Origin of the sequence: Leifsonia sp. EB34, from assembly GCF_041260585.1 — a bacterium.
Lineage (GTDB): Bacteria > Actinomycetota > Actinomycetes > Actinomycetales > Microbacteriaceae > Leifsonia.
This window is the reverse complement of sequence record NZ_JBGCCV010000002.1, coordinates 1,007,620-1,063,489: the sequence shown is the minus strand read 5'-3', so window position 1 is coordinate 1,063,489 and position 55,870 is coordinate 1,007,620. Positions and strand designations below refer to the sequence as shown.

The window sequence follows — 55,870 nt, the reverse complement described above, 5'->3', positions numbered from 1 at the left end:
CCGGCAGGAGGTCGTTCGGGGTGAACGGCTTGACCACGTAGGCGAGCGCGCCGGCCTCGGTCGCGCGCTCCACGAGCTCCTTCTGGCTGAACGCGGTCAGCAGCACGACGGGCGCGATGTGGTTCTTGGACAGCCGCTCGGCCGCCGAGATGCCGTCGAGCTGGGGCATCTTGACGTCCATGATGACCAGGTCGGGGCGCAGCTCGGTGGCCAGCGCGACCGCGGTCTCGCCGTCTCCGGCCTCGCCGACGACCTCGAAACCGTTGTCACGCAGGGTCTCGACGATGTCGAGCCGGATGAGCGACTCGTCCTCCGCGACGACGACTCGGCGGGGTGCGGTGGGGGTGGTCTCCTGGTCAGTCACGGGTAAAAGCCTACGGTATTGTTCAGGTGTTGTTGTGCGCCGCTGTGGCGGAATGGCAGACGCGGAGCACTCAAAATGCTTTGTCCGGAAGGGCGTGTGGGTTCGAGTCCCACCAGCGGCACAACCGATTCACGCGATCCGGCGCAGGCGTAAAGCCAGCACAGGACACAGCGCGACCGCGTCCTCGGCGGCATCGAGCTGGTCGCTGCGCACCGGGATGTCGGAGCGGCCGGAGGCCGGCTGGCCGACCGCGAACGGGTAGCCCCACTCGTCCCGCGCGATGGTGCCCTCCAGCAGCTCGGCGCAGAGGCCCCGGCCGTCGCAGCGCGTCCAGTCGACGTGCAGCACGTGCCGGGCGGTCACCGTGCGCTCCGGAGGCAGCGGCCCTCGGCGTGGGCGTGGACGTCGCGGCCGAACACCCGCAGCGCGCTGCGGACCAGCCGGGCGGCGCCGTCGGGATGGTGGCACGAGCCGCGGCCGTCGACCACCTCGGCGAGGCGGGCCAGCTCGGCCGCCGCCTGCGGTGCGAGCCGCCCGGCGGCCAGCTCGGCGAACCGGTCGGCCATCGCGGGCAGCCCGAACAGGCACGGACCGCACTGGCGGGCGGAGGCCGCGGCCAGCTCCTGCACGATCTCCGCTGTCGCTGCCAGGCCGCAGCGCTGCGGGCCGAGCACGTGGACGACTCCCGCCCCCGCGAACGCCCCGGGCGCCGCGCCGGTCTCGGTCGGCGCGATCCAGCGACCGTGGTAGCCGCCGAGCAGCACGCCGGCGGCGAGCCTGGCCTCCCCGCCGGCCCGGGCGACGATGTCCACGACGGTGGCGTCGGTCGGCACCTCGAACACGCCCTCGACGCCCACGTCGCCGGTCACGGTCACCAGCCGGGTCCCCGGCTGCGCGGGGTCGCCGAGGCTGCGGAACCAGTCGCCGCCGTAGCGGTCGACCAGCGCGATTTGCGCGAGCGTCTCCACGTTGTGCAGCAGCGTCGGCCTCCCGTCCAGGCCGGACTCCGACAGCCGCCGCACCCGGTCGAGCGGCACGGCGCGGCCGGTCTGGAGGGCGTTCACCACGGCGCTCGCCTCGCCGGCGACGAACCCGTTCGCGGCCTCGATCAGCTCGACCCGGCCGGCATCCGAGCGCTCGGCGACGGCGGCGGCGACCGGGGCGACCGCGGCCTCGTGGAGGTACAGGACGGTCCGCGCGGCGCCCAGGGCCTCGGCCGCGGTCAGCAGGCCGTCCAGGACGAGGTGCGGCGCGTTGGCGAGCAGCACCGCATCCTTCCAGCTCCACGGCTCCCCCTCCGAGCCGTTGCCGATCACGACAGGGGCGCGTCGCCCGGTCGTCGCCGCCAGCTTGCGGAACGCCGGGAACGCGGCGCCTCCGCGGCCAGTGAGCCCTGATCGCTCCAGCTCGCGTTCGAGGTCGGGGCGGCGCAGGCCGCGGCGCGGCCCGAACGCGGAGAGGTGGGCCAGGGCGTCGGCCGCGTGGCCGGCCGCCAGCAGCCGCGGCGGCGTGGCGGCGGGATCGGAGAGCGGCAGGGCGTCGTCGGCGGTCATGGTCATGACAGGCCCCTTCTGCCGAACTCGGCATCCGTGCGTCGCGCGACCGACGTCTCCAGGAATCCGGCGGACACCCGCCAGATCACCGCTGCGAGCACGAACAGCACTGACGCACCAGCGAGCAGGAGCATCCAGCCGGACCTGCCGTCGGTGCCGTCGCCGATCGTGTGCGCCAGCGCCACCGGCCACAGCGCGTAGCTGAGCCAGTGCACGGCCTTGAAGACGCGCAAGCCCAGCCGCCGGCGCAGCAGCGCGGTGATCGTCACCGCGAGGAGCAGGTCGACGGCCACGGTGCCGAGGCCCAGCCAGAACGGCAGATGCGCGCCGAGGAACGGCACCAGGATGTCGGTGAGGGTGAGCTTGGCGTAGGAGTCGAGCAGCAGCGTGCCGATGTGGAGGACGAGGAAGACGACCGCCAGCAGCGACACGTTGCGGTGCAGGAGCGTGACCGAGAAGCGCGGCATCCCGGGCAGCGGACGGCCGGAGCGGGTCACGATGCCGAGCCAGAGCGAGATGGTGAGCAGGAGGAGCGCGACGATGCCGGAGGCCCGGCCGACCGCCCAGAGAACCTCATCCATCGGTTCGCCCCGTCGGCGGCTGCTCGGCCGGCCAGCGCCCGGTCGTGACGATCGAGCCGTCCCTGGCCACCAGCCGCGCGTCGGCGCCGAGGCCGCGCAGCCAGTCGGGGGCCCGCAGCCCCCGCACGATGGACGCCGTGCTCAGCGCGTTGGCCCGCACGCAGGTCGACGCAGCGACCGTGACCGACCGCCAGACGTCGTCGGCCGGCAGCCCGAAGCGCGGGTCGAGGATGTGGTGCCTGGCGTGGCCGTCGCTGCGCCAGCGGCGCTTCTGCGTGCTGGACGTGGCAACGCCCGCGCCGTTCGGGATCGCGATCTGCTGCGCAGGGTCGGCCGGGAGGTCCTGCACGAGCACCTCCCAGAGCCGCTCGGCCGTGCCCGCGGTGGCGATGTCGCCGCCGAGCGAGACCAGGGTGTCCGCGCCGGTGGCCGCCGCGATGCGGCGCGCGATCCGGTCGGCGGCGTGGGCCTTCGCGGTCGCGCCGAGGTCCAGCCGGAGGTCATCCGGCAGCGTCAACACGCGCCCGTCGAGCGTGACGCGCTGCCACCCGGGGCTCCGCGGGCGGGCGACGGAGACGGTGACGCCGTCGACGGGGAGCGTCGCGAAGTCCCGGTCGTAGCCGAGCCGGTCGAGGTCGCCGCCGAGCGTCGGGTCGACGTCGCCGTCGGTGTCGGCGGCCGCGGCGAGCGCGACCGCGACGAACTCGGCCAGAATCGGGCTGAGCTCGGCTCCCCCGGCCGGACGGTCCCCCGCGTTGATCCGGGAGAGCTCGCTGCCCGGCTCGAACCGGCTGGCGGCCGCGGTGACGGCGGCGAGCTCCGCGTCGGCGATCCTCCGCGCCTGCGGCAGAGAATTCGGGTCGGACACCACGATGCGGGCGTCGACGCCCCAGACCGTGAAGTCGTCGTGGACGAGGTCAGGAGCCGCTGGACTGGCCACTGAAACCACCGCCCTGGCTCTGCTGGATGCCGCTGCCGGAACCGCTGCTGGAGGAGCCGGAGCCGCTCGACGATCCGGAGTCGTCGTTACCGGACGAGCCGGTGCTGGAGGAGCCGGAGCTGGACGACCCCGAGCTCGATGAGCCGGAACCGGACGAACCGGATCCCGAGCTCCCCGCCCCCGACGTGCCCGTCCCGGCGGTGCCCGCGGTCGACGTGCCGGCGAAGAGGAAGCCCGAGAGGATCCCCGTCACCGCGAGGCTCGAGATGCCGATCGCGGTGGTGATCCCGACGGCCGTGCGTCGTCCCGTCGCTCGAACGTCCATGTCAGGCCCTCCATCCCGTCGTCAGACCGCTGGGTGCGGTGCAACGGCTGATTTCAAGCCTGCGCTCGGTTTCTTTCCGGAACCTTATTTCGAGTGGGAACGCGATATCGGATCGCTATGAATCAGCTTTGCACGGTCACGGCCGCACGCCCACCACGGCTTGCGCGAACCGCCGAACGCGCTCGCCGAGCCCGGTGATCTGGTCCTCGATCACGCGCTCGGCGTCGAACCCGACGAACTGCGGCGGTGGCGTGCGCCGCACGTTCTCGGTGCACTCGAACGACGCGCAGACCAGCGCGCCGACGGTGTCGCCCTTGCGCCCGGCGTCCCCGGCACGGCGGGCGGACCAGAAGTAGACGTCGCGGGTGACATGGACGTCCTGGCACCAGCCGCAGATCGTCGGGGCGTGCGAGCGCATGGACGCGTCCGACGCGCGCAGCACGATGCCGACCGGCCCGCTCGGGGTCGGGATGACGACGTAGCCGCGCTGCGGCAGCCGGGGGTCGCGCCAGCCGAGGTACTCGCGGCGGCTCCAGTCCACTTCGTGCATCCCGGGCGGCAGCGGCAGGTCGGCGGCGTCGGCGCGCGAGCAGTTCACGAACGAGTCGCGCAGCTCCTGCGGGGTCAGAGTGTCCATGTCCACCTCCTGCGTCCCATGCTCGCACAGGTGGCTCCGGGCGGAGTCCAGCATGCCCGGGTCGCCGCGCTTGACCTTGACCTCGGGGGCACGGCTTAGCCTCGCGGCATGAGCACTCTCGCCAGCGTCACCGATGCCTCCTTCGCCTCCGATGTCCTCGCCGCTCCCGGCACGACCCTCGTGGAGTTCTGGGCGCCCTGGTGCGGTCCGTGCCGTGCGCTCACGCCGATCCTGGAGCGCATCGCCGACGAGCATCCCGACGACCTGCGCGTCGTGCGGATCAACGCGGACGAGAACCCGCAGGCGTCCGCCGCGTACCGGGCGCTGTCGCTGCCGGTGACGAAGGTGTTCCGGGACGGCGAGGTGGTCAAGACGATCGTCGGCGCCAAGCCGAAGCCCGCGATGGAGTTCGAGCTCGCCCCGTACCTGAGCTGACGCGGGCCGGCGTGAGGCCGCTCAGGTCAGGTGGTCGAACGCTCCGCTGACCCAGCCGATGTAGCGCTCGGCCGACCGCCGCACGGCCTCCCGCGCGTCCGACGGGATGACATTGCCCAGGTTCCCGTACATCCGGTCGAACGGCCGGTCGCAGACGAGCTCCGTCACCCGGCGGACCACGGCCGCCGAGAGCGGGATGTCGTTGGGGAAGCTCCGCTGGAAGGTCACCCACCGCTCTGACGGCCCCGGGAAGATCGTGTCGCCGCTGAGCACCACGCCGCGATCCCAGTGCACGACAGCGCTCCCCGGGAAGTGCCCGCCGACCGTGCGCAGCAGCACGCCGGGCAGCACCTCCTCCTCGCCGCTCCACTCGCGCAGCGCCGGGTCCTCGCGCTGCACCCAGTGCCGGTCGGCCGCGTGCACCAGCACCGGCACGCCTCCCAGCATCCGCGACCAGGAGGTCTGCGCACCGAACATGTGCGGGTGGCTGGTGGCGATCAGGGCGGCGCCGCCGAGGTCCTGCACCGCGGTCGCCGCCGCCTCGTCGACGTAACCGGTGGGGTCCCAGAGCAGGTTGCCGTCCGGAGTGCACAGCAGCAGGGCGCGCTGCCCGATACCCACCCTCGGCTCGCAGCTCAGCCCGTAGAGCCCGGGCTCCAGCTCCGTCACGATCACGCGCTCGCCCTCGCGCTGGAGGCGTTGCAGGGTGGTCCAGCGCTGACCGGTCGGCGGGACGTACTGCCGCTCGTCCTCGCAGATCGGGCAGGAGGCCGGCGGCTCCTCCCCCGCGTCCGTCACGATCGGGGTCGTCTCCACCGCGCACGTCGCGCACAACCAGTCGGCCATGCGGGCCAGGTTACCCGGCGGCGCCGACCCCGTCACCGGCAGCGGCGCCGTCAGGGTCTGGCCGCGCGGCCTCCCGCGCAATACCCTGTGCGCCATGGCGACTCAACCAGTGATCTTCATCCACGGTCTCTGGCTCCACGCGACGAGCTGGCAGCCCTGGATCGACCTCTTCACGGCGGAGGGCTTCGCCCCCGTCGCACCCCTCTGGCCCGGCGAGAAGGACACCGTGGCCGAGACGCGTGCGCATCCCGATGACGTCGCGAACTTCGGCATCGACGAGGTGACGGAGCACTTCGCGAAGATCATCGAGGAGATGGACCTGCCTCCCGTGATAATCGGCCACTCCTTCGGCGGCCTCATCGCCGAGAAGCTGCTCGGCCAGGGCTACGGCAACTCGGCCGTCGGGATCGACCCGGCGCAGATCAAGGGCGTGCTGCCGCTGCCGATCCGGCAGCTCAAGGCGTCGTTCCCCGTCCTCGACAACCCGGCCAACATCCACAAGCCGATCGCCCTGACCTTCGAGCAGTTCAAGTTCGGCTTCGCGAACCAGCTCAGCGACGAGGAGGCGAAGGAGCTGTACGACCGCTGGACCGTCCCGTCGACCGTCCGCCCGATCTTCCAAGCGGCAGCTGCCAACTTCAGCCTCCACTCGCAGGCCGCCGTCGACACCAAGAACGAGGACCGCGGTCCGCTGCTGCTCATCGCAGGCGGCGAGGACAACACCGTCCCCGAGGTCACGACGGACGCGACCCTCAAGCTGTACCGCGACTCCAACGCCGTGACCGAGCTGATCACCTTCCGCGACCGCGGCCACTCGCTCGTGATCGACCACGGCTGGCGCGACGTCGCGACCGAGGTCCTGGTCTGGCTCCGGCAGCAGGGGCTGGAGGACTGAGCCCGGCCGGAATACCGCGCCGGCCGGACGGCTTGGCCTCACTGTGAAACGCATCGGCTTCCTCAGCTTCGGCCACTATCAGGCCGTCCCCGGCTCCGTCGTGCGCACGGCCGCCGACGCCCTCCTGCAGACGATCGAGCTCGCGGTCGCCGCCGAGGAGGTGGGCGCCGACGGCGCGTACGTCCGGGTGCACCACTTCGCCCCGCAGCTCGCCTCGCCGTTCCCGCTGCTCGCCGCCATCGGTGCGCGCACTTCGCGCATCGAGATCGGCACCGGCGTCATCGACATGCGGTACGAGAACCCGCTGTACATGGCGGAGTCGGCCGCGGCCGCCGACCTGATCGCCGGCGAGCGGCTCCAGCTCGGCGTCAGCCGCGGGTCACCCGAGACGGCACTCGCCGGCTACGAGTCGTTCGGCTACGTGCCGGGCGAGGGCGAGTCGGACGCGGACATGGCCCGCCGGCACACCGCGATCTTCCGCGCCGCCATCGCCGGCGAGGCGATGGCCAACGCCGACCCGCGGATGACCGGCACCAGCGGCGGCCTGTCCATCCAGCCGCTCTCCCCGACCCTCCCCGACCGGATCTGGTGGGGCGCCGGCACCCGCGCGACCGCGGAGTGGACGGCGGAGCAGGGGATGAACCTGATGTCCTCCACGCTCCTCACCGAGGACACCGGCGAGGCCTTCGACCGGCTGCAGGCCGAGCAGATCCAGCGCTTCCGCGACACCTGGACGGAGATGGGCTGGGAGCGCGAGCCGCGCGTGAGCGTCAGCCGCAGCATCATCCCGATCGTCGACGACGAGTCCCGCCGCTACTTCGGCGCGCGGGCGCAGGTGGAGGGCCGCGACCAGGTCGGCCACCTCGACGGCGGGATCGCGCGCTTCGGCCGGTCTTATATCGGCGAGCCGGAGAAGCTGGTCGCCGAGCTGGCGCAGGACGAGGCGGTGCGGATGGCGGACACCGTGCTGGTGACCGTGCCGAACCAGCTCGGGGTCGACTTCAATGCGCGGCTGCTGGAGGCCGTGGTCGCGGTGGGGCGCGAGCTGGGGTGGCGCGACTGAGCCGACGCGAGTGGGCACGCGCGAGGCGCGCCGCCGTGTACCCCGAATGCGGCCCTGTGCGATCTGCAGGCGCATGAGAGGATCGCTGTGCGGTACACCCGAAGTCCGCAGCACAGGCCGTGACGACATCGTCCGGTCCCATGGAAGGGGTGTGCTTTGCGAACTCGACGATCGGGTGCTGGAATCATCGCGGCCGGGCTGGCTCTCGCCCTCGGCGCGTTCGGAATCGGGGCGGCGGGGCTCGTCGCGGCTCCGGCCACGGCTGTGGCGCTGACGGACGCGTCCACACCGTCCGCCATCACGGGCATGTGGGCGTGGGGAAACCCGATCGACCCGTCCGTGGATCCGCGCGGCGACGGCGAGGCCGCGTTCCAGCCGAAGGCGCTGGCCGCGTTCGCCTCGGCGCACAAGCTGCGCACCGTCTACCTCTCCGTGCCGTGGGCGGCCGACCAGGGCCCGTTCGGCCCGTGGCTGCGCTCGGCGGTCACCGCGCTGCACCGCGCGGGCGTGACCACGGTCGGAGCGCTCGGCGGCGACCCGGCGTGGGCGCAGCAGCCCGACCTCGCCGCCACCTGGACCACCGCCGCGCTGAAGGCCGCGCCCTTCGACACGGTGCAGTTCGACGTCGAGCCGTGGGTGAACGCCACCGACGACCAGCTCCCCGGCATCGTGGACCAGCTCGCGACCATGTACGACACCGCGGCCCGCGCCGCCGGGTCCATCCCGGTGGGCGCCGACCTGCCCTGGTGGCTCGAGGCCAAGCCGACCGCCGACGGCAGCAGCACGCTGTTCAGGACGCTGCTCCCGCACGTGAAGTCGGTCGCCATCGTCGCGTTCTCCGACCACGCCGCGGGCGACGACGGGATCGTCGCGCTGGCCAAGCCGGCGGCGACAGCCGCGGCGAGCGCCCGGGTGCCGTTCAGCGTCGGCGTCGAGACGGACTCGCCGGAGGTCGCCGGGGGCGCCTCCGCGACGTTCGGCGATGACTCGGCGCTCGCGCTCGAGGCGCAGACGGCGCAGGTGCGGACGGCGTTGGGCGGCCTCCAGGGCTACAAGGGCGTCACCGTCGAGCACCTGCTCGCGTGGCAGGCGCTGATCGCCCGCGGCTGACGCACTGCGGCGGGCTCAGGCCGCGTCGGCCGCCGCGTACAGCGCGGCGATGTCGATCTTGCCCATCGTCAGCATGGCCGCGTTCACGCGTCCGGCGCGTTCCCGGTCCGGGTCCTGCTGCAGCTCCAGCAGCGCGCGCGGCACGATCTGCCAGCTCAGCCCCCACGGGTCCTTCAGCCAGCCGCACGGGCCGGGCTCGCCGCCGTCCGCGGTGAGTCCGTCCCAGAGCCGGTCGACCTCCGCCTGGTCCTCGCACACCACCATGATCGAGGCCGCCTCGGTGAAGGAGTACAGCGGTCCGCCGTCGAGCGCGACGTACTCGGTCCCGCCGAGCTCGAACGTGACGAGGACCGTGCTGCCGTCCGCGCCGAGCCGGTCGACCCGGAGGATGCGGGAGTCCGGGACCAGCGAAACGTAGCGGCTCGTCGCCGCCTCGGCCTGACCGTCGTACCAGAGGAACGTTCTGACCTTCTGCATGGCGGTCATGCTACGCGCGGGCGGTAGCGTAGCGGGATGGGCTACTCCAGTTACATCGCGATCGGCGACAGCTTCACGGAGGGGGTCGGCGACGACCTCCCGGACGGCCGGCAACGCGGCTGGGCGGACTTCGTCGCGCTCGGGCTGGCGCTCGCCTCACCGGAGCCGGTGCGCTACGCGAACCTGGCGATCCGCGGCAGGAAGCTCACCCCCATCCTCACCGAGCAGCTCGACCCCGCCATCGCCCAGCACCCGCAGCTCGTCAGCCTCAACGGCGGCGGCAACGACATCATGCGGCCGCGCGTCACGATCGCGTCGGTGGCGACCCAGCTCATCGACGCGGCGGACCGGGTGGCGGCCTCCGGCAGCACGATGCTGCTGTTGAGCGGCGCGAACCCGAGCCGGCACCTGCCGATGGGAAGCCTCCTCCGCAAGCGCGGCGACGAGCTGGCGGTCGCGGTGCGCGCCCTGCTGCCCCGCGACGGCGTGCTTTTCGTGGACAACTGGGCGGACGAGTCCCTGGAGGACATCCGGTACTGGTCGGCCGACCGGCTGCACCTCAACGCGCTCGGCCACGCCCGGGTCGCGAGCAACGTCCTCACCGCGCTCGGCGTGCCGGTGCCGGCCGAGTGGGGCGTGGACGAGGTGGAGTCCGCGCCGGCCGGGGAGTCGTCGCGGCGCACGGCGGACTACTACCGCCGCTATGTGCTCCCGTGGATCGGCCGCCGCCTCACCGGCCGGTCGTCCGGCGACGGCCGCACCGCGAAGATCCCGGAGCTGACGGTGGTCGACCCCACCTCCGCCCACCCGCTCTAGTCGTTGTCGCCGCCCGTGGTGTCGATGCGCGTGGAGCGCGTTCCGCCGCCCCAGCGCCACTCGGCGACCGCCGGGATGTCCTCGCCGTGGTCGCGGGTGTACTGGCGCGCCTTCAGCCGAGCGTCCACCATCTCCTGCCGGAACGCCGCCTCCCGCTCCGCGAGCCCCGGCACCCGGTCGAGCACGTCGATGACCAGGTGGTAACGGTCGAGGTCGTTGAGCATCACCATGTCGAACGGGGTGGTGGTCGTGCCCTCCTCCCGGTAGCCGCGCACGTGCAGGTTGTCGTGACCCGCCCGGCGGTACGTCAGCCGGTGGATCAGCCACGGATAGCCGTGGTAGGCGAAGATCACCGGCTTGTTCGTGGTGAACAGCGCGTCGTACTCGCGGTCGTTCATCCCGTGCGGGTGCTCGCCTTCGCTCTGCAGGCGCATCAGGTCCACGACGTTCACGACCCGCACGGCCAGTTCCGGCAGCCGGCGGCGCAGGATGTCGGCCGCGGCCAGCGTCTCCAGCGTCGGGATATCGCCCGCGCAGCCGAGCACGACGTCCGGCTCCTCGCCCTCCCGCTCGGTCCCGGCCCAGTCGAAGACGCCGATGCCGCGGGTGCAGTGCGCGATCGCGTCCGGCATGCTCAGCCAGTTCGGCGACGGCTGCTTGCCCGCCACCACCACGTTCACGTAGTCGACCGAGCGCAGGCAGTGGTCGTAGGTGGACAGCAGCGTGTTCGCGTCGAACGGCAGGTAGACGCGCACGATGTCGGCCTTCTTGTTCATCACGTGGTCGATGAAGCCCGGGTCCTGGTGGGAGGCGCCGTTGTGGTCCTGCCGCCAGACATGCGAGCTGAGCAGGTAGTTGAGCGACGCCACCGGCCGGCGCCACGGGATGGCGCGCGCGCTCTTCAACCACTTCGCGTGCTGGTTGAACATCGAGTCGACGATGTGGATGAAGGCCTCGTACGAGGTCAGCACGCCGTGGCGGCCGGTCAGCAGGTAGCCCTCCAGCCAGCCCTGGCACTGGTGCTCGCTCAGCACCTCCATCACCCGGCCGCTCGGCGCGAGGTGGTTGTCGGAGTCGATCGGCCAGTACTCGGCGTTCCACTGCTTGCCGGTGAACTCGAACACGTCCTGCAGCCGGTTGGAGGCCGTCTCGTCCGGGCCGAACAGCCGGAAGTCGTGCGGGTTCGCCACCATCACGTCGCGCAGCCAGCCGCCGAGCACGCGGGTCGCCTCCGCTACGGTCTCCCCCGGCGCCGGCACCTCGACGGCGTAGTCGCGGAAGTCGGGCAGCCGCAGGTCCTGGCGCAGCAGGCCGCCGTTCGCGACCGGGTTGGCGCTCATTCTGCGTTCGCCCTGCGGCGCGTGCGACGCGACGAGCGGCACGGGCGCGCCCGCCTCGTCGAACAGCTCCTCCGGCCGGTACGACAGCAGCCAGCTCTCCAGCAGGCGCGTGTGCGCCTCCGTGTCGCGGGCGTCGCCGAGCGGGACCTGGTGCGAGCGCCAGTTGTTCTCGGCCGGGTGGCCGTCGATCTCCGCGGGGCAGGTCCAGCCTTTGGGCGTGCGGAGGATGAGCATCGGCCACGCCGGACGGTCGATCAGGTCGCCGGACTCCGCAGCGGCCTTGATCTCGGCGATCCGGTCGAGGATCTCGTCCAGGGTCGCGGCCATCCGCTTGTGCACCTCGCGCGGGTCCTCGCCGTCGAACCCGCCCGAGACGAGGTAGGGCGTGTAGCCGTAGCCGCGCATCAGCTCCAGCAGCTCCGCCTCCGGGATGCGCGCCAACACGGTCGGGTTGGCGATCTTGTAGCCGTTGAGGTGCAGGATCGGGAGGACGACGCCATCGGCCTTCGGGTTCAGGAACTTGTTGGAGTGCCACGCCGTCGCGAGCGGCCCGGTCTCGGCCTCCCCGTCGCCGACCACCGCCGCGACGAGCAGCTTCGGGTTGTCGAACGCGGCGCCGTACGCGTGCGAAAGCGCGTAGCCCAGCTCGCCGCCCTCGTGGATGCTGCCCGGCGTCTCCGGAGCGGCGTGCGAGGGGATGCCACCGGGGAACGAGAACTGCCGGAACAGCTTCCGCAGCCCGTCCTCGGTGCGGTCGATGCCGGTGTAGACCTCGCTGTAGGTGCCGTCCAGGTACGCGCCGGCGACGACCCCGGGACCGCCGTGGCCGGGGCCGGCGACGAAGATCGTGTCCAGGTCGCGCTGCCGGATGGCCCGGTTGAGGTGCGCGTAGAGGAAGTTGAGGCCGGGCGTGGTCCCCCAGTGCCCGAGCAGGCGCGGCTTGATGTCGTCGCGCGAGAGCGGCCGCCGCAGCAGCGGGTTGTCGAGCAGGTAGATCTGGCCGACGGAGAGGTAGTTGGCGGCGCGCCACCAGGCGTCGAGCTGGTCGAGGTCGTGGTCAGCCACGGGGTTTCGGTCGGCAGGCGCGGTGGCTGGGAGTTCGTTCGACGTCTCGCTCACGCGGGCATCCTATGAGCGGTCCGCTCCGAACAACAGGGGTGGAAACCTCGATCATCGACACGCCGGCCGGCCCGGTGGCGGTGCGGCACACGCGCCGGACGACGCGCACCGCGACCATCCTCCTGCACGGGGCGGCCGGATCGTGGACGACCTGGCTGCCTGCGATCGAGGCCGCCGGCGGCGCCGACGCGCTCGACGACCTGGTCGTGCCCGACCTGCCGGGGTGGGGCGACTCCCCCGCCGACGTCGGCACCCTCGACGCGGAGTCCCTCGCGCGGGCGGTGGCGGCGACGGCGCGCGGGCTCGGCTACGAGCGTTGGCGGGTGGTCGGCCACTCGATGGGCGGCTTCGTCGCGCTGGAGCTCGCGGCCCAGGAGCCCGCGGCGACCGAGTCCCTGCTGCTGGTGTCGGCCACCACGCTGGGCGGCCGCGGCGACCGGCTGGGGCGGTTCGGCCTGCTGCGCGCCTGCCCGGGGCTCGCGCTGCTGCTCTTCGGGATGCGGCTGCTCGCGGTCTCCGGCGCGGCCGCAGCCCCGTTCGTGCGCGCGCTCGACCGGGTGGGACTCCTCGGACTCCTGCTCGCACCCCTCTTCGCCCTGCCGCAGCCGCTCACCGTGCGCGAGCTCGCCCACGACCTGCGCCCGGCCGCGTTCGTGCGCGCCGTCGCCTGCGCCCGGCGGTATCCGGCGGCCGAGCGCTGGTCGCGCGTGCGCTGCCCCGTCCTGGCCGTGCACGGCGACCGCGACGTGTTCGTGGGGGCGGACGACGATGCCCGGCTGGCGGCGATCATCCCGCGCTTCTCGGCACTGACCCTGGCCCGGACCGGCCACTTCGGGCACGTGGAGCGCCCGCGCTTCGTCGCGAGCGTCCTCGGTCCGCGTTAGGGTTCGTGGCATGACGGACGAAGTGGTCACGGAATCGGTCGACGCGTCGACCTGGGACGAGCTGCAGACGGTGTTCGGCACGAAGGGCGACCCGTCCTCGTGCTGGTGCCAGTGGTTCAAGCTGAGCCGCTCCGACTGGGACGCCGCCACCCGCGACGACGTGAAGGCGCTGCTGCACGAGCAGGTGCAGCAGGGCTCGCCCGGCGTCATCGCGCGCCTCGACGGCGAGCCGGTCGGCTGGGCGGCGGTCGAGCCGTTCTCGGCGTATCCCGGGCTCGGCCGGTCGCCGATCACACGACGCCGGGAGGGCGACCCGGAGGACGTCTGGGCGGTCACCTGCTTCGTCGTCCGGATCGAGTACCGCAAGCGCGGCGTCGCCCGCGCGCTGCTCGACGGCGCCGTCCGGCACGCCCGTGAGCGCGGCGGGACGGTCGTGGAGGGCTACCCGGTCGACCCGGAGGTCCGGCCGTCGCTCTCGGCCGCCGAGCGCTACCACGGCACGGTGGCGCTGTTCCGCGACGGCGGTTTCGAGGAGGTCCGCCGGCCGAGCGCCACCCGCGCGATCATGCGGAGGACGCTGACCGCCTGACCGCCTGACCACCTGACCACCTGACGCGCCGCCGCCGGGGACAGGGACGGGGAACTAAGCTCGGACGGTGAGTTCGCAGCGCAACCGGGTCGTCGTCGGGGCAGGCACCCAGGTCGCCACCGAGGTCAGCATCAACTTCGGCTCCTCGGTCGCCGGGCTGCTCATCCCGATCGTCGGCTCGCTCGTCGTCGTCGCGGTGCGTCAGCTCGTCACGGCCGTCTGCATCCTGCCGTTCTACCGGCCGAAGCGCGCCGAGCTGACCTGGGCGCGGCTGTGGCCGGCGCTCGCGCTCGGCGTGGTGCTGGCCGCGATGAACCTCAGCTTCTACGAGGCGGTCGGCCGGCTCGGGCTCGGGATCGCGGCGACCATCGAGTTCCTCGGCCCGTTCGCCCTCGCGCTCGCGGGCTCGCGGCGGCTCCTGGACGCCGGCTGCGCCGTCGCCGCGGCGGGCGGCGTGGTGCTGCTCACCGCGACCGAGGGCGCCATCGACCCGGTCGGCGTCGTGCTCGCGCTGACGGCCGCAGCCTCCTGGGCGGCGTACATCCTGCTCACCCGCCGGGTGGCGACCCGGCTGCCGGGGCTGGAGGGCCTCAGCGTCGCGAGCGTGGTCGCGACGGTCCTCACGGTGCCGCTGGCGCTCGTCGTGGTCGACTACAGCCGCATCGACTGGCGCGTCGCCGGGCTGCTGCTGACCGCGGGGATCCTCTCGTCGGCCGTCCCCTACAGCCTGGACACGTTCATCCTGCGGAGGATCACTCCGCGGCTCTATGCGGTCATCACCGCGTTCGGGCCGGTGATCGCGACGATCTTCGGCGTGATCGTGCTCGGCGAGCACTTCGCGTTCGTGCAGCTCGTCGGCATCGTCATCGTCTGCCTCGCGGCGGGCGTGACGATCGCGACCCAGCGCGACCACCCGCGCTCCGACCTCGAGTCGACGGCCGAGACGATCCCCTGACCCACGCGAACGATGTGGCAGGACACGCCGTCTGACGCGCTCGGGAGACGGCGTGTTCTGCCAGGACGTTCGGCTAGGAGAGCACGTCCTTGGTCAGGAAGCGGCCGACGGCGAGGGCGCCGAAGACCGCGACGTAGCCGGCCTGCAGCCACAGGTTCGAGACGAAGGAGTCCCAGACCAGCGGGGCGCGCAGGAAGTCGGCGAAGCCCAGCCAGTAGTGGCTGAACAGCCACGGGTGCAGGGCGTCGAGCTGCGGGAGCTGGTCGAGCACCTGCGACACCACGGCCAGCACCGCGGTCGCCGCCATCGCCCCGACCGGGACGTCCGTGAGCGTGGACAGGAATAGCCCGATCGCGCACATCCCGAGCAGCGACACCACGATGTACAGCGCGATGAGCAGCATCCGCACCGCCGCGTCGCCGAGGGGGACGACCGCGCCCGACAGCAGCGTGACCGGCCCGATCGGGAACAGCAGCGCGCCGATCAGCGCGCCCGCCAGCGCGACGGTCAGCGCCGCGGCGACGCAGAAGACCGCGCACCCCGCGTACTTCACCGCCAGCAGCCGCAACCGGCCGGCCGGCGCGATCACGAGATAGCGCAGCGTGCCGTGGCTCGCCTCCCCCGCGATAGTGTCACCGGCGACGACGCCGATGGTGAGCGGCAGGAACAACGGCACGCACACCACCAGAGCCGTGAACGCCACGAAGAGCCCGTTGCTGGTGATCTGGTCGAGGAATGCCGGTCCCCTGCCCCGTCCGGTCAGCCGCACGGCGACGGCGATGAGGATGGGCACGGCCGCCAGCGCGCCGAGCATCGCCCAGGTGCGCCAGCGCCGGAACATCACCGACAGCTCGGAGCCGAGCAGCGCCCAGCCCGCCGCCGGGCGCGCGCGCCGAGCGCCGACGGCCACCGCCGCCGGAGGGGCCGCCGTCACGGCCGCGTCCTCGACCGGGACCGCCTCACTGCTCGACATCGAAGCCCTCCCCGGTCAGCTCCACGAAGCGCTCCTCCAGGCTGGACGACCGCACCGCGAAGCCGCGCAGCCGCACCCCCGCCCCGACCAGGCTCGCGGCGAGGTCCTCGACGGGAGGCGCGCCCTCGGTGAGCGCCGCCTCCACGCCGTCGCCGCCCGTCTCCGGCGTCAACCCGAACCGGGCCAGCACGTCGGCCGCCGTGGCTCGGTCGGGCGTGGTCACGCTCACCCGCGGCCCGGAGGCGCTGCGCAGCTCGTCCAGCGCGCCCTGCGCGACCAGCCGGCCGGTGCGCATGATGGCCGCATGCGTGCAGATCTGCTCGATCTCCGCGAGCAGGTGGCTGGAGACGAAGACCGTCGTGCCCTCGTCCGCCAGCGAGCGGACCAGGTTGCGCACCTCGCGCGTCCCCTGCGGGTCGAGCCCGTTGGTCGGCTCGTCCAGCACCAGGAGGTCGCGGTCGGTGAGCAGCGCGCCGGCGATCCCGAGTCGCTGCTTCATGCCGAGCGAGTAGGTGCGGACGTGCTTGCCCGCCGCGTGCGTGAGGCCGACACGGTCGAGCGCTGCGGCCACGCGCTTCGAGCGGGTCGCGCCGGGCGCGTACCGGTCGGCCGTATCGCGCCGGACGAGGTTCACCGTTCCCGAGAGGTAGGGCGCGAAGGCCGGACCCTCGACGAGTGCGCCGACGCGCGGCAGCACGGTCGCGCCGCGGTCGGGCATGGCCTCGCCGAGCAGGTCGATCGAGCCGGCCGACGGCGAGATCAGCCCCAGCAGCATGCGGATGGTCGTGGTCTTGCCCGAGCCGTTCGGCCCCAGGAACCCGAAGACCGAGCCGCGCGGCACCGACAGGCTGATCCCGTCCACGACCGCGCGCCCGCGGAAGCGCTTGGTCAGGCCGCTCGTCGCGATGGCGGCGGCGTCGCTCACCGCCCCACGTCCACTGACTCGGCACTCACCGGCGGTCGCTCACTGAGCGGCGGCCTGGAGGGCGGAGACCGGGACGGCGCCCGCGAGCAGCCTCCCGTCCGCCGTCACCAGCACCGACATCAGCGAGGTCGACAGCGCCCGGCCTCCCCCGACGGACTGCGTGAGCTGGGCCACCAGCGGGTCGGCCAGCGCCTGCGCGGGGACCGTGCCCGCCGGGAGGCTGACGATCGTCGCCCAGCCGGTGCCCGTCACCGTCGGCTTCGGCCGGTTCGTCGCGGTGCTGTGCTCGCCGGTCTTCGGGGCCTGCTCGGTGACCTTCGCGCCCTTCGGCGGGGTGAACGAGAACACGCTCGCGTCCGGCGCGCTCGGCGTGAAGTCCTTGAACCAGGCCTGGAACGACGGCGAGGAGGCCCCGCGCGCGGTCACCTGGACCTGCAGCGGCAGGCCCGTCTGGCCGTCCACCGCGATGGACACCGAGCCGACCAGGGTGGCGTCGGTGCGCGGTGTCAGCACGAGGTCGTAGGCGTCGCGGTTCGCGACCTTGGTGTTCGGGCCGAGCGTCACCTGCGTGGACGGGTCGACAGCCGCGAGGAACTTCTCCGCGAGCGCCTGCGGCGTGGTCGCCGTGGCGTCGGGCGTCGCCGTCGGAGCCGGCGTCTCGCCACTCTTCTCGTGCGCCGGGATCGTCGCGTGGGTGACCGACTGGTCGCTCGACTGGTACAGCCAGACGTCGGACCCGTTGCGGATGGCGTCGCGCTCGGCGAGCTGGTCGAGGAGCTGCACGCGCACCTTGGTCGGGCCGTCGACATACACCTTGGCGCTGTGGTCGCCCATCAGCAGCGAGAGCGTGCTCGCGATGGAACTGTCCGCGCTGGAGGACCCGCCGCCCATCTTCGGGATGCTCGGCAGCCCCAGGTCGGTGGTCTGCTCGACGGTGCCGGAGAACGCCTTGGTGTCGCTCGAGGCGACCAGCCGCAGCACGTCCGCGGGCGACTTCACGGGCAGGTCCGCCGCACCCGCGGCGAGCGGGATCGCGATCGCGCCCGCGGCGATGGCGGCGGGGACGACGATGGCCGGGAGCCAGCGGATCAGGCGGTGCTTCATAGTCCCGAGGATACGCTCGGCACCCCACCGCCGACCCTTCCGATTACCCGGGAGAACCGGAAATCATCCCCAGGTATGACAGGCGCGTCTGACGCGGGGATGACATCGGGATGACACGCGGAAGGCCCCGCCGGAGCGGGGCCTTCCTCATCCGCCCTAGAGGACGTCGCCGACCTTGTGGACGCGGATGTCGTTGGTGGTTCCGGGGATTCCGGGAGGGGAACCGGAGATGATGATGACCTTGTCGCCGTTCTCGGCGCGGCCCGTCGACTTCAGGGCCTCGTCCACCTGCGCGACCATCTGGTCGGTGTGGGTGACGCGGTCCACGACGAACGACTCCACGCCCCAGAACATCGACATCCGGCGGCGCACGGACTCCTCCGGCGTGAACGCCAGGATCGGGATCTTGTTGCGCAGGCGGGCCATCCGGCGCGCCGACTCGCCCGACTCGGTGAACACGCAGAGGTACTTGGCCTCCACGAAGTCGGCGACCTCCACGGCGGCCAGCGTGATCGCGCCCGACTGGGTGCGCGGCCGGGTGCCGAGCGGGAGGATGCGGTCGAGTCCGTGCTCCTCCGTCGAGGTGACGATGCGGGCCATGGTGGCCACCGTGATCGCCGGGTACTCGCCGACGCTCGTCTCGCCCGAGAGCATCACCGCGTCGGCGCCGTCGAGGACGGCGTTGGCGACGTCGGAGGTCTCGGCGCGGGTCGGGACCGGGCTGGAGATCATCGACTCGAGCATCTGCGTCGCCACGATGACCGGCTTGGCGGCGCGGCGGGCCAGCTCGACCGCACGCTTCTGCACGATCGGGACGGCCTCCAGCGGCAGCTCCACGCCCAGGTCGCCGCGGGCGACCATGATGGCGTCGAACGCCTCGATGATCTCCTCGAGCGCCTCGACGGCCTGCGGCTTCTCGATCTTGGCGACGACGGGGACCTTGCGGCCCTCCTCCGCCATGATCTCGTGCACGCGCTCGATGTCCTTGGCGTTGCGGACGAACGACAGCGCGATGATGTCGGCGCCGAGCTTGAGGCCCCAGCGCAGGTCCGCCTCGTCCTTCTCGGACAGCGCGGGCACGTTGACCGCGACGCCGGGGAGGTTGATGCCCTTGTTGTTGGAGACCGGGCCGGCGACGACGACCTCGGTGGTCACGACGTTGCCCTCGACCTCGACGACGCGCACGCGCACCTTGCCGTCGTCGATGAGCAGGTAGTCGCCCGGCTTGACGTCGTTGGGCAGGCCCTTGAACGTCGTGGAGGAGATCTCCTTGGTGCCGATGATGTCGTCGGTGGTGATCTTGAAGATGTCGCCCTGCGCGAGGTCGTAGGGGCCGGCCTCGAACTTGCCGAGACGGATCTTCGGACCCTGGAGGTCGACGAGCACGGCGACCGGCTTCCCCGCGTCGTCGGCGGCCTTGCGCACGTTGGCGTAGACCCCCTCGTGCACGTCGTAGCTGCCGTGGCTCAGATTCATCCGCGCGACGTCGACGCCCGCATCGATGATCGCGCGGATGTTGTCGTAGCTGGAGGTCGCCGGACCGAGGGTCGCGACGATTTTCGCCCTTCTCATGGGTTCTTAGTGCTCCGTGATTCTCGCACCCCTGACGGCGCGTTCTCGTGGTGGAGGGAATTCAGACGAGGATTCCCCGGTCTGTGGGGCGGACCGGGGACGGCAACTCCGTCTCCCCTTCAAGATACCGGTCGACGGCGGCTGCCGCTCCCCGGCCCTCTGCGATGGCCCAGACGATGAGCGACTGGCCGCGGCCGGCGTCGCCGGCGACGAACACGCCGGCCTCGCTGGTCTGGTAGTCGCCGTCGCGGGCCACGTTACCCCGGTCGTCGAACGGGAGGCCGAGCTGGGCGCCCAGGTCCTCCTGCTCCGGACCGGTGAAACCCAGTGCCAGCAGCACGAGGTCGGCGGGGATCTCGCGCTCGGTCCCGGCCTTCGGCACGCGGCGGCCGTCGAGGTACTCGGTCTCCGCGACGCGGAGGGCCTTCACCTCGCCGAACTCGTTGGCGAGGAACTCGACGGTGGAGGCGAGGTACTCGCGCACGCCGCCCTCCTCGTGGGCGCTCTGGACCTCGAACAGCGTCGGCGTCGTCGGCCACGGCTGGTGCGCGGGGCGCTCCGCCGGCGGCTGCTTGCCGATCGCGAGGTTGGTGACGCTCGCGGCGCCCTGGCGGTGCGCGGTGCCGATGCAGTCCGCACCGGTGTCGCCGCCGCCGAGCACGATGACGTGCTTGCCGTCCGCCGTGATCTGGTCGCCGACCTGGTCGCCGGCGCCCGCCTTGTTCTGCTGGACGAGGTACTCCATCGCGAAGTGCACGCCCGCGAGGTCGCGGCCGGGGATCGGGAGGTCGCGCGGCACCATCGCGCCGGTGGCTACCACGACCGCGTCGTAGCGCGCCCGCAGGTCGTCCCAGGCGATGTCCACGCCGATGTTCACCCCGGCGCGAAAGCGCGTGCCCTCGGCCATCATCTGGTTCAGCCGCGCCTCGAGGTGCTTCTTCTCCATCTTGAAGTCCGGGATGCCGTAGCGCAGCAGGCCGCCGATCCGGTCGTCGCGCTCGTAGACGGCGACCGTGTGGCCGGCGCGGGTGAGCTGCTGGGCGGCGGCGAGGCCGGCCGGGCCGGAGCCGACGACCGCGACGGTCTTGCCGGTGAGCCGCTCCGGCGGGTGCGGCTGCACCCAGCCGTTCTGCCAGGCCTGGTCGATGATCGACACCTCGACCTGCTTGATGGTCACGGCGGGCTGGTTGATGCCGAGCACGCACGACGATTCGCACGGCGCGGGGCAGAGCCGGCCGGTGAACTCCGGGAAGTTGTTGGTCGCGTGCAGGCGCTCGATGGCCTGGCGGCCCTCCCCGCGCCACATCAGGTCGTTCCACTCCGGGATCAGGTTGCCGAGGGGGCAGCCCTGGTGGCAGAACGGGATGCCGCAGTCCATGCAGCGCCCGGCCTGGCGGCGGAGCTGGGCCGGGTCGCCGGCCTCGTAGACCTCTTTCCAGTCCATCAGCCGGACCGAGACGGGACGGCGCTTCGGCAGCTCCCGCTCCGTTGTCTTCAGAAAGCCTTTAGGGTCAGCCACCGGTCACCTCCAAGATCCGATTCCACACAATGTCGCCGTCGGGGTCGAGTCCCTCGTCGACGGCCTCCTGACGCATCTGCAGCACGGCCGCGTAGTCACGCGGCAGCACCTTGACGAACTTCGCCACCGTGGCGTCGAAGTCCGCGAGCATCCGCTCGGCGAGGGCCGAGCCGGTCTCCGCCTGGTGCTTCTCGAGCAGGTCGCGCACGATCTCGATGTCGGCGCTGCCGAGCGGCAGCAGCTCCAGCTCGCCGGTGGCGAGGGCGTCGCGGTTGACGCGCTCGCGCTTCAGGTCGTACACGTACGCCGTGCCGCCGGACATGCCGGCGCCCAGGTTGCGCCCGGTGCCGCCCAGGATGACCGCGAGGCCTCCCGTCATGTACTCCAGCGCGTGGTCGCCCACACCCTCCACGACCGCTGTCGCGCCCGAGTTGCGGACCAGGAAGCGCTCCCCCACGATGCCGCGGATGAACATGCTGCCCTGCGTCGCGCCGTAGCCGATCACGTTGCCCGCGATGACGTTGCGCTCCGCCGGGAAGACGCTGCCCTGCGGCGGGCGGACGACGATCTGGCCGCCGGACAGGCCTTTGCCGACGTAGTCGTTGGAGTCGCCCTCCAGCCGCAGCGTGATGCCCGCGGGGAGGAACGCGCCCAGCGACTGGCCGGCGGAGCCCGTCAGCGTGATGTCGATGGTGCCGGTCGGCAGGCCGTTCTCGCCGTGGCGGGCCGTGACCTCGTGACCGAGCATGGTGCCGACCGCACGCTCCGTGTTGCGGATCGGCAGCGACAGCGACAGCGTCGCGCCGTCGGAGCCCGTGTGCGTGGAGGCGAGCACGTCGTGCGCGGCCTGGATGAGCTGGTTGTCGAAGTGCTGGTCCAGCTCGTGGTCCTGGGCGCGGCCGTTCTTGCGCGGCGCGGACTCCGGGAACTCCGGCCCGCGCAGGATGGGCGTCAGGTCCAGCCCCGACGCCTTCCAGTGCTCGATGGCGCGGTCGGCGTCCAGCAGTTCGGCGTGGCCGATCGCCTCGTCCAGGCTGCGGAAGCCCAGCTCGGCGAGGTACTCGCGCACCTCCTGGGCGATGAACTCGAAGAAGTTGACCACGAACTCCGGCTTGCCCGAGAACCGCGAGCGGAGCTCCGGGTTCTGGGTGGCGACGCCGACCGGGCAGGTGTCCAGGTGGCAGACGCGCATCATGACGCAGCCGGAGACGACCAGGGGCGCGGTCGCGAAGCCGAACTCCTCGGCCCCGAGCAGCGCGCCGACGATGACATCGCGGCCGGTCTTGAGCTGGCCGTCCACCTGCACGACCACGCGCTCGCGCATGCCGTTCAGCATGAGCGTCTGCTGCGTCTCGGCCAGGCCCAGCTCCCACGGCGTTCCCGCGTGCTTCAGCGAGTTGACCGGGGAGGCGCCCGTGCCGCCGTCGTGGCCGGAGACCAGGATGACGTCGGCCAGGGCCTTCGCCGTTCCAGCCGCGACCGCGCCGATGCCGGACTCGCTCACCAGCTTGACGTGCACCCGCGCCTGCGGGTTCGCGCGCTTCAGGTCGAAGATGAGCTGCTTGAGGTCCTCGATCGAGTAGATGTCGTGGTGCGGCGGCGGCGAGATGAGCCCGACGCCCGCGGTGGCGTGCCGGGTGCGCGCGACCCAGGGGTAGACCTTGGTCGGCGGGAGCTGGCCGCCCTCGCCGGGCTTGGCGCCCTGGGCGAGCTTGATCTGGATGTCGTCCGCGTGCGTCAGATACATCGACGTGACGCCGAACCGGCCGGAGGCGACCTGCTTGATCGCGCTGCGGCGCTCCGGGTCGAGCAGGCGGTCGAGGTCCTCGCCGCCCTCGCCGGTGTTCGACTTGGCGCCGAGCCGGTTCATGGCGATCGCGAGGGTCTCGTGCGCCTCCTTGGAGATGGAGCCGTAACTCATCGCGCCGGTGGAGAAACGCTTGACGATCGACTCCACCGGCTCGACCTCGTCGATCGGGACGGCGGGACGCTCGCCGGTGCGCAGCGCGAACATGCCGCGCAGCGTCATCAGCGACTCGGCCTGGTCGTCCACGAGCTTCGTGTACTCCCGGAAGACGTCGTACCGGCGCGTGCGCGTGGAGTGCTGCAGGCGGAACACCGTCTCCGGGTTGAAGAGGTGCGGGGAGCCGTCGCGGCGCCACTGGTACTCGCCGCCGGTCTGCAGCCGCTCGTGCGCGAGGATCGCGCCCTCCGGCGGGTAGGCCGCGGTGTGCCGTGCCAGGTTCTCCGCTGCGATGACGTCGATGCCGACGCCGCCGAGCTTGCTCGTGGTGCCGGTGAAGTACTGGTCCACGAACTCCTGGCTGAGGCCGACGGCCTCGAACGCCTGAGCGCCCGCGTACGACGACACGGTCGAGATGCCCATCTTGGACATGATCTTCAGGACGCCCTTGCCGAGCGCCTTGATCACGTTCTTGACCGCCTTCTCCGGCGTGACGTTCGTGATCATCCCGCTGCGGACGAGCTCCTCGCAGGTCTCCATCGCCAGGTACGGGTTGATCGCCGAGGCGCCGTAGCCGATCAGGAGCGCGACGTGGTGCACCTCGCGGACGTCGCCGGCCTCCACGATCAGACCGCACTTCATCCGGTTCTGGGCGCGGATCAGGTGGTGGTGCACGGCCGCGAGCATGAGCAGCGACGGGATGGGCGCGAGGTCCTTGGTGGAGTCGCGGTCGCTCAGCACGATGAACTGGGCGCCGGCCTCGATGGCCTCGTCCACCTCGTCGCACATCTCGGCCAGGCGCGCCTGCATGGCGTCGGGCCCGGCGTCCGAGCGGTACAGCCCGCGCAGGGTCGTCGTGAGCCGGCTGCCCGGGCGCGGGTCGATGTGCTGAATCTTGGCGAGCTCGTCATTGTCGATCACCGGGAAGTCGAGGACGACCTGGCGCGCGTGCTCGGGGCCGGCGCTCAGCAGGTTGCGCTCCGGGCCGAGGCCGAGGGCCAGGGAGGTCACGACCTCCTCGCGGATGGAGTCGAGCGGAGGGTTGGTCACCTGCGCGAACTGCTGCGTGAAGTAGTCGAAGAGCAGCCGTGGGCGCTCGGAGAGCACCGCGACCGGGGTGTCCGACCCCATCGCGCCGAGGGGCTCCGCGCCCGTCGTCGCCATGGGCTTCAGCAGGACGCGCACCTCCTCCTCGGTGTAGCCGAACGTGCGCTGGCGCCGGGTGACCGACGCCGGGGTGTGCACGATGTGTTCGCGCTCCGGGAGGTCCTTGAGGTTGATCCGGCCCTCGGCGAGCCACTCGCCGTAGGGCGCGCCCGCGGCGAGCTCCGACTTGATCTCGTCGTCCTCGATCAGGCGGCCGGCGACAGTGTCCACCAGGAACATCCGGCCCGGGCGCAGGCGGCCCTTGCGCACGACCCGGCTCGGCTCGATGTCGAGCACGCCGATCTCGGACGCGAGCACCACCAGTCCGTCGTTGGTGACGACGTACCGGCCGGGGCGGAGGCCGTTGCGGTCGAGGGTCGCGCCGACGAGCGAGCCGTCGGTGAAGACGATCGCCGCCGGGCCGTCCCACGGCTCCATGAGCATCGAGTGGTACTCGTAGAAGTCGCGGCGGACCGGGTCGATCTCGGTCTGGTTCTCCCAGGCCTCCGGCACCATCATCATCACCGCGTGCGGCAGCGACCGGCCGGTGAGCGAGATGAGCTCCACGACCTCGTCGAACGACGCAGAGTCGGAGGCGCCGGGCGTGACGATCGGGAGCACCGGCGAGAGGTCGCCGAGCAGCTCGCTCTCGAGCTGCGACTGCCGGGCGCGCATCCAGTTGCGGTTGCCCGACACCGTGTTGATCTCGCCGTTGTGCGCGATCATCCGGAACGGCTGCGCGAGCGGCCAGGACGGGAACGTGTTGGTGGAGTACCGCGAGTGCACCAGGGCGAGCTTGGAGGCGAAGCGCTGGTCGGAGAGGTCCGGGTAGAACGGCTCGAGCTGGAGCGTCGTGACCATGCCCTTGTAGACCATCGTGCGGCTCGACAGCGACGAGAAGTACAGGTCGAGCTCGCGCTCGGCGCGCTTGCGCAGGAAGAAGGTCAGGCGGTCCAGCGCGATCCCGGCGACCGGCTCGCCGCGCTCGTCCGTGCGGGTGCTCGACACGAAGAGCTGCTCGATGACCGGCATCGCGTCGCGTGCCAGCGTGCCGAGCTCCTGCGGGCGCACCGGCACGGGACGCCAGCCCAGCACCGTGAGGTCGTGCTCGGCCGCGATCGCCTCGATCGCCGCCTTGACGGCCGCACGGGCGCCGCCGTCGGTGGGCAGGAAGGCGTTGCCCACCGCGTACCGGCCGGCGCCGGGCAGTTCCAGCCCGGAGACGGCGCGCAGGAACGCGTCGGGGATCTGCGTGATGATGCCAGCGCCGTCGCCGGTGCCGGCGTCGGAGCCGACCGCGCCGCGGTGCTCCAGGTGGCGCAGCGCTTCGAGCGCCGCGTCGATGATGTCGTGACCGGCTGTTCCGCGGAGCGTCGCGACCATGGCGAGGCCGCACGCGTCCTTCTCGGCGGCGGGGTCGTAAAGACCCTGCTTACCGGGAACCGTGCTGAACCGGGAGTGGGGAGGCGTGACCGCCATAATTCGACCGTCCTCACAGTGTCGTGGATGTGGGGAGTGGAGTGCGGGGACGCCTTCGGCCCGATGCTGGGAGGTTCCGCCGCAGCTTCGCCGGGCTTGTGTGCGGCCCGGGAGTCGGTGCGGTCAGGTAGTGCTTATGGGATCAGCCTCTACGGGGTGGGTTGTTCTGAGCCGGCGGAGATCATCCGCGCGACGGGCTTGTGGCCCTGGCTCCGGCGGACGCGGTGGGCTCTCCGTCGCCATCGACGAAGTCCTCGTCGTCCGAGTCCGTGTCGTCAGAGTCTACCTCAGCATCGGGGCGAACCCATTCACGGCCCGGCAGGTACACGCTCGGCTCGAGTCCGGGGTGCCGGCGGGACTGCACGATGAAGATCACCACGCCGAGCACGACGGCCAGGAACGCGGCCCAGACGTTGCTCGGGATGCCGAGGAAGGAGAACTCGCTCGGGTCGATGCGGATCGACTCCAGGTAGGAGCGGCCGACGCCATACCAGATCAGGTAGACGGCGAGCGTCTTGCCCCACTGCAGGCGGAGCTTGCGCTCCAGGAAGAGGATGACGACGACGCCGATGACGTTCCAGATGATCTCGTAGAGGAACAGCGGCTGGAACAGCGTGTTGTCGGGCAGGCCGACCGGGATGGCCTTGTTGCCCGCGTCGATCTGCAGGCCCCACGGCGCGTTGGTCGGGAGGCCGAACAGCTCCTGGTTGAAGTAGTTGCCGAGGCGGCCGATGGCCTGCGCGAGCAGGAGGCCCGGCGCCAGGGCGTCCGCGACGCTCCAGAACCGCAGGCCGCTGATGCGGCAGGCGATCCAGATGCCGAACGCGCCGCCGATGAGCGCGCCGAAGATGGCGTTGCCGCCCTCCCAGATCGCCCAGACGCTGCCCGGCTGGAACGGGTTCCAGGTGTTGTGCCCTGCCCCGAAGTAGTCCGTGGGGTGCGTGATGACGTGGTAGGCGCGGGCGCCGATGAGGCCGGCGATGACGGCCCCGAGCAGGATGTCGAGGATGACCCCGGGCTCCGCGCCGCGCTTGGTGAGGCGGCGGGACGTCCACAGCGTGGCGACGACGATGCCGATCAGGATCATGATCGCGTAGGTCTGGATGCGCCAGTGCCACCCGAAGATGTCGATCGGGATCTGCTGCCACTCGGGCCCCGGGCTCGGGATGCTGGCGACCCAGCTGCTCATCGTCGCGACCACGCGATGACTACCTTTCGTATCCGATGGAGTCCGGCGCCGATCGGCGCACAGCGTCCAGTCTAAGTGTTGGTCGGGGGTGGGCCCGACCCCGAGGGATCAGACGCAGGGGTCAGACGCGGAGAGGGTCAGGCCGTCGCGCCCTGGCGCACCGTGCCGCCCGCGAGCTCCGCGGCGACCCGTCCGGCCTCCGCGACTCCCCCGTCGGCCAGCGCCTTCACGAGCGCCGAGCCCACGATCGCGCCGTCGGCGTACTCGAGCACCTCGGCGACCTGCGTCGCGCTGGAGATGCCGAGGCCGACGCAGGCGCTGGTGGCGCCGGCGTCGCGCAGCCGGCCGACCAGCGTGCGGGCGGCGCTGTCGACGTCGCTCCGGGCGCCGGTGATGCCCATCGTGGAGACGGCGTAGACGAAGCCGCGGCTGTGCTCGACGGTCGAGCGCAGGCGGGCGTCCGTCGAGGACGGTGCAGCCAGGAAGACCCGGTCGAGCCCGGCGCGCTCGGAGGCGGCCAGCCAGTCCGCGCCCTCGTCGGGGATCAGGTCGGGCGTGATCAGTCCGGCGCCGCCTGCGGCGACCAGGTCGTCCGCGAACCGGTCGACGCCGTACTGCAGCACCGGGTTCCAGTAGGTCATCACCAGGACCGGCACGTCCACGCGCTGGGTGATCTCGCGGACGGCGGTGAAGCCGTCGCGCAGCCGGAAGCCGTTCGAGAGCGCCTGCTGGGTGGCCGCCTGGATGACCGCGCCGTCCATGACGGGGTCGGAGTACGGCAGGCCGAGCTCGATGATGTCGACGCCGTTCTCCGCGAGCGCCACCGCCGCGTCGACGCTGGTCTGCAGGTCGGGGAAGCCGGCCGGGAGGTAGCCGATCAGGGCCCCTGCGGCCTCGGCGTTGCGGCGGGCGATGGTGTCTGCCACGCGGCTCACGACTGCACGGCTCCTTCGTCGATCAGGCCGAAGTAGCGTCCGGCGGTCTCCATGTCCTTGTCGCCGCGGCCGCTCAGGTTCACCAGCACGATGCCGTCCGGGCCGAGCTGCTTGCCGAGCTCCAGAGCGCCGGCCAGCGCGTGCGCGGACTCGATGGCCGGGATGATGCCCTCGGTGCGGCTGAGCAGGCGCAGCGCCTCCATCGCGTCGGCGTCGCTCACCGGGACGTACTCGGCGCGACCGATCGAGGCGAGCCAGGAGTGCTCCGGGCCGACGCCCGGGTAGTCGAGCCCGGCGGAGATCGAGTGCGACTCGATGGTCTGGCCGTCCTCGTCCTGCAGCAGCATGCTGCGCGCGCCGTGCAGGACGCCCGGGCGCCCCTTGGTGATGGTCGCGGCGTGCCGCGGGGTCTCCGCGCCCTCGCCGCCGGCCTCGAAGCCGACCAGGCGCACGTCCTCGTCGTCCAGGAACGCGTGGAAGATGCCCATCGCGTTCGAGCCGCCGCCGACGCAGGCTGCGACGGCGTCGGGCAGGCGGCCGGTCAGCGCGAGCACCTGCTCGCGGGCCTCCTCTCCGATGATCTTCTGGAGGTCGCGCACCATCTCCGGGAACGGGTGCGGGCCCGCGACGGTGCCGAAGATGTAGTTGGTGTCCTCGACGTTGGTCACCCAGTCGCGCATGGCGTCGTTGATCGCGTCCTTGAGGGTGCGCGAACCGGTCTTGACGGCGACGACTTCTGCGCCGAGCAAGCGCATGCGGGCGACGTTCAGCGCCTGGCGCTCGGTGTCGACCTCGCCCATGTAGATGGTGCACTCGAGGCCGAACAGCGCGGCGGCGGTCGCCGTCGCGACGCCGTGCTGGCCGGCGCCGGTCTCGGCGATCACACGGGACTTGCCGATCCGCTTGGTGAGGATGGCCTGGCCGAGCACGTTGTTGATCTTGTGCGAGCCGGTGTGGTTGAGGTCCTCGCGCTTGAGGATGACGCGCGCGCCGCCTGCATGAGCGGCGAAGCGGGGCACCTCGGTGACGATGCTCGGCCGGCCGGTGTAGCTGCGGTGCAGCTCGTCCAGCTCGGCGTGGAACGCGGGGTCGGCCTTCGCCGCCTCCCACGCCACGGTGAGCTCGTCGAGGGCGGCGACGAGGGACTCGGGCACGAAGCGCCCGCCGAACTCGCCGAAGTAGGGTCCGTGTTCAGAACGAAGGGACATCAGGCTCCAAGGAACTGGCCGAGCGTGGCGATCGGGTCGTTCGTGACGAGCGCCTCGCCGACGAGCACGACATCCGCGCCCGCCGCTCGGTAATGCGCGACGTCGGCGGCCGACTTCACGGCCGACTCCGCCACGCGGATGACGCCGGACGGGTACCGGTCGGCCAGGCGGCCGAACAGGTCAGGGTCCAGCTCGAACGTCGAGAGGTTGCGCGCGTTGACGCCCACCAGCTTCGCGCCGGTGTCGAACGCGCGGCTCAGCTCGTCCTCGGTGTGCGCCTCCACGAGCGCGGTCATTCCGAGGTCGGCGATGAGGTCGTGCAGCTCCACGAGCCGCTGCTGGTCGAGCGCGGCGACGATGAGCAGCACGAGGTCCGCCCCGGCGGCGCGCGCCTCGAGCACCTGGTAGGGCTCGGCGACGAACTCCTTGCGGAGCACCGGGAGGGTCACCGCGGCGCGGACCGCCTCGAGGTCGGCCAGCGACCCCTTGAAGCGGCGCTCCTCGGTGAGGACGCTGATCGCGCTCGCTCCCCCGGTCTCGTAGAGCGCGGCGAGGGCGGCGGGGTCCGGGATGTCGGCGAGGTCGCCGCGCGACGGGCTGGCACGCTTGACCTCTGCGATGATCTTGACCCGCTCGGCGGGCGCGAGCGCCGCGAGCGCGTCGATGGCGGGCTCACGCGCCGCGGCAGCGGCCTCGACGGCCGCGTACGGTCGCTCGGCACGTCGCCGCTCGGCATCCTCCAGCGCGCCGGCGACGAGGTCGGCGAGCACGGGTCAGTGGCCCTTCGGGGTGTACTTGGAGCCGCCCACTCCGTAGCCCGCGCGCTTCATGATCCAGCCCACGATCAGCCCGACGATCGCGAGGCCGGCCGCGGCCCACACCACGATCGGCGCGTCGTAGAAGAAGGCGATGGCGCCGATGGTGAAGGCGATAAGCATGATGATCACGGCCGTCCACGCCGCCGGCGAATGACCGTGGCCTGGCTCGACTGACTCGGTGCTCATGGGACTCCTGCACGTCGGGTGCGCGTCGCGGCGGCACTGGGGCCGGACCACGCGCGCACGGATTGGTGGATCGGAACCAGTCTAGTGGCTCACCGCGTGGGGTCGTCCCCGCGGCTCAGCTCGTCCCAGCTGTCGATCGCGGCGTCCCGGTCCAGGGACGCCGGCTCGTCTGCCGCGTCGGATTCGGCGGCCGCGCGCGCCTCGCGCTCGTCGCCCTCCGCGGCGTCGGCCGCCGGCTCCGTGGCCTCCGCGTGCCCGTCCAGCTCCGCGAGGGTCTCCTCTGCTGACCGACCGTCCTCGCCCGCGAACCGGGTCTGGTACTTGCGCGACGGCCCGGGCCACGCCCGCAGGAAGACGATCGACAGGACGCCGGCGAGGGCGACCAGCACACCGCCGACGACCGCGAACCACGGCCAGAACTCCGTCGCCGTGCTCTGCACGAGCTTGCGCAGCGAGGCCTCCCCCGCGACGCCCGTCGCCGAGGTGATCGCCGCGCTTGCCGCCTGCAGCGGGTCGCCGAGAACCGCGAGCGCCGAGTACACGATGGAGACGCCGAGCAGGATCCCGAGCGCCGCCAGCACGACCCGGAAGGCCGGCCCCGCGATCGCGAGCGCGGCGGTCAGCGCGAGCCCCGCGAGCGAGAGCGCCGTCAGGGCGGGCGCGGCCGCCGAGCCGGCGACGGTCACCGTGCCGGCGTGGTCGGCGACGTCCCGCACCTGGATGGTGAACCAGGTCTGGGTCGCGGACAGCAGCCCCAGGCCGCTCCCCACCAGGAGGGCGAGGAGGGTCAGGTACTTGACGCGGCGGTTCTCAGTCCGCACCGTGCACCCGTCTCATGCCGTTGGCGACGGCGACCGCCCGCAACGGCGCTGCCGCCTTGTTCTGCGACTCCTCGAACTCCAGGCGCGGCACCGAGTCGGCCACCAGGCCGCCGCCGGCCTGGACGTGCGCGACGCCGCCGAGAAGGGTCGCCGTGCGGATCGCGATGGCGAGGTCGGCGTCGCCGGCGAAGTCGAAGTAGCCGATCACGCCCCCGTACACGCCGCGCTGCGCCGGCTCCAGTTCGTCGATGATCCGGAGGGCCATCGGCTTCGGAGCCCCGGAGAGCGTGCCGGCCGGGAAGGTCGCGCGGAAGACGTCGATCGCACCGGAGGTCGGCAGCAGGTCGCCCTCCACCGAGGAGACGATGTGCATGATGTGGCTGAACCGCTCCACGCGCATGAACTCCGTCACCGCGACGCTGCCGGCCGCGCACACCTTCAGGAGGTCGTTGCGGGCCAGGTCGACGAGCATCAGGTGCTCGGCGCGCTCCTTGTCGTCGGCGAGGAGGGAGGCCTCCAGTTCGAGATCCTCCTCCGGTGTCGCGCCGCGCGGCCGGGAGCCGGCGATGGGGTGCGTGAACGCGCGCCCCTCCTGCACCTTGACCAGCGCCTCCGGCGAGGAGCCGACGATCTGGTAGGGCTCGCCGTCCGGGCGCTCCAGCGACAGCAGGTACATGTACGGGCTCGGGTTGAGCGCGCGCAGCACGCGGTACACATCGAGGGCGGAGGCCGTGCACTCCAGCTCGAAGCGCTGCGAGATGACGACCTGGAAGATGTCGCCGGCGACGATGCGCTCCTTGGCCGTCACGACCGACGCCAGGAAGTCCTCCTCGCGGGTGCGGGACACCGGGTGCGCGGGGGTGCTCAGGTCGACCTCGGCCAGCCACGCCTCGGAGGGCTGCGCGAGCTGCCGCTGCATGCGGTCGAGCCGCTGCTGCGCGTCGCTCCAGAGCGCGTCCGCGTCCTGCTCGCCGTCGGCCAGCGCGTTGGCGATGAGCTTGACGGTGCCGGAGCGGTGGTCGATGACCACGAGGTCGGCGACGAACGCCATCGCCTGGCCGGGCACGTCCACTTCGGCCGGCGGGCGGTCCGGCAGGCGTTCGAGCTGGCGCACGGCCTCCCAGCCGATGAAGCCGACCAGGCCGCCGGTCAGCGGGGGCAGGCCGGGAATCCGCGGCGTCCGCCAGCGCTCGTGCAGCGCCGCGAGGGCGTCGAGCGGACCGCTCGGCACGGCGGTGCCCAGCGCGCGCTCCGCGGAGAGGCCGTAGTCGAGCCAGCGCACCTCGTCGCCGTCCTGGGTGAGCATCCCGAAGGACGCGGCTCCGACGAAGGAGAAGCGCGACCAGATGCCGCCCTGCTCCGCCGACTCCAGCAGGAAGGTTCCCGGCCGGCCGGCGGCGAGCTTGCGGTAGATGCCGACCGGGGTCTCCCCGTCGGCGAAGAGCTCGCGCACCACCGGCACGACGCGGTGCTCCACGGCCAGCGCCGCGAACTCCTCGCGGCCCGTGGTTCCGTTCGCGGTCGCGATCACCGGTCGGACCCCGTCTCCCCGGCCGGGTCGTCGGCCTCCGCCGCGCCCACAGCGGGGGCGAGCACGTCGCCGTCGAAGCACGTGCGCGTGCCGGTGTGGCAGGCGGCCCCCACCTGGTCGACGGTCACGAGCAGGGTGTCGCCGTCGCAGTCGAGCGCGGCGCCCTTCACGTACTGCACGTGGCCGGAGGTGTCGCCCTTGCGCCAGTACTCCTGGCGGGAGCGCGACCAGAACGTCACGCGACCCTCGGTGAGCGTGCGGCGCAGCGCCTCGGCGTCCATCCAGCCCATCATGAGCACCTCGCGGGAGTCCCACTGCTGGATGACGGCGGGCACCAGCCCGGCCTCGGTGAAGCGGACCCGGTCGATCACGTCGTCCGTTCCGGTCATGAGCGCACCTCCACGCCTGCTCGCAGCAGTTCGTCCTTCACATCGTTGATGGTCATCTCGCCCGAATGGAACACGCTCGCGGCGAGTACGGCGTCCGCCCCGGCCTCGACCGCGGGGACGAAGTCGCCCACCGCGCCCGCGCCGCCGGAGGCGATGACCGGCACCCGGCTGATCGCCCGCATCTCGCGGATGAGCTCCAGGTCGAAGCCCTCCTTGGTGCCGTCGGCGTCGATCGAGTTGACCAGGAGTTCGCCTGCGCCGAGCTCGATGGCGCGCTTCGCCCACTCCAGGGCGTCGATCCCGGTCTCGGTGCGGCCGCCGTGCGTCGTCACCACGAAGCCGGACGGCGTCGCCGCCGAGCGCTTGACGTCGAGTGAGAGCACCAGCACCTGCGCGCCGAAGCGCCGGGCGATCTCCGCCACCAGCTCCGGGCGCGCGATGGCGGCCGAGTTGACCCCGACCTTGTCGGCGCCGCTGCCCAGCAGCTTCGCGACGTCCTCCGGGCTCCGCACACCGCCGCCGACGGTGAGCGGGATGAAGACCTGCTCGGCCGTCGCGCGCACCACGTCGTAGGTGGTCGCCCGGTCGTCGACCGTGGCCGTGACGTCGAGGAAGGTCAGCTCGTCGGCGCCCTGCTCGAAGTACCGGCGCGCCAGTTCGACGGGGTCGCCCTGGTCGCGCAGGTTCTGGAAATTGACGCCCTTGACGACGCGTCCGGCGGCCACGTCGAGACAGGGGATGACCCGGACCGCGACGCTCATCAGATCCGCGCCGCGTGGATCGAGGTGACCAGGATGGCCCTGGCGCCCAGCTCGTAGAGGTCGTCCATGACGTGGTTGGTGCTGTCGCGCTTGATCATCACGCGCACGGCCACCCAGTCGGGCTCGCCGAGCGGCGACACGGTGGGCGACTCCACGCCGGGAGTCAGCGCGACGGCCTGCTCCAGCAGCGCGACCGGGAGGTTGTAATCGACCAGCACGTACTGCCGGGCGACCATGACGCCCTGCAGCCGGCGGAGCAGCGTGTCGACCCCCGCGGCGGGTGCGGGCGAGGACACCAGCACGGCCTCGGACTCCAGGATGACCGGGCCGAAGATCTCCAGGCCCTGCTTGCGGAGCGTCGAACCGGTCTCGACCACATCGGCCACGGCGTCAGCGACACCGAGCCGCACGGCGGACTCCACGGCGCCGTCGAGCTTGATGAGCGCGGCGTCCACGCCGTTCTCGGCCAGGAAGCCGCCGACCAGGCCCGGGTAGCTCGTCGCGACGCGCTTGCCCTCCAGGTCGGCGAGGTCGGTGTAGGTGCCGGCCGGGCCGGCGAAGCGGAAGGTGGAGGCGGCGAAGTCGAGCGCCGCGATCTCGGCGGCGGGCGACTCCGAGTCGATCAGGAGGTCGCGGCCGGTGATGCCCACATCGAGGGCGCCGGAGCCGACGTAGGTGGCGATGTCGCGCGGGCGCAGGTAGAAGAACTCCACGCCGTTGCGCGGGTCGGCGACGATGAGCTCCTTGGGGTCGCGGCGGCCGTTGTAGCCGGCCTCGTGGAGCATCTGCGCCGCGGTCTCGGAGAGGGAGCCCTTGTTGGGGACGGCGATCTTCAGCATGTGTTTCGGCTTTCGTGACGTGACGGACGGAGACGGGGAAGGTTCGTCACAGATGTCGGTACACGTCGGCCGGGGTCAGGCCTTTCGCGAGCAGCAGCACCTGGAGGTGGTAGAGGAGCTGGGAGATCTCCTCGGCCATGGCCTCGTCGGACTCGTACTCGGCGGCCATCCAGACCTCGGCGGCCTCCTCCACGATCTTCTTTCCGATGGCGTGCACGCCCGCGTCCAGCTCGCGAACCGTCCCGGAGCCCTCCGGGCGGGTCACGGCCTTCTCGCTGAGCTCGGCGAAGAGGTCGTCGAAGGTTTTCACCGTTACAGCGTACCGGTCGCGGGGGCCGGGTCGGTCCGCGCGACCGCCCGAGGCGGCGCCGGGGACGGCTGATGTGCTAATGTCGCCAGGTCTCATCTGACATACCATCTCGACGAGGAGATCCCACTTGGTATCGACCGCATCCCCGCTGTCCACCGGCCGCGCCGCGCTCTGGCCCCCGCTGCTGTGCTGGGTGATCGTCGCGCTCGACGGCTTCGATCTGGTGGTGCTCGGCACCGTCATCCCCACCCTGCTGGACACGAAAGAACTCGGCTTCGACCCGGCGGCGGCCACAGCCGTCGCCACGGCCGGACTCGTCGGCGTCGGCATCGGCGCCCTCACCGTCGGTCCGCTGGCCGACCGGTACGGCAGGAGGCTGTGCCTCCTGCTCTGCGTGACGGTGTTCTCGCTGCTGACGCTCGCCATCGTGGTCGCGCCGAACGTGTTCGTGTTCGGGCTGCTCCGCGTGCTCGCGGGGCTGGCGCTGGGCGCCTGCCTGCCGGTCGTCATCGCGTACGTCACCGACCTGATGCCGAGCGAGCGCGCCGGCAAGGCGACGACGCTCACGATGACCGGCTACCACGCCGGCGCCGTCCTCACCGCGTTGCTCGCCATCGCCGTCATCCCCGACTGGCGGGTCCTGTTCGCGATCGGCGGCATCGCCGGGCTCATCACCGTCCCGCTGATCCGGCTCGCCCTGCCCGAGGCCCGGCGGGAGCGCACGGCTGCCCCGCGGCCGACGGTGCGCCGGCTGGTCGAACGGCGCTACGTCCTCATCAGCATCGGCGTCTGGGTGACGTCCTTCATGGGACTGCTGCTGGTCTACGGGCTCAACACCTGGCTGCCGCAGCTCATGCGCGACGCCGGCTACGGCTCCACCGACTCGCTCGGGCTGCTGCTCACCCTGAACGCGGGCGCCGTCACCGGGCTGGTCCTGGCCGGAGTCGTGGCCGACCGGGCCGGCACCAAGCGGGCGGCCATGGCGTGGTTCGCCCTGGCCGCCGTGCTGCTGGCGATCCTCAGCGTCCGGATGGAGGAGGTGACGATGCTTTATGCGGCGGTCTTCGTCACCGGCGTCTTCGTGTTCTCGGCGCAGGTGCTCGTCTACGCGTTCATCACCCAGCTCTACCCGCAGGAGATCCGCGGCACCGCGCTCGGCTTCGCGGCGGGCATCGGCCGGCTCGGCGCGATCCTCGGCCCGGCGGTGACCGGGACGCTCGTCTCGCTCGACCTGGCCTACCCCGGCGGGTTCTACGTGTTCGCCGCCACGGCGCTGCTCGCCGTCGCCGCGCTGTCGATCATCCCGGCGCGCGCCCCTGCCGTGGCGACCGAGGCCGCGACCGCCCAGGGCTGACGACGCAGGGCTGACGGGTCGGCGGCGCCGCCCGCGCGAGGAGACTCAGTGGGTGTGCGCCGCCGCCGCGGCCCGCAGGGTGGCGATGCGCTCGGCCGGCTCGCCGCGGAAGACGCTCGAGCCGGCCACGAAGGTGTCGGCGCCGTTCTCGGCGGCGGTCACGATCGTCTCCTCGGTGATCCCGCCGTCCACCTGCAGCCAGACGTCGAGGCCGCGGGCCTCCACCGCCTCCCGCAGCGACCGCAGCTTGGGCATCGTCTCCGCCATGAAGGACTGGCCGCCGAAACCGGGCTCGACGGTCATCACCAGCACCTGGTCGAACTCCGGGAGCAGGTCGAGGTAACCCTCGGCGGACGTGCCGGGCTTGAGCGCGATCCCGGCGCGGGCGCCGAGCGCGCGCAGGCGGCGGGCCAGGGCCACCGGGTCGGCGGCGGCCTCCGCGTGGAAGGTCACCGAGAACGCGCCGAGCTCGGCGTAGCCCGGAGCCCAGCGGTCGGGGTCGTCGATCATCAGGTGCACGTCGAGCGGGATGGGGCTCACGTCCTGGATGCGGCCCACCATCTGCGGGCCGAACGTGAGGTTCGGCACGAAATGGTTGTCCATCACGTCCACGTGCACCAGGTCGGCCGTGGCGATGGTGCGGATGTCGCGCTCCAGGTTCACGAAGTCGGCCGCCAGGATGCTCGGGTTGATGCGCGTCGCCATACCTCCAGCCTATGGGGCGGTGGCGACGGAGGGCGCCTTCTCGAGCACCGCGATGAACATGGCGTCGGTCAGGTGGCGGTGCGGCCAGAGCTGCACGAGCTCGGGATCGCCGGCGAGGTCGAGCCGCTCCACGGCGACGGACTGGACGATGTCCGCCGTGCCCACCGACCGCAGGGAGCCCGGGTGCCGGTCGAGGGCGTCGGCCACGATCGCGCGTGTCTCCGCGACGTGCGGCGAGCAGGTGACGTAGGCCAGCAGGCCGCCGGGCTTCAGCGCCGCCACCGCGGAGTCCAGGAGGCGCGTCTGCAAGGCGGTCAGCTCGGCCACGTCGCGCGGCGTCTTGCGCCAGCGCGCCTCGGGCCGGCGCCGCAGCGCGCCGAGGCCCGTGCACGGCGCGTCGAGCAGGATGCGGTCGAACGCCTCCGGATCCTCCGCGCCGATCGCGACGCCGTCGCGCTCCCAGACCGGGACGTCGAGCGGCACGGCGGCCAGGGCGCGGCGCACCAGCTCGGCACGGGCGGGGACGACTTCGTTCGCGACCAGGGTCGCGCCGCCCGCGAGCGCCTCGGCCGCGAGCAGCGCGGCCTTGCCGCCGGGGCCCGCGCACAGGTCGAGCCAGCGCTCCCCCGGTTCGACCGGGCGGGCGCGCGTGAGCGCGAGCGCGGCGAGCTGGGAGCCCTCGTCCTGCACCCGGATGCGGCCCTCCGCCTCGGTGACGAGGCCCTGCGGGTCGCCGCCGCCCGCGGTGAAGCCGACGGGCGAGAACCGGTCGGGGCGCGCGCCCTCCGGCGGGTCGGCGAGGCCGGGGAGCGCGACGAGATTCACCCGCGGGGCGACGTTGTCGGCCTCCAGCAGAGCCTCCAGCTCCGCGCCGCGGCCCTCTGACTCCAGCGACCGGCGGAACGCGCGCACGATCCAGGCGGGGTGCGAGGTGAGCGCGGCAAGACGTTCGTCCTCGTTCTTGGCGTCCGCCAGCACGCGCGCACGCCACTCCTCGGGCGTCGAGCGGCCGATCTCGCGGAGCACGCCGTTGACGAACCCGGTGCCGGAGCGGCTGCCGACCTGCCGGGCGAGCGCGACCGACTCGTTGACCGCCGCGTGCGACGCCACCCGCGTCGACAGGAGCTGGTGCGCGCCGAGCCGCAGCACGTCGAGCAGCGGCGGGTCGATCTTGTCGACCGGGCGCCCGGCTGCGCGGGCGATCACCCGGTCGTAGTAGCCCTGCATCCGCAGCGTGCCGTAGGTCAGCTCGGTGGCGAGCGCCGCGTCGGCCGGCGACAGGCCGGCGCGGGCGATCCGGCCGGGCAGCAGGAGGTTGGCGTAGGCATCCGACTCCCGCACGGCGGAGATGACGTCGAGGGCGACCTTGCGCGCCGGCTGGACGCGCGTGCGCTCGGCGCTGCTGCGTCCGCGGTCGTAACGCCCGCGGTCGTTGTGCTTGTGGTCGTTCATGCCAGCACCGCCTCCCCGCCGGCGCCGCGCCACCAGTCGGCGGCGTCCATCGCGCGCTTGCCCGCGGGCTGCACCGTGAGGAGTTCGAGCGGGGTCGTCCCGGTGCCCACCTCGATGCGGCCCTCGGTCGCGGCGACCTCGCCGATCGGGAGGGACAGCCCGGGGGCCGGCCGCGCAGCGTGGATCTTGAACCGCTCGCCGTCGAGCAGCACCCAGGCGCCCGGTTCCGGGGTCACGCCGCGCAGCCGCGCGTAGACCTCCTCCACCGGCTGGGTGAGGTCGAGGCGGGCGTCGTCGATCGTGAGCTTCGGCGCCAGGACCGGCTCCCCCGACTGCGGCACCGCCTCTGCGGTGCCGTCCTCGAGAGCGGCGACGGTGTCCACGAGAAGCAGGGCGCCGTCGTACGAGAGCGAGTCGAGCAGCTCCCCCGCCGTCGCGTCGGCCGGGATCGGGACGCGCAGCTCGGCGAACACGTCGCCGGCGTCGAGGCCCGGCACGAGCTGGAAGACGGCGGCCCCGGTCTCCGTGTCGCCCGCCATCACGGCGCGCTGCACGGGGGCGGCGCCCCGCCAGCGCGGAAGCAGCGAGAAGTGCAGGTTGACCCAGCCCAGCCGCGGCGTCGAGAGCAGCGGCTCCCTGACCAGGCCGCCGTAGGCGACGATCACCCCGAGGTCGGCGTCGAGGGCGGCGACCTGGCGGGTGACGTCCTCGTCCAGCCGGTTGGCCTTGATGACCGGGAGGTCGAGCGCGGCCGCGGCGTCGGCGACGGGTGAGGGCGTCAGCACGCGCTTGCGGCCGAGCGGCGCGTCCTCGCGGGTGATGACGGCGGCGATGTCGAACCGCTCGGCGAGGGCGTTCAGGGAGGGGACGGCGACGGCGGGCGTGCCGGCGAAGACGAGGCGCATGTCAAGGTTCTTTCGGTCTGGTCCAGCCCCCGAGTCTACCCGCGGCCGCCACGTGCCCAGGCGGTGGTGGTCAGAGGATCTCGGGGTCGTCGAAGCGGACGCGGAGGGTCGGCGCGGGGCGGTAGCCGGGGCGGCCTCCCGGAGGCCGGCGGCGCTGGGTCGCGTTGCGCACGACCGTCGCCCGCACCGCCGCGGCCACCTCGACTCCCTTCGCGTACTCGAAGCGCAGGATGGCGCGCACCGTCTTCTCGTCCACTTCGGCGGGCCCCAGCACGTCGATCAACAGACCGGGGTCGACCGCGTTCAGCAGGCCCCCGACCGCTTCGGCGGCCCCGGTCACGGAGGCCAGCCGCACGGCGGGCGGGAACCGGAGCTGACGCCGGTCGGCCAGCTCCTGGCGGGCGAAGTCGACCAGTCGGCCGGTCGCGAAGTCGCGCGCCAGGTCGCCGGAGACGCCGACGAGCACGGTCGGGGCGCCCGCCGCGGCCAGCACCGCGGCGCTCGTCCACCACCGCAGACAGTCCTCCGCCACATGCAGCGTCTCGTTCGCCAGCATCCGCTCGCCGTCGAGCAGCAGGATCGCCTGATAGCCGCCCTCCGCGATCGGCTCGGCGCCGCGCGTCGCCACCACGAGTGCCGGAGCGGCGCCGACGCGCTGCACCGGATGGTCGCCGTCCGCGAGGATCACCCGGGTGCCGGGGAAGGCGCGGCCGAGCTCCTCGGCCGTCCGTCCGGAGCCCGGCGTCACCATCCGCAGTTTCGTGTGCTCGCAGCGCGTGCAGTGCCAGTCGGTCGCCAGCGCCCCGCACACACCGCAGGACGGCGTCGCGCCCGCGCGGCGCTGCCCGAGCGGACCCTGGCAGCGGGTGCAGTGCGCCGCCTGACCGCAGTGGGCGCAGGACAGCACCGGCACGTAGCCGGGGCGGCCGACCTGGACGAGCACCGGGCCGCGCGGCCTCCCGCTCTCGCCGCTCAGCGCCTCGCGGGCGGCCCGCCACGCGGACGACGGGATGCGCGCGGCGCGGGCGGCCGGCTCGTCGGCGCTCTGGTTCGCGGTGAGCAGCACCTTGGCCGTGTGCGCGCGCTCCGGGCCGAGGTCGCGCAGCCAGCCGAGCTCGACCAGCCGCTGCGCCTCGACGCTGCGGACCAGTCCGCTCAGGATGAGTGCGCCGCCCTCCAGCTCCTGCCGGACGAGGGCGGCGTCGCGGGTGTGCACGTACGGGCTGAGCGGCTCGGCGAAGAGCGGGTCGCTGTCCTCCCACACGGCGACGAGGCCCAGCCGGGCCGCGGGGGCGTAGACCACCGAGCGGTTGCCGATGACGATGCGCGGGCCGGAGAGCGCGGCGAGGAAGCCCTTGTACCGCTCCGGGTTCGACTGGGAGGCGTCCGCGCGGACCACGGCGGACGCCGGGGCGATCGCCGCCAGCGCCGCGCCGAGCTGCTCCAGGTCGCGGTGGTCGGGCACCGCGACGATGGCGGTGCTGCCCGTGCGCCAGGTGGCGGTCGCGAGCGCGGCCAGCGTGACCGCCCACTCCCCGACCCAGGTGCCGTCCGGGAGCCGGCTCAGCCGCGGGATCGGGCGCAGCGCGATGCGCTCGCCCGCGGCGACCGCGGCCTCCAGCACGCCGGCGGCGTAGCCGCGCGCCGGGAACGCCGCGGGCTGCGCCTCGACGGGCGCGGCGGCGGCGTCTGTCTCAGTGGCGGCGCCGCCCTCCCGCGCCGCCAGCCAGGCCTTCTCCACCCGCACCATGCGCGGCGGCACGGCGAGCCGGAGGATGTCGCTCGCCGTCCCTGCACTGCGATCCGCGAGCTTCCGGGCCAGCCGCCACACCGGGTCGGTGAGCACCGGCAGCGGCGACACCACGGCCTCCAGCGGGCTCAGCGTGCCCGAGAAGGCCTCGTCCGGCTCGGCGAGCTCGACCAGGTAGCCGTCGGCCACCCGGCCGGCCGAGCGCAGCGGCACCCGCACGCGCACGCCGGGGATCGCCTGCTCGGCGAGCTCCTCCGGGACGCTGTAGTCGAACAGGTGGTCGAGCTGCGGGAGCGGCGAGTCGAGGACCACACGGGCGACCGTCGCGGCCGCCGGCACGGCTACAGCCCCGCGGCGGAGCGCAGGTCGTCGACGCGGTCCAGCCGCTCCCAGGTGAAGTCGGGGAGGTCGCGGCCGAAGTGGCCGTAGGTCGCCGTCTGCGCGTAGATCGGCCGGAGCAGGTCGAGGTCGCGCACGATCGCGGCCGGGCGCAGGTCGAACGCCTCGCGGATGGCGCGGATGATGTGCTCGTCCGAGACGGCGCCGGTGCCGAACGACTCCACGTAGAGTCCGACCGGGGCCGCCTTGCCGATCGCGTAGGCGATCTGCACCTCGAGGCGGTCGGCGAGCCCCGCCGCGACAGCGTTCTTGGCGACCCAGCGCATCGCGTACGCGGCCGAGCGGTCGACCTTCGACGGGTCCTTGCCGGAGAACGCGCCGCCGCCGTGCCGGCTGGCGCCGCCGTAGGTGTCGACGATGATCTTGCGCCCGGTGAGCCCGGCGTCGCCCTTCGGGCCGCCGATCTCGAACCGGCCCGTCGGGTTGATCAGCGTGCGGATGTGGGCGGTCTCCAGCCCGGCGGCGTGCATGACGGGGGCGATGACCTCCTCGACCACCTCGGCCTGGAGCTGCTCGTTCGACACGTGCGGCGCGTGCTGGGTGGAGAGCACGACGGTCTCGACCGTCCGCGGCGTGTGGCCCTCGTAGCCGATGGTGACCTGGGTCTTGCCGTCCGGGCGGAGGTAGTCGAGGGTGCCGTCCTTGCGCACGGCGGCCAGCCTCTCGGCGAGGCGGTGCGCCAGCCAGATCGGCAGCGGCATGTACTGCGGGGTCTCGGTGGTGGCGAAGCCGAACATGATGCCCTGGTCGCCTGCGCCCTGACGGTCGAGGTCGTCGGTGCTCTGCTCGGTGCGCGACTCGAAGGCGTTGTCGACGCCCTGGGCGATGTCGGGCGACTGGGCGCCGATCGAGACGGACACGCCGCACTGGTTGCCGTCGAAGCTGACGTCGGAGGAGTCGTAGCCGATCTCGACGATCTTCTCGCGCACCAGCGCGGGGATCTCGACGTACCCCTTCGTCGTCACCTCGCCGGCGACGTGCACCAGCCCGGTGGTGACCAGCGTCTCGACCGCGACGCGGCTGTGCGGGTCGACCGCGAGCAGCGCGTCCAGGATGCTGTCGGAGATCTGGTCGCAGATCTTGTCGGGGTGACCCTCGGTGACCGACTCCGACGTGAAGAGGCGCAGATCTGCCATGGTTCTCCTTGATCGCGGCGTGGAGGGACGGCCAGGGATGCCGTGGCCCTGGTCGACGACTAGACGACGACGTCCAAGATACGGTCGGCCACCGACAGCTTGCTCCCCGAGGCCTCCATCACTATATCGCCGCCCTTGCGGAGGACGACGACCTCGTTGCTCTCCGTTGCGAAGCCCTGCTCCCAGCCGACCTGGTTGAGGACGAGGAAGTCGCTGCCCTTGGCGGCGAGCTTGGTGCGGCCCAGCTCGATGAGGGTCGACGGGTCGGGCTCGGTCTCGGCGGCGAAGCCCACCACGACCTGGCCCTCGCGCTTGGCGGCGGCGAGCCCGGCGAGGATGTCCGGGTTGGCGACCAGCTCGAGCGTCAGGGTCTGGCCCGCCTCGGACTTCTTGATCTTGGAGTCGCGCACGGCGGCAGGGCGGTAGTCGGCGACCGCGGCGGTCATCACGACCACGTCGGCGGAGCGCGCCGCCTCGGTGACGGCCTCCTGCAGCTCCAGCGCGGTCTGCACCTGCACGAGCTCGACGCCCTCGGGCGGCTCGACCTCCAGGTGCGCGGCGATGAGGACGACCTCGGCGCCGCGGGCCTGGGCCGCCGCGGCGACGGCGACGCCCTGGCGGCCGCTCGAGCGGTTGCCGAGGAAACGCACCGGGTCCAGCGGCTCGCGGGTGCCGCCCGCGGTCACGACGACGCGCTTGCCGGCGAGGTCGACTCCCCCGCGCGGCCGGCGGGAGGCCTCGTTGGCACGGCGGCGCTCGGAGAGCACCACGACGTCGGCGACCGGCTCGGGCACGGCGGTGACCGCCGGGCGCGGCGAGAGGCCGGCGGCGCGCAGCGCGGCGCGCACGATGACCTCGGGCTCCTCCATGCGGCCGGGGCCGGAGTCGGCTCCCGTGAGCTGCCCGGAGGCGGGGCCCACGACCGTGACACCGCGGCTGCGCAGCGTGGCGACGTTGGCGACAGTGGCGGGGTTGCGCCACATCTCGGTGTGCATCGCCGGGGCGACCACGAGCGGGGCGGTGGAGGCCAGGACCGTGTTGCCGAGCAGGTCGTCGGCGATGCCGGCGGCCAGCTTCGCCAGGGTGTTCGCCGTCGCCGGGGCGATGACGATGAGGTCGGCGGACTGGCCGATGGCCACGTGCCGCACCTCTGCGACGCCCTCGTAGAGATCGGTCGCCACCGGGTTGCGGCTGATCGCCTCCAGGGTCGGACGACCCACGAACCGCAGCGCGGCCTCCGTCGCCACGACGTGCACCGAGTGCCCTTCGAGCACCAGTGCGCGGATGACGCCGACGGCCTTGTACGCGGCGATGCCGCCGGTCACTCCGACGACGACGGTCAATCGTGGGCTCACGGCGGCATCTCCTCCAGCCAGCGGGACACGGTCCCGGCTGCGGTCGTTCTGTTGCGCTCGGTCGGCGGCGGCTCTCTGTCTGCCGGTAGGGCCGGGAGGTTACTCCGCGGCCAGCGGCTTGATGACGAGCTTGTCCTCGTTGATCTCGTGCAGCGCGACCGAGAGGGGCTTGTCGTCGACCGAGGAGTCGACCAGCGGGCCGACGTTGTCGAACAGGCTGCCCTCGTGGAGGTCGGCGTAGTAGTCGTTGATCTGGCGCGCGCGCTTGGAGGCGAAGATGACCAGCGCGTACTTGGACTCGACGCGGGCCAGGAGGTCGTCGATGGGCGGGTCGATGATGCCGTTGTTGGTGGTTGCCATTGCGGTAACCCCTCTCTCTCATGATCCCGGCTCGGGGTGCGAGGCGCGGAAAGTCTCGGGCGGCGCCGGACACGGCGCGGACGATGATGGCCTACGGGCGCGACGGCGCCGCGCGGACCTTCATCAAGTCTACGACCTCCCGGGCGGCCTCAGCGACGGTGTGGTTGACCACACGGTAATCGAACTCGTCCTGGGCGGCCAGTTCGACCTTCGCGGTCTCGAGCCGGCGCTGCTGCTCGGCGGCCTCCTCGGTGCCGCGCCCGATCAGGCGCCTGACCAGCTCCTCCCAGGTCGGCGGCAGCAGGAAGATCAGCCGGGCCTCCGGCATGGACTCGCGCACCTGGCGCGCGCCCTGCAGGTCGATCTCCAGCAGGACGCTCCTGCCCTGCTCCAGCGCCGCCTCGATCGGCGCGCGCGGGGTGCCGTAGCGGTACGCGTTGTGCACGGTGGCGTGCTCCAGGAGCTCGCCCTGCTCGATCATCCGGTCGAACTCGGCATCGTCGACGAAGTAGTAGTTGACGCCGTCGACCTCGCCGGGCCGCGGGGCGCGCGTGGTCGCGGAGACCGACAGCAGCACCTCCGGGTAGTTCTCCCGGATGTAGGTGGAGACCGTGCCCTTGCCCACGGCGGTCGGACCGGCCAGCACCACGAGCTGCTGGCGGCGGCGGCCCGCACGGTTCTCGCGCTCGATCAGGAACTCGCGGAGCTTCAGCCGCTGGTGCCGGCCGAGCCCGCCGAGCCGCTTGGCCGGCGAGATGGCGAGGCGCTGCAGGGCCTCCTCCATCTTGGTGGTGCCGATCGCGGGAACGCTCAGCAGGAACTCGGTGACGCGCAGCCGGCCCTCCACGCCGTCCGGGGCGGCCGTCGCGCGGTCGAGCACGACCAGCGGGGAGACCTCGCGGGCGGCGATGGCGTTCTTGACGGCGGCGCGCGCCCGGCGGGCGGCGACGGCGGCGGCGGATGCGGCGGCGCGGTCGACCTCGGGCGGCGCGGGGCGGCGGGAGGCGGTGGTCTCGCTGCGGGACTCAGCCATGGCTGGAGCGCACCTCCTCGGCGCGACGGGCGACGGCGTCGGCCAGCCCGTCCGGCCCGGCGGTCAGCAGCCCGCGGGACTCGCTCACGATCACCCCGGGCGCGAACGACCCGAACAGGCGCTGCACGTCGGCGACGCGGGCGCCCTGGTGGCCGAACCCGGGCGCGAGCACCGGGAAGGCCGGCGCGACGGCGGTCGCGGTGTCGATCCCGTAGTCCCCCAGCGCGACGGTGGCGCCGAGCACCAGGCCGACCGTGCCGAAGGGATGCGGAGGCTGCTCCTGGTTGAACGCGTGCACGTCTTCGATGATCGCACGGGCGACCGTCATCCCGGCACGGGGGCCGTCGGCGACGACCGCCTGCTGGATGACCGCGGCCTCCGGGTTGGAGGTCGCCGCGAGCACGAACAGGCCCTTGCCCGCCGCCTCGGCGAGGCGCATCGGCTCCGCGATCGACCCGACGCCCTGGAAGGCGGCGATCGTCATGGCGTCGGCCTCCAGCGGGGAGCCGGGGGTCAGCCAGGCCTCGGCGTACGCCGCGACGCTCGTGCCGATGTCGCCGCGCTTGGCGTCGGCGATCACCAGCAGCCCGGCGTCGCGGGCGGCGCGGACGACGTCCTCCAGCGCGGCGTAGCCCGCAGACCCGTAGCGCTCGAAGAACGCCACCTGCGGTTTCACGATCCCGGCGCGGCCCGCGGCGGCCTCCACCACGCGCAGCCCGAACGCGCGCGCGCCGGCGGCCGAGGCCTCCAGGCCCCAGTCCGCCAGCAGGTGCGCGTGCGGGTCGATGCCGACGCAGAGCCGGCCGTACGCGTCGAACGCGGCGGCCAGCCGGTCGCCGAACGACATCGAAGTCGCGCCCGTCACGCCCGCGCGGCCCTCTGCAGCGCGTACTCCTGCAGCGAGGTCACCTCGAAGCCCTCGCGCACCGCGTCGAGCGACGCAACGGCGGCGCTCAGCTCGGCGATCGTGGTGAACAGCGGCTTGTCGCCGGCCACCGCCGCTGCGCGGATCTCGTACCCGTCGGCGCGGGCGGAGCGGCCACTCGGCGTGTTGATGACGACGTCCACCTCGTTGCGCGTGATGAGCCCGACGACCGAGTCCTCCTCCGGCGCCTCGCTGAACTTGCGCACGATGCGCGCCGCGATGCCGTTGCGGTTGAGCACCTCGGCGGTGCCCTCGGTGGCGACGATGTCGTAGCCGAGCTGCTTCAGGCGCAGCACCGGGAGGACGATGGCACGCTTGTCGCGGTCGGAGACCGAGACGAACACGGTGCCCTCCAGCGGCATGCCGCCGTAGGCCGCGGCCTGGCTCTTCGCGAACGCCGTCGGGAAGTCGCGGTCGATGCCCATGACCTCGCCGGTCGAGCGCATCTCCGGGCCGAGCACCGAGTCCACGATCTTGCCCTCGCGGGTGCGGAACCGCTTGAACGGCAGCACGGCCTCCTTGACGGCGACCGGCGAGTCCATCGGGATGACCGAGCCGTCGGTCTCCGGCAGCAGGCCCTCCTCGATCAGGCCGGCGACGGTGTCGCCGACCATGATCCGGGACGCGGCCTTGGCGAGCGGGATGCCGAGCGCCTTGGACACGAAGGGGACGGTGCGCGACGCGCGCGGGTTGGCCTCCAGCACGTAGAGCACGCCGGCTCCGATCGCGAACTGCACGTTCAGCAGGCCGCGGACGCCGATCCCCTCGGCGATCTTCAGGGTCGCCTCGCGCACGCGGTCGATCTCGCGGCGGCCGAGTGTGATCGGCGGCAGGGTGCAGCTCGAGTCGCCGGAGTGGATGCCGGCCTCCTCGATGTGCTCCATCACGCCACCGATGTAGAGCCGCTCGCCGTCGTACAGGGCGTCGACGTCGATCTCGATCGCGTCGTCCAGGAACCGGTCGACCAGCAGCGGGTGCGACGGGCCGACGATGCCCTGGCCCGCGACGCGCTCGAAGTAGTCCGCGAGCGAGGCGGTGTCGTAGACGATCTCCATGCCGCGGCCGCCGAGCACGAAGCTGGGGCGCACGAGCACCGGGTAGCCGATCTGCTCCGCGGCGTGCGCGGCGGACGGGAAGTCGATCGCGGTGCCGTTCCGCGGGGCCAGCAGCCCGGCGTTCTCGAGGATGCCCGCGAACAGGCCGCGCTCCTCCGCCAGGTCGATGGCCTCGGGTGTGGTGCCGAGGATCGGGACGCCCGCCGCCTCCAGGCCCTTGGCGAGGCCGAGGGCGGTCTGGCCGCCGAGCTGCACGACGACGCCGACCAGCTCGCCGGACTGCGACTCGGCGTGGATGACCTCCAGCACGTCCTCGAGCGTCAGCGGCTCGAAATACAGGCGGTCGGAGGTGTCGTAGTCGGTCGAGACCGTCTCCGGGTTGCAGTTGATCATGATCGTCTCGAACCCGGCGTCGTGCAGGGCGAACGAGGCGTGCACGCAGGAGTAGTCGAACTCGACGCCCTGGCCGATGCGGTTCGGGCCGGAGCCGAGGATGACGACCTTGCGGGTGTCGCTCGGGACGACCTCGGTCTCCTCGTCGTAGCTCGAGTAGTGGTACGGCGTGAGCGCGGGGAACTCGCCCGCGCAGGTGTCGACCGTCTTGTAGACCGGGCGCACGCCGAGGATATGCCGCACCTCGCGGACGTCGGCCTCGCCGAAGCCGCGAAGCTCGCCGATCTGGGCGTCGGAGAAGCCGTGGTCCTTGGCGTAGCGGAGCGTGTCGGTGTCGAGCGTCTCGGCGTCGCGGAGCTGCTCGGCGACCTCGTTGATCAGGACGATCTGGTCGATGAACCACGGGTCGATCTTGGTCGACTCGAAGACCTGCTCGGGCGTCGCGCCGAGGCGCAGCGCCTGCTGCACGTCGACGATGCGGCCGTCGGTCGGCGTCGCGATCGACTCCAGCAGCTCCTCCACGGTGCGGGACTCGGCGCCCCAGTGGAAGGACGAGCCGCGCTTCTCCAGCGAGCGGAGCGCCTTCTGCAGTGCGCTGGTGAAGCTGCGGCCGATCGCCATCGCCTCGCCGACCGACTTCATGGTGGTGGTCAGCGTCGGGTCGGCGGCAGGGAACTTCTCGAACGCGAACCGCGGCACCTTGACCACGACGTAGTCGAGCGTCGGCTCGAAGCTCGCCGGGGTGACACCGGTGATGTCGTTGGGGATCTCGTCCAGCCGGTAGCCGATGGCGAGCTTCGCGGCGATCTTCGCGATCGGGAAGCCGGTGGCCTTCGACGCCAGCGCCGACGAGCGCGAGACGCGCGGGTTCATCTCGATGACGATGATCCGGCCGTTCTCGGGGTTCACCGCGAACTGGATGTTGCAGCCGCCGGTGTCCACGCCGACCGCGCGGATGATGTCGATGCCGATGTCGCGCAGCTTCTGGTACTCGCGGTCGGTCAGCGTCAGCGCGGGGGCGACGGTGATCGAGTCGCCGGTGTGCACGCCGACCGGGTCGACGTTCTCGATCGAGCAGACGACCACCGTGTTGTCGGAGGTGTCGCGCATCAGCTCGAGCTCGTACTCCTTCCAGCCGAGGATGGACTCCTCCAGGAGCACCTCGCTGGTCGGGCTCTGGTGGATGCCGTCCCCGGCGATCCGGCGCAGGTCCTCCGGCGTGTAGGCGAAGCCCGAGCCGAGGCCGCCCATCGTGAAGGACGGCCGGACGACCAGCGGGTAGCCGAGGTCCTCGGCGAACTCCAGCGCCTCCTCGACGGTGTGGGCGATGTGCGAGCGCGCGACCTCGGCGCCGGCCTCGACCACGAGCTCCTTGAAGATCTGGCGGTCCTCGCCCTTCTGGATGGCCTCGAACTTGGCGCCGATCAGCTCGACGCCGTACTTCTCCAGGATGCCGTGCTCGTGGAGCTGCATGGCCGCGTTGAGCGCGGTCTGGCCGCCCAGGGTCGGCAGGATCGCGTCCGGCTTCTCCTTGGCGATGATGGTCTCGATGACCTCCCAGGTGATCGGCTCGACGTAGGTCGCGTCGGCGAAGTCCGGGTCGGTCATGATGGTGGCCGGGTTGGAGTTCACCAGGATGACGCGCACGCCCTCCTGCTTGAGCACGCGGCAGGCCTGCGTGCCGGAGTAGTCGAACTCGCAGGCCTGGCCGATGACGATCGGGCCGGACCCGATGACCAGGACGGAGTGGATGTCGTCGCGCTTGGGCATCAGTCGGTGCCTTCCTGGTTCTGGTCGTTCTGCGACCCGGCCTCGCGCGACGTGATCATGGCGAGGAACCGGTCGAAGAGGTAGTTGGCGTCGTGCGGGCCGGCGGCGGCCTCCGGGTGGTACTGCACGCTGAACGCGTCGAGGTCGAGGCAGTTCAGGCCCTCCACGACGTTGTCGTTGAGGCTGAAGTGGCTGACCTCCACCCGGCCGAAGCCGGCCGGCGAGTCGAAGGTCGCGTCGATCGGCGCCTTGACCGCGAAGCCGTGGTTCTGGGCGGTGATCTCCACCCGGCCGGTGCGCTTGTCGAGCACCGGCTGGTTGATCCCGCGGTGGCCGAACGGCAGCTTGTAGGTGGTGAGGCCGAGCGCGCGGCCGAGGAGCTGGTTGCCGAAGCAGATGCCGAAGTACGGCAGGCCGGCGCGCAGGGTCTCCTGCAGGAGCTCGACGTGCTTGTCGGAGGCCTTGGGGTCACCCGGGCCGTTCGAGAAGAACAGCGCGGACGGGTTGAGGCTGAGGACGTGCTCCGCGGTGACCTGCTGCGGGAGGACGTGGACGTCCAGCCCGCGCGCGGCGAGGTTCTCCAGCGTGGACTTCTTGACGCCGAGGTCCAGGACCGCGACGGAGCCGACGCGCTCGCCGACCGCTGGCACCGTGTACGGCTCGACGGTGGAGACCTCGGCCGAGAGGTTGCGGCCCGACATCTTCGCAGCCGAAAGCACCAGCTCGAGTTGCTCGGAGTCGCTGAGCCCGAAGTCGTCGCCGGAGAAGATCCCGGCGCGCATCGCGCCCGCCGAGCGGATGTGGCGGGTGACCGCGCGGGTGTCGATGCCGCTGATGCCCACGATGCCCTGCTCCACGAGGTCGTCGTCGAGGCTGCGCTGGGCGCGGAAGTTGGACACGACCCGGCTGGGCTCGCGGACGACGAAGCCGTCCACCCAGATCCGGCGGGACTCCGTGTCCTCGTCGTTCGTGCCGGTGTTGCCGATGTGCGGCGCCGTCATCAGGACGATCTGGCCCGCGTAGGACGGGTCGGTCAGGGTCTCCTGGTAGCCGGTCATGCCGGTGGCGAAGACCGCCTCGCCGAGCGTCCGCCCGCGGGCGCCGTAGGCCCGGCCCACGTAGCGCTTCCCGTCTTCGAGGACGAGCACGGCAGGTTCTGCTGCGTTCACGTCACACCTCGCTTTCGCTGTTGCCCTCGGGCGTCGAACCGCCCGGGAGGATGTCTTCGACGGCCGCGGTCAGGAGGCCGCGGCCGACCGGGTCCACGACCCGGAAGTAGCTGTCGGCGGACGCGCCGCCGCTGGTGGTCCAGCCGAGCCGGAGCAGGCCGTCCCGCTCCACGACCCGGTCGATGGTGACCGTGGCCGCGCCGACGCCGGTGAGCGCGGTGGCCGGGATGAAGACCGGCTGCTCCCCCGTGACGCGGAGCAGGACGCCGTCGGCGGAGACCTCCACCGTGCCGCGGCCGCGGTAGGACAGGCCCGGCAGCGCCAGGCGCTCCAGCGCCTCGCCGGCCTTGGTCGTGGCGACGTAGAGGACCTCGGACGAGGCCGTCACGGCCGCCGCGGTCTCGGGCGCCGGGTAGCCGCCGCCGGCCGGGGCGTCGCGCCGCATCCGTCGGCGCCAGCCCACCACGGCGAGCGCGAGCACGACGATGACGACGGCGAGGATGCCGATGGTCGGCAGGAGCTTATCCACGGGCCGCCTCCAGCTCCTCTACGACCGCGCCGTCGAGCACGGTGGCGTAGCCGCGGTGGAAGGTCGCCACCACGCGGCCCGGCAGCGTCATCGACAGGTAGGGCGAGTTGACGCCCTTGCCCGCGAGGTCGCCGGTCGAGAACTCGCGTGAGGCGGTCGGGTCGTAGAGGAACAGCTCCGCGGGCGCGCCCGCCTCCAGCGGGAGGCCGTGGCCGTCCAGCCGGCCGATCCGGGCCGGCGCGGCGGAGAGCACGCGGGCGATGTCGGTCCAGCCGAGGAGGCCGTTGTCGACCACCGAGGCCTGCACGACCGAGAGCGCGGACTCCAGCCCGACCATCCCGAACGCGGCTGCGTCCCACTCGCAGTCCTTGGACTCCACCGGGTGCGGCGCGTGGTCGGTCGCGACGATGTCGATCGTGCCGTCCGCGAGGCCGGCGCGCAGCGCCTCCACGTCCTCTGCGCGGCGCAGCGGCGGGTTGACCTTGTATCGGGCGTCGTAGCCGGAGGCGAGCTCCTCGGTGAGCAGCAGGTGGTGCGGCGTCACCTCGGCCGTGACGTCGACGCCGCGCGCCTTCGCCCAGCGGATCACGTCCACCGAGCCGGCGGTCGAGACGTGGCAGACATGCAGCCGGGAGCCGACGTGCTCGGCGAGGAGCACGTCACGGGCGATGATCGACTCCTCGGCGACGGCCGGCCAGCCGGTCAGACCCAGCTCACCGGACAGCGCGCCCTCGTTCATCTGGGCGTCCTCGGTGAGCCGCGGCTCCTGCGCGTGCTGCGCGATCACGCCGCCGAACGCTTTGACGTACTCCAGCGCGCGGCGCATCAGCAGCGGGTCGGAGACGCACTTGCCGTCGTCGGAGAAGACCCGCACCTTGGCGCGGGAGTCGGCCATCGCGCCGAGCTCGGCCAGCCGCTCCCCCGCCAGGCCCACGGTCACAGCGCCGATCGGCTGCACGGTCGCGTAGCCGGCGGCCTCGCCGAGGCGGAGCACCTGCTCCACGACGCCGGCGGTGTCCGCGACCGGGGAGGTGTTCGCCATCGGGAAGACCGCGGTGAAGCCTCCCGCCGCCGCGGCGCGCGTGCCGGTCAGGACGGTCTCGCTCTGCTCGTAGCCGGGCTCGCGCAGGTGCGTGTGCAGGTCGACCAGGCCGGGCAGCGCAATCAGGCCGTCAGCGTCGATCACGGTCGCGCCGGCGTCGCCCGCGTCCGCGCCGGTGGCGGCGATCCGCCCGTCGGCGAGGAGGAGGTCGGTGCGCGTCCCGTCGGCCAGAGTCGCTCCGCGGATCAGAAACCTCTGCGTCGCACTCTCACTCATCGCACACCACCATCGTTCGTCGTCCGCCCATCGCTCATGGTCTGGGAACTGTTGTCGCCTCCGGAGAGCAGCAGGTACAGGGCGGCCATTCGCACGGACACGCCGTTGGCGACCTGCTCCCGCACCGTCGACCGCGGCGAGTCGGCAGCGGCCGCCGAGATCTCCAGCCCGCGATTCATCGGTCCCGGGTGCATCACAATGCTATCGGCCCCGAGCCGGCTCAGCCGTTCGTCGTCCAGCCCCCAGCGCCGCGCGTACTCGCGCTCGGACGGGAAGTAGGCCGCGTGCATCCGCTCGCCCTGGATGCGCAGCATCATCACGACGTCCGGTCCGGCGTCGATCGCCGTGTCCAGGTCGTAGCCGATCGCGGCCGGCCAGCTGGACACGTCCACCGGCAGCAGGGTCGGCGGCGCGACCAGGCTCACCCGCGCGCCGAGGGTCCGCAGCAGCCAGACGTTCGACCGGGCGACCCGGGAGTGCAGGATGTCGCCGACGATCGTCACCGTCACGCCGTCGAGGTCGTGCCCGCGCGACGCGCGGCCGTGCAGCCGGCGCCGCATCGTGAACGCGTCGAGCAGCGCCTGGGTCGGGTGCTCATGCGTGCCGTCGCCGGCGTTGATCACGCCCGCGTCGATCCAGCCGCTGGTCGCGAGCGTCTGCGGGGCGCCCGAGGCGCTGTGCCGCACGACGACAGCGTCCGCGCCCATCGCGGCGAGCGTCTGCGCGGTGTCCTTCAGGCTCTCGCCCTTGGAGACGCTGGAGCCCTTGGCGGAGAAGTTGATGACGTCCGCCGAGAGCCGCTTCGCCGCCGCCTCGAACGAGATGCGCGTGCGGGTGGAGTCCTCGAAGAACAGGTTGACGACCGTCTTGCCGCGCAGGGTGGGCAACTTCTTGACCTCGCGATCCTGCACGTCGGCCATGTCCTCTGCGACGTCGAGCAGGGTGATCGCGTCGTCGCGCGACAGGGTCTTGGTGCTCAGCAGGTGCCTCATGCGCGCGCTCCGTCCGTGTTGGCCGCCGGGCCGTCGATGGTCACCGACTCCTCGCCGTCGACCTCGTCCAGCCGGACGAAGATCCGCTCGGAGGCCGCCGACGGCAGGTTCTTGCCGACGAAGTCCGCCCGGATCGGCAGCTCGCGGTGCCCGCGGTCGATCAGCACGGCGAGCCGGACGGCCCGTGGCCTGCCCAGGTCGCTGAGCGCGTCGAGCGCCGCGCGGATCGTGCGGCCCGAGAAGAGCACGTCGTCCACCAGCACGACGGTCCGCCCGTCGATCGACCCCGGCAGGGAGGTCGGCTGCGGCGCCCGGGTGGGATGCCGCGACAGATCGTCGCGGTACATCGTCACGTCGAGTGCGCCGACGATCTCGTCGGGCGACGCGATCGAGTCGGGCTCGATCCGCTGGATGTTCTCGGCGATCCGCCGGGCCAGGACGACGCCGCGCGTCGGGATGCCCAGGATCACCAGGTCGTTCGTTCCCCGGTTGGACTCCAGGATCTCGTGCGAGATCCGAGTCAACGCCCGGGCGATGTCAGCCTGTTGCAGCACGGTGCGCGCTGTCATGCCGACCTCCTTCCCCGCCTCACAGGACGGCTGTTAAAGGATGCCAATTGGGTCGAGCCTAGCAGGACTCCCGGGATCACCGACCGAGGAAGCTCGCGAACTCCTTCTCGTCGCTGATCGAGCCGGTGTACTGCTTGCCGTCCACCAGCACGGTCGGCGTGCCCTGGATGTTGTCGAGCACCTTCTTGCCGTCGACTGTGATCGGCCCGGACTGCGAGTGCGCCGTGTTCGCCTGCGCCCACGCCTGGTAGGGCCCGCTGCGGTCGATGCAGCCGGAGATGTCGGTGATGCCGTGGTCCGTCGCGAGCTTGGCGAGCTGCTTGTCGGTGAGGCCGCTGGAGTTCTCCTCCGGCTGGTTCGCCAACAGCGCCTGGTAGTAGTCCAGCGTGCGGTCGGGGTCGTGCACCGCGACGCAGACGAGCGCCGCCGACGCCCGGGTGGAGTACCCGGTGCCGTTCGACGCGCGGTCCAGGAAGGTCAGCGGATGCAGCCGGAGGGTGATCGAGCCGTCCTTGACGGCGCTCGGCAGCGTCGCGCCGTTCGACTTCTCGAACGCGCCGCACACCGGGCACATCGGGTCGAACCACAGGTCGACCTTCTTCGGGCCGGAGCCCGCCCAGACGTAGCCGCCGTCGAAGTTCGCCGCGCCGTCCGTACCCGTGGCGGGCTTCGCCGTGGCGACGGGGACGTTCGAGTTGCCGCCGAGAAGCGAGCACGACGCGACGCCCGCGCTGACCGCGACCGCGAGCAGGGCTGCGGCGACGATCCGGCGGAGCCGACGCGGCCGGGCCGTGCGCGGCCGGGTCATGCGCGCTGCGGTCGGTTCTGCGCGATCTTCGCCAGCAGCCCGTTCACGAAGCCGGCCGAGTCGTCCGTCGACAGCACGGTCGCGGCCTCAACGGCCTCCGAGATGGCGACGCCGTCGGGCACCTCGTCGTTGAAGAGCAGCTCCCAGACGCCGATGCGCAGGATGGCGCGGTCGACCGCGGGCATCCGCGCCAGGGTCCAGCCCTGGGCGTATGTCTCGATCTGCTCGTCGATCTCGTCCTGGTGGTCGATCACGCCGTCGACGATCTCACGGGCGTACAGCCAGGAGGCCTCACGCGTCGGCTCGTTGGCCGCGCGCTCCGCCTCCGCCGCCAGCGCCTGCGGCAGGGTGAGCTGCCGCAGGTCGGCGCTGAACAGCACATCGAGGGCGCGCTTGCGCGCCTTGGTCCGGGCGCTCACTAGTCGTTGACGCGGCCGAGGTAGTCGCCCGTGCGGGTGTCGACCTTGACCTTGGTGCCGGTCTCCAGGAACAGCGGGACTTGGATCTGGTAGCCGGTCTCCACGGTCGCCGGCTTGGTGCCGCCGGTGGAGCGGTCGCCCTGCAGGCCCGGCTCGGTGTAGGTGATCTCCAGCACGACCGACGCGGGGAGCTCGACGTACAGCGGCGACTCCTCGTGCAGCGCGACGGTCACGTTCTGGTTCTCGAGCATGAAGTTGGCGGCGTCGCCGACGATCGGGCCGGGGATGGTGATCTGGTTGTAGTCGCTGGTGTCCATGAAGACGAAGTCGGCGCCGTCCTGGTACAGGTACTGGTAGTCGCGGCGGTCGACGTTGGTGATCTCGATCTTCGCGCCCGCGTTGTAGGTGCGGTCGACGGTCTTGCCGGTGGTGACGTTCTTCAGCTTCGTGCGGACGAACGCTCCACCCTTGCCCGGCTTGACGTGCTGGAACTCGATGACGCTCCAGAGCTGTCCGTCGATGTTGAGGACGATGCCGTTCTTGATGTCAGCGGTCGATGCCATGCCAGAGTTCCATTCGCTTTGCGGAAGATTCAGGTGGGAGCGGCGCACCGCGCCGTCCACGACGGGCTCAGCGCACGGAGCCCCAGAAGATTCTAGACGTCAGCGCGCGTTTCGGCGAATGTGCGCGAGAGCGAGCCGGTACGAGTCGAACCCGAAGCCGGCGATCACGCCGGTGGAGACGGCGCTGATGACGCTGGTGTGCCGGAACTCCTCGCGGGCATGCGGGTTCGACAGGTGCACCTCGATGACGGTCCCGCCCGCCTTCGTCACCAGCGAGACGGCGTCGCGCAGCGCGTACGAGTAGTGCGTCCACG

At 72.2% G+C, this 55,870-nt stretch carries 55 protein-coding genes and 1 tRNA gene (2 of these 56 running past the window's edge); 10 read left to right on the top strand and 46 right to left on the bottom strand.

Annotation, left to right across the window (positions count from 1 at the left end; translation table 11 throughout):
* Positions 1 to 364, bottom strand: the 5' portion of a protein-coding gene (locus ABIA36_RS14570) for a response regulator (RefSeq protein ID WP_345834903.1). Its footprint begins 242 nt before the window's first position; the window shows 364 of its 606 coding nt (coding positions 1–364); it begins with the start codon at positions 362 to 364; its stop codon lies off the left edge, out of view.
* 38 nt (positions 365 to 402) lie between these two features.
* Here ABIA36_RS14570 and ABIA36_RS14565 point away from each other — a divergent pair.
* Positions 403 to 485: transfer RNA gene (locus tag ABIA36_RS14565), tRNA-Leu, on the top strand.
* 8 nt (positions 486 to 493) lie between these two features.
* Here ABIA36_RS14565 and ABIA36_RS14560 read toward each other — a convergent pair.
* The 6 genes from ABIA36_RS14560 to ABIA36_RS14535 all read right to left on the bottom strand — a co-directional run bounded on the left by ABIA36_RS14560 (position 494) and on the right by ABIA36_RS14535 (position 4,400).
* The gene (locus tag ABIA36_RS14560) at positions 494 to 727 is read right to left on the bottom strand and encodes a ferredoxin (RefSeq protein ID WP_369963218.1); all 234 of its coding nucleotides are present in this window, start codon (positions 725 to 727) and stop codon (positions 494 to 496) included.
* Positions 724 to 1,923, bottom strand: a complete 1,200-nt coding sequence (locus ABIA36_RS14555; RefSeq protein WP_369963217.1) for an NADH-ubiquinone oxidoreductase-F iron-sulfur binding region domain-containing protein — start codon at positions 1,921 to 1,923, stop codon at positions 724 to 726. Before ABIA36_RS14555 ends, ABIA36_RS14560 begins: the two co-directional genes overlap by 4 nt.
* Positions 1,920 to 2,498, bottom strand: a complete 579-nt coding sequence (locus ABIA36_RS14550) for a ferric reductase-like transmembrane domain-containing protein (protein WP_369963216.1) — start codon at positions 2,496 to 2,498, stop codon at positions 1,920 to 1,922. The genes ABIA36_RS14555 and ABIA36_RS14550 overlap by 4 nt, the downstream gene beginning before the upstream one ends.
* On the bottom strand, positions 2,491 to 3,438 hold the full coding sequence (locus ABIA36_RS14545; RefSeq protein WP_369963215.1) for an FAD:protein FMN transferase: 948 nt from the start codon (positions 3,436 to 3,438) through the stop codon (positions 2,491 to 2,493). The genes ABIA36_RS14550 and ABIA36_RS14545 overlap by 8 nt, the downstream gene beginning before the upstream one ends.
* Positions 3,416 to 3,763: a hypothetical protein gene (locus ABIA36_RS14540; RefSeq protein WP_369963214.1), complete on the bottom strand. Its 348-nt coding sequence runs from the start codon at positions 3,761 to 3,763 to the stop codon at positions 3,416 to 3,418. The genes ABIA36_RS14545 and ABIA36_RS14540 overlap by 23 nt, the downstream gene beginning before the upstream one ends.
* 136 nt (positions 3,764 to 3,899) lie before the next feature.
* Positions 3,900 to 4,400 (bottom strand): FBP domain-containing protein, encoded by a 501-nt coding sequence (locus ABIA36_RS14535; RefSeq protein WP_369963212.1) that lies wholly within the window; start codon positions 4,398 to 4,400, stop codon positions 3,900 to 3,902.
* A gap of 108 nt (positions 4,401 to 4,508) precedes the next feature.
* On the opposite strand from ABIA36_RS14535, the gene ABIA36_RS14530 reads away from it, so the two are divergent.
* Positions 4,509 to 4,835, top strand: coding sequence for a thioredoxin family protein (locus tag ABIA36_RS14530; protein WP_369963210.1), 327 nt, complete (start codon positions 4,509 to 4,511; stop codon positions 4,833 to 4,835).
* Between the two features lie 21 nt (positions 4,836 to 4,856).
* Here the strand turns inward: ABIA36_RS14530 and ABIA36_RS14525 are convergent, their stop codons facing one another.
* Positions 4,857 to 5,681: a hydrolase gene (locus ABIA36_RS14525; RefSeq protein ID WP_369963209.1), complete on the bottom strand. Its 825-nt coding sequence runs from the start codon at positions 5,679 to 5,681 to the stop codon at positions 4,857 to 4,859.
* 94 nt (positions 5,682 to 5,775) lie between these two features.
* Between ABIA36_RS14525 and ABIA36_RS14520 the strand changes: the two genes are divergently transcribed.
* From ABIA36_RS14520 to ABIA36_RS14510, 3 genes are all read left to right on the top strand, one after another.
* Positions 5,776 to 6,576, top strand: a complete 801-nt coding sequence (locus tag ABIA36_RS14520; protein WP_369963208.1) for an alpha/beta hydrolase — start codon at positions 5,776 to 5,778, stop codon at positions 6,574 to 6,576.
* 43 nt (positions 6,577 to 6,619) lie between these two features.
* Positions 6,620 to 7,639, top strand: coding sequence for an LLM class flavin-dependent oxidoreductase (locus ABIA36_RS14515; protein WP_369963207.1), 1,020 nt, complete (start codon positions 6,620 to 6,622; stop codon positions 7,637 to 7,639).
* Positions 7,640 to 7,795: 156 nt separating this feature from the next.
* Positions 7,796 to 8,749: a hypothetical protein gene (locus ABIA36_RS14510; protein ID WP_369963206.1), complete on the top strand. Its 954-nt coding sequence runs from the start codon at positions 7,796 to 7,798 to the stop codon at positions 8,747 to 8,749.
* Positions 8,750 to 8,764: 15 nt separating this feature from the next.
* Here ABIA36_RS14510 and ABIA36_RS14505 read toward each other — a convergent pair whose 3' ends face one another.
* Positions 8,765 to 9,226, bottom strand: coding sequence for a VOC family protein (locus ABIA36_RS14505; protein ID WP_369963204.1), 462 nt, complete (start codon positions 9,224 to 9,226; stop codon positions 8,765 to 8,767).
* A 36-nt stretch (positions 9,227 to 9,262) separates the two neighbouring features.
* Between ABIA36_RS14505 and ABIA36_RS14500 the strand changes: the two genes are divergently transcribed.
* Positions 9,263 to 10,042 carry an SGNH/GDSL hydrolase family protein gene (locus tag ABIA36_RS14500; RefSeq protein ID WP_369963202.1) on the top strand — a complete coding sequence of 260 codons (780 nt, stop codon included), beginning with the start codon at positions 9,263 to 9,265 and terminating at the stop codon, positions 10,040 to 10,042.
* On the opposite strand, the gene ABIA36_RS14495 is transcribed toward ABIA36_RS14500, so the two are convergent.
* Positions 10,039 to 12,501, bottom strand: a complete 2,463-nt coding sequence (locus ABIA36_RS14495) for a phosphoketolase (protein WP_369963201.1) — start codon at positions 12,499 to 12,501, stop codon at positions 10,039 to 10,041. The genes ABIA36_RS14500 and ABIA36_RS14495 overlap by 4 nt on opposite strands.
* A gap of 38 nt (positions 12,502 to 12,539) precedes the next feature.
* On the opposite strand from ABIA36_RS14495, the gene ABIA36_RS14490 reads away from it, so the two are divergent.
* The 3 genes from ABIA36_RS14490 (at position 12,540) to ABIA36_RS14480 (ending at position 14,929) form a co-directional block, all read left to right on the top strand.
* Positions 12,540 to 13,385, top strand: a complete 846-nt coding sequence (locus ABIA36_RS14490) for an alpha/beta fold hydrolase (RefSeq protein WP_369963200.1) — start codon at positions 12,540 to 12,542, stop codon at positions 13,383 to 13,385.
* A 10-nt stretch (positions 13,386 to 13,395) separates the two neighbouring features.
* Positions 13,396 to 13,974, top strand: coding sequence for an N-acetyltransferase family protein (locus ABIA36_RS14485; protein WP_369963199.1), 579 nt, complete (start codon positions 13,396 to 13,398; stop codon positions 13,972 to 13,974).
* Between the two features lie 67 nt (positions 13,975 to 14,041).
* Positions 14,042 to 14,929, top strand: a complete 888-nt coding sequence (locus ABIA36_RS14480; RefSeq protein ID WP_369963198.1) for a DMT family transporter — start codon at positions 14,042 to 14,044, stop codon at positions 14,927 to 14,929.
* A gap of 73 nt (positions 14,930 to 15,002) precedes the next feature.
* Here the strand turns inward: ABIA36_RS14480 and ABIA36_RS14475 are convergent, their stop codons facing one another.
* The 17 genes from ABIA36_RS14475 to ABIA36_RS14395 all read right to left on the bottom strand — a co-directional run bounded on the left by ABIA36_RS14475 (position 15,003) and on the right by ABIA36_RS14395 (position 34,597).
* Positions 15,003 to 15,902: an ABC transporter permease gene (locus tag ABIA36_RS14475; RefSeq protein ID WP_369963197.1), complete on the bottom strand. Its 900-nt coding sequence runs from the start codon at positions 15,900 to 15,902 to the stop codon at positions 15,003 to 15,005.
* Positions 15,889 to 16,827 (bottom strand): ATP-binding cassette domain-containing protein, encoded by a 939-nt coding sequence (locus ABIA36_RS14470; protein WP_369963196.1) that lies wholly within the window; start codon positions 16,825 to 16,827, stop codon positions 15,889 to 15,891. The genes ABIA36_RS14475 and ABIA36_RS14470 overlap by 14 nt, the downstream gene beginning before the upstream one ends.
* A gap of 39 nt (positions 16,828 to 16,866) precedes the next feature.
* Positions 16,867 to 17,931, bottom strand: a complete 1,065-nt coding sequence (locus ABIA36_RS14465) for an outer membrane lipoprotein carrier protein LolA (RefSeq protein WP_369963195.1) — start codon at positions 17,929 to 17,931, stop codon at positions 16,867 to 16,869.
* Between the two features lie 156 nt (positions 17,932 to 18,087).
* Positions 18,088 to 19,503, bottom strand: a complete 1,416-nt coding sequence (gene pyk, locus ABIA36_RS14460; RefSeq protein WP_369963193.1) for a pyruvate kinase — start codon at positions 19,501 to 19,503, stop codon at positions 18,088 to 18,090.
* 61 nt (positions 19,504 to 19,564) lie between these two features.
* A complete protein-coding gene (locus ABIA36_RS14455; protein ID WP_369963192.1) occupies positions 19,565 to 21,022 on the bottom strand; it encodes a glutamate synthase subunit beta in 1,458 nt (485 codons plus the stop codon).
* Positions 21,015 to 25,610, bottom strand: coding sequence for a glutamate synthase large subunit (gene gltB / locus ABIA36_RS14450; RefSeq protein WP_369963190.1), 4,596 nt, complete (start codon positions 25,608 to 25,610; stop codon positions 21,015 to 21,017). Before gltB ends, ABIA36_RS14455 begins: the two co-directional genes overlap by 8 nt.
* Positions 25,611 to 25,791: 181 nt before the next feature.
* On the bottom strand, positions 25,792 to 26,799 hold the full coding sequence (lgt, locus tag ABIA36_RS14445; RefSeq protein ID WP_369963189.1) for a prolipoprotein diacylglyceryl transferase: 1,008 nt from the start codon (positions 26,797 to 26,799) through the stop codon (positions 25,792 to 25,794).
* Positions 26,800 to 26,936: 137 nt separating this feature from the next.
* Positions 26,937 to 27,734 (bottom strand): tryptophan synthase subunit alpha, encoded by a 798-nt coding sequence (trpA, locus tag ABIA36_RS14440; RefSeq protein WP_369963188.1) that lies wholly within the window; start codon positions 27,732 to 27,734, stop codon positions 26,937 to 26,939.
* On the bottom strand, positions 27,731 to 28,942 hold the full coding sequence (gene trpB / locus ABIA36_RS14435) for a tryptophan synthase subunit beta (RefSeq protein ID WP_369963187.1): 1,212 nt from the start codon (positions 28,940 to 28,942) through the stop codon (positions 27,731 to 27,733). Before trpB ends, trpA begins: the two co-directional genes overlap by 4 nt.
* Positions 28,942 to 29,712 carry an indole-3-glycerol phosphate synthase TrpC gene (trpC, locus tag ABIA36_RS14430; RefSeq protein ID WP_369963186.1) on the bottom strand — a complete coding sequence of 257 codons (771 nt, stop codon included), beginning with the start codon at positions 29,710 to 29,712 and terminating at the stop codon, positions 28,942 to 28,944. Before trpC ends, trpB begins: the two co-directional genes overlap by 1 nt.
* Before the next feature lie 3 nt (positions 29,713 to 29,715).
* Positions 29,716 to 29,946, bottom strand: a complete 231-nt coding sequence (locus ABIA36_RS14425; protein ID WP_369963185.1) for a DUF6704 family protein — start codon at positions 29,944 to 29,946, stop codon at positions 29,716 to 29,718.
* An 89-nt stretch (positions 29,947 to 30,035) separates the two neighbouring features.
* On the bottom strand, positions 30,036 to 30,767 hold the full coding sequence (locus ABIA36_RS14420; RefSeq protein ID WP_369963184.1) for a Trp biosynthesis-associated membrane protein: 732 nt from the start codon (positions 30,765 to 30,767) through the stop codon (positions 30,036 to 30,038).
* Entirely contained in the window at positions 30,757 to 32,298 is a 1,542-nt protein-coding gene (locus tag ABIA36_RS14415) for an anthranilate synthase component I (RefSeq protein WP_369963183.1), read from the bottom strand. The genes ABIA36_RS14420 and ABIA36_RS14415 overlap by 11 nt, the downstream gene beginning before the upstream one ends.
* Positions 32,295 to 32,687 carry a phosphoribosyl-AMP cyclohydrolase gene (hisI, locus tag ABIA36_RS14410; RefSeq protein WP_369963182.1) on the bottom strand — a complete coding sequence of 131 codons (393 nt, stop codon included), beginning with the start codon at positions 32,685 to 32,687 and terminating at the stop codon, positions 32,295 to 32,297. The genes ABIA36_RS14415 and hisI overlap by 4 nt, the downstream gene beginning before the upstream one ends.
* Positions 32,684 to 33,448 carry an imidazole glycerol phosphate synthase subunit HisF gene (hisF, locus tag ABIA36_RS14405; protein ID WP_369963181.1) on the bottom strand — a complete coding sequence of 255 codons (765 nt, stop codon included), beginning with the start codon at positions 33,446 to 33,448 and terminating at the stop codon, positions 32,684 to 32,686. The genes hisI and hisF overlap by 4 nt, the downstream gene beginning before the upstream one ends.
* Positions 33,448 to 34,287: an ATP phosphoribosyltransferase gene (gene hisG, locus ABIA36_RS14400; protein ID WP_369963180.1), complete on the bottom strand. Its 840-nt coding sequence runs from the start codon at positions 34,285 to 34,287 to the stop codon at positions 33,448 to 33,450. Before hisG ends, hisF begins: the two co-directional genes overlap by 1 nt.
* 46 nt (positions 34,288 to 34,333) lie before the next feature.
* Entirely contained in the window at positions 34,334 to 34,597 is a 264-nt protein-coding gene (locus tag ABIA36_RS14395; protein ID WP_369963179.1) for a phosphoribosyl-ATP diphosphatase, read from the bottom strand.
* Positions 34,598 to 34,724: 127 nt separating this feature from the next.
* Here ABIA36_RS14395 and ABIA36_RS14390 point away from each other — a divergent pair, with 127 nt between their 5' ends.
* A complete protein-coding gene (locus ABIA36_RS14390; RefSeq protein WP_369963178.1) occupies positions 34,725 to 35,951 on the top strand; it encodes an MFS transporter in 1,227 nt (408 codons plus the stop codon).
* 45 nt (positions 35,952 to 35,996) lie between these two features.
* Here ABIA36_RS14390 and rpe read toward each other — a convergent pair whose 3' ends face one another.
* From rpe to ABIA36_RS14295, 19 genes are all read right to left on the bottom strand, one after another.
* Complete coding sequence (rpe, locus tag ABIA36_RS14385; protein ID WP_369963177.1) at positions 35,997 to 36,656, bottom strand: ribulose-phosphate 3-epimerase; 660 nt, start codon at positions 36,654 to 36,656, stop codon at positions 35,997 to 35,999.
* Positions 36,657 to 36,665: 9 nt separating this feature from the next.
* Positions 36,666 to 38,108 (bottom strand): RsmB/NOP family class I SAM-dependent RNA methyltransferase, encoded by a 1,443-nt coding sequence (locus tag ABIA36_RS14380; RefSeq protein WP_369963176.1) that lies wholly within the window; start codon positions 38,106 to 38,108, stop codon positions 36,666 to 36,668.
* Entirely contained in the window at positions 38,105 to 39,013 is a 909-nt protein-coding gene (gene fmt, locus ABIA36_RS14375; protein ID WP_369963175.1) for a methionyl-tRNA formyltransferase, read from the bottom strand. Before fmt ends, ABIA36_RS14380 begins: the two co-directional genes overlap by 4 nt.
* 70 nt (positions 39,014 to 39,083) lie before the next feature.
* Positions 39,084 to 41,102: a primosomal protein N' gene (locus ABIA36_RS14370; protein WP_369963174.1), complete on the bottom strand. Its 2,019-nt coding sequence runs from the start codon at positions 41,100 to 41,102 to the stop codon at positions 39,084 to 39,086.
* A gap of 2 nt (positions 41,103 to 41,104) precedes the next feature.
* Positions 41,105 to 42,298 carry a methionine adenosyltransferase gene (gene metK / locus ABIA36_RS14365; protein ID WP_369963173.1) on the bottom strand — a complete coding sequence of 398 codons (1,194 nt, stop codon included), beginning with the start codon at positions 42,296 to 42,298 and terminating at the stop codon, positions 41,105 to 41,107.
* Positions 42,299 to 42,357: 59 nt separating this feature from the next.
* Positions 42,358 to 43,641, bottom strand: coding sequence for a bifunctional phosphopantothenoylcysteine decarboxylase/phosphopantothenate synthase (locus tag ABIA36_RS14360; RefSeq protein WP_369963764.1), 1,284 nt, complete (start codon positions 43,639 to 43,641; stop codon positions 42,358 to 42,360).
* 111 nt (positions 43,642 to 43,752) lie between these two features.
* Positions 43,753 to 44,013: a DNA-directed RNA polymerase subunit omega gene (gene rpoZ / locus ABIA36_RS14355; RefSeq protein ID WP_185277257.1), complete on the bottom strand. Its 261-nt coding sequence runs from the start codon at positions 44,011 to 44,013 to the stop codon at positions 43,753 to 43,755.
* A 91-nt stretch (positions 44,014 to 44,104) separates the two neighbouring features.
* Positions 44,105 to 45,046 carry a guanylate kinase gene (gene gmk, locus ABIA36_RS14350; protein WP_369963171.1) on the bottom strand — a complete coding sequence of 314 codons (942 nt, stop codon included), beginning with the start codon at positions 45,044 to 45,046 and terminating at the stop codon, positions 44,105 to 44,107.
* Positions 45,039 to 45,893, bottom strand: coding sequence for an orotidine-5'-phosphate decarboxylase (pyrF, locus tag ABIA36_RS14345; RefSeq protein WP_369963763.1), 855 nt, complete (start codon positions 45,891 to 45,893; stop codon positions 45,039 to 45,041). The genes gmk and pyrF overlap by 8 nt, the downstream gene beginning before the upstream one ends.
* 14 nt (positions 45,894 to 45,907) lie before the next feature.
* Entirely contained in the window at positions 45,908 to 49,189 is a 3,282-nt protein-coding gene (gene carB, locus ABIA36_RS14340; RefSeq protein ID WP_369963170.1) for a carbamoyl-phosphate synthase large subunit, read from the bottom strand.
* The gene (gene carA / locus ABIA36_RS14335; protein WP_369963169.1) at positions 49,189 to 50,358 is read right to left on the bottom strand and encodes a glutamine-hydrolyzing carbamoyl-phosphate synthase small subunit; all 1,170 of its coding nucleotides are present in this window, start codon (positions 50,356 to 50,358) and stop codon (positions 49,189 to 49,191) included. The genes carB and carA overlap by 1 nt, the downstream gene beginning before the upstream one ends.
* Position 50,359: 1 nt before the next feature.
* The gene (locus tag ABIA36_RS14330; RefSeq protein ID WP_369963168.1) at positions 50,360 to 50,887 is read right to left on the bottom strand and encodes a hypothetical protein; all 528 of its coding nucleotides are present in this window, start codon (positions 50,885 to 50,887) and stop codon (positions 50,360 to 50,362) included.
* The gene (locus ABIA36_RS14325; protein ID WP_369963167.1) at positions 50,880 to 52,205 is read right to left on the bottom strand and encodes a dihydroorotase; all 1,326 of its coding nucleotides are present in this window, start codon (positions 52,203 to 52,205) and stop codon (positions 50,880 to 50,882) included. Before ABIA36_RS14325 ends, ABIA36_RS14330 begins: the two co-directional genes overlap by 8 nt.
* Entirely contained in the window at positions 52,202 to 53,197 is a 996-nt protein-coding gene (locus ABIA36_RS14320) for an aspartate carbamoyltransferase catalytic subunit (RefSeq protein ID WP_369963166.1), read from the bottom strand. Before ABIA36_RS14320 ends, ABIA36_RS14325 begins: the two co-directional genes overlap by 4 nt.
* On the bottom strand, positions 53,194 to 53,766 hold the full coding sequence (gene pyrR / locus ABIA36_RS14315; protein WP_369963165.1) for a bifunctional pyr operon transcriptional regulator/uracil phosphoribosyltransferase PyrR: 573 nt from the start codon (positions 53,764 to 53,766) through the stop codon (positions 53,194 to 53,196). The genes ABIA36_RS14320 and pyrR overlap by 4 nt, the downstream gene beginning before the upstream one ends.
* Before the next feature lie 76 nt (positions 53,767 to 53,842).
* On the bottom strand, positions 53,843 to 54,574 hold the full coding sequence (locus tag ABIA36_RS14310; protein ID WP_369963164.1) for a DsbA family protein: 732 nt from the start codon (positions 54,572 to 54,574) through the stop codon (positions 53,843 to 53,845).
* The gene (gene nusB / locus ABIA36_RS14305; RefSeq protein WP_208039424.1) at positions 54,571 to 54,993 is read right to left on the bottom strand and encodes a transcription antitermination factor NusB; all 423 of its coding nucleotides are present in this window, start codon (positions 54,991 to 54,993) and stop codon (positions 54,571 to 54,573) included. The genes ABIA36_RS14310 and nusB overlap by 4 nt, the downstream gene beginning before the upstream one ends.
* Entirely contained in the window at positions 54,993 to 55,556 is a 564-nt protein-coding gene (efp, locus tag ABIA36_RS14300; RefSeq protein WP_369963162.1) for an elongation factor P, read from the bottom strand. The genes nusB and efp overlap by 1 nt, the downstream gene beginning before the upstream one ends.
* A gap of 99 nt (positions 55,557 to 55,655) precedes the next feature.
* Positions 55,656 to 55,870, bottom strand: the 3' portion of a protein-coding gene (locus ABIA36_RS14295) for a type II 3-dehydroquinate dehydratase (protein ID WP_369963161.1). Its footprint extends 223 nt past the window's final position; 215 of the gene's 438 nt are visible here — the last part of the coding sequence; its start codon lies off the right edge, out of view — the gene reads right to left on this strand; it ends in the stop codon at positions 55,656 to 55,658.

Coding starts and splice junctions, on each gene's coding strand:
- ABIA36_RS14325 (WP_369963167.1), bottom strand. CDS start 52,205: ATGAGTGAGAGTGCGACGCAGAGGTTTCTGATCCGCGGAGCGACTCTG.
- ABIA36_RS14535 (WP_369963212.1), bottom strand. CDS start 4,400: ATGGACACTCTGACCCCGCAGGAGCTGCGCGACTCGTTCGTGAACTGC.
- rpoZ (WP_185277257.1), bottom strand. CDS start 44,013: ATGGCAACCACCAACAACGGCATCATCGACCCGCCCATCGACGACCTC.
- ABIA36_RS14465 (WP_369963195.1), bottom strand. CDS start 17,931: ATGAAGCACCGCCTGATCCGCTGGCTCCCGGCCATCGTCGTCCCCGCC.
- ABIA36_RS14475 (WP_369963197.1), bottom strand. CDS start 15,902: ATGTCGAGCAGTGAGGCGGTCCCGGTCGAGGACGCGGCCGTGACGGCG.
- ABIA36_RS14540 (WP_369963214.1), bottom strand. CDS start 3,763: ATGGACGTTCGAGCGACGGGACGACGCACGGCCGTCGGGATCACCACC.
- ABIA36_RS14320 (WP_369963166.1), bottom strand. CDS start 53,197: ATGAGGCACCTGCTGAGCACCAAGACCCTGTCGCGCGACGACGCGATC.
- pyk (WP_369963193.1), bottom strand. CDS start 19,503: ATGAGAAGGGCGAAAATCGTCGCGACCCTCGGTCCGGCGACCTCCAGC.
- hisF (WP_369963181.1), bottom strand. CDS start 33,448: ATGAGCGTCGCGGTCCGGGTCATCCCCTGTCTCGACGTGGCCGCCGGA.
- ABIA36_RS14525 (WP_369963209.1), bottom strand. CDS start 5,681: ATGGCCGACTGGTTGTGCGCGACGTGCGCGGTGGAGACGACCCCGATC.
- metK (WP_369963173.1), bottom strand. CDS start 42,298: ATGGCAGATCTGCGCCTCTTCACGTCGGAGTCGGTCACCGAGGGTCAC.
- gmk (WP_369963171.1), bottom strand. CDS start 45,046: ATGGCTGAGTCCCGCAGCGAGACCACCGCCTCCCGCCGCCCCGCGCCG.
- fmt (WP_369963175.1), bottom strand. CDS start 39,013: ATGCGCCTCGTCTTCGCCGGCACGCCCGCCGTCGCCGTCCCCTCCCTG.
- pyrF (WP_369963763.1), bottom strand. CDS start 45,893: ATGTCGTTCGGCGACCGGCTGGCCGCCGCGTTCGACGCGTACGGCCGG.
- ABIA36_RS14425 (WP_369963185.1), bottom strand. CDS start 29,946: ATGAGCACCGAGTCAGTCGAGCCAGGCCACGGTCATTCGCCGGCGGCG.
- gltB (WP_369963190.1), bottom strand. CDS start 25,610: ATGGCGGTCACGCCTCCCCACTCCCGGTTCAGCACGGTTCCCGGTAAG.
- ABIA36_RS14550 (WP_369963216.1), bottom strand. CDS start 2,498: ATGGATGAGGTTCTCTGGGCGGTCGGCCGGGCCTCCGGCATCGTCGCG.
- ABIA36_RS14530 (WP_369963210.1), top strand. CDS start 4,509: ATGAGCACTCTCGCCAGCGTCACCGATGCCTCCTTCGCCTCCGATGTC.
- hisG (WP_369963180.1), bottom strand. CDS start 34,287: ATGCTGAAGATCGCCGTCCCCAACAAGGGCTCCCTCTCCGAGACCGCG.
- efp (WP_369963162.1), bottom strand. CDS start 55,556: ATGGCATCGACCGCTGACATCAAGAACGGCATCGTCCTCAACATCGAC.
- rpe (WP_369963177.1), bottom strand. CDS start 36,656: ATGGCGACGCGCATCAACCCGAGCATCCTGGCGGCCGACTTCGTGAAC.
- lgt (WP_369963189.1), bottom strand. CDS start 26,799: ATGAGCAGCTGGGTCGCCAGCATCCCGAGCCCGGGGCCCGAGTGGCAG.
- trpB (WP_369963187.1), bottom strand. CDS start 28,942: ATGTCCCTTCGTTCTGAACACGGACCCTACTTCGGCGAGTTCGGCGGG.
- ABIA36_RS14310 (WP_369963164.1), bottom strand. CDS start 54,574: ATGACCCGGCCGCGCACGGCCCGGCCGCGTCGGCTCCGCCGGATCGTC.
- ABIA36_RS14485 (WP_369963199.1), top strand. CDS start 13,396: ATGACGGACGAAGTGGTCACGGAATCGGTCGACGCGTCGACCTGGGAC.
- ABIA36_RS14505 (WP_369963204.1), bottom strand. CDS start 9,226: ATGCAGAAGGTCAGAACGTTCCTCTGGTACGACGGTCAGGCCGAGGCG.
- hisI (WP_369963182.1), bottom strand. CDS start 32,687: ATGACCGGAACGGACGACGTGATCGACCGGGTCCGCTTCACCGAGGCC.
- pyrR (WP_369963165.1), bottom strand. CDS start 53,766: ATGACAGCGCGCACCGTGCTGCAACAGGCTGACATCGCCCGGGCGTTG.
- ABIA36_RS14380 (WP_369963176.1), bottom strand. CDS start 38,108: ATGAACGACCACAAGCACAACGACCGCGGGCGTTACGACCGCGGACGC.
- ABIA36_RS14520 (WP_369963208.1), top strand. CDS start 5,776: ATGGCGACTCAACCAGTGATCTTCATCCACGGTCTCTGGCTCCACGCG.
- carB (WP_369963170.1), bottom strand. CDS start 49,189: ATGCCCAAGCGCGACGACATCCACTCCGTCCTGGTCATCGGGTCCGGC.
- ABIA36_RS14555 (WP_369963217.1), bottom strand. CDS start 1,923: ATGACCATGACCGCCGACGACGCCCTGCCGCTCTCCGATCCCGCCGCC.
- ABIA36_RS14500 (WP_369963202.1), top strand. CDS start 9,263: ATGGGCTACTCCAGTTACATCGCGATCGGCGACAGCTTCACGGAGGGG.